This is a genomic window from Microbacterium enclense (genome assembly GCA_038182865.1).
GTDB classification, from domain to species: Bacteria; Actinomycetota; Actinomycetes; order Actinomycetales; family Microbacteriaceae; genus Microbacterium; species Microbacterium enclense_B.
The window spans coordinates 3,366,450-3,421,362 of record CP116226.1 but is presented as its reverse complement, the minus strand read 5'-3'; the positions used below and the strand labels follow the sequence as shown (position 1 = coordinate 3,421,362).

Below are 54,913 nucleotides of genomic sequence, written 5' to 3'. Positions count from 1 at the left end.
GTGCGAGACGCCTCAGACGCCGTGTATCACGCGCCCCGCGAGCAACGTGGTCCGCACCGGCATGGCGCGCAGGCTGCGCTCATCGGCGGCGCGCGGATCGGCCCCGACGATCACGAGATCCGCGAGCGCCCCGGGCGAGATCTCTGCCGGCGCCGTCGAACCCCCGGCGGTGGATGCCGCGATGGCGGTGTCGATGTCCACACGTTCGTGCGGGTGCCACGCCTCGCGTCCGTCTCGCGTGCGGAAGACGGCGGATGCCAGAGCCGCCCAGGGATCCAGGGGGGCGACGGGAGCATCGGATCCGAAACGGACATTGGCCCCGCTGTCGACCAGCGCACGCAACGGGTAGGGCTGAGCGGACTGCTCGGCCCAGATGGCATCCGTCATGTCCCGGTCGTCGAGGGCGTGCTCCGGTTGCACACTGGCCGCGACGCCCAGACGGGCGAAACGAGGGATATCAGCATGGGCGACGAGCTGCGCGTGCTCAATCGTGCCGACGGCTCCGGTCAGCGCGTAGGCGTCGAGAGCGTGGGCGTTCGCGACGTCGCCGATCGCGTGGATCGCGCACTCCAGTCCGGCTGCTGTCGCGCGGGTCATCATGTCGACGAGGTCGTCCGGAGCGATCGTGAGGAGCCCGTGATTGCCGACCTCTCCCGCGTAATGGTGCGCGCACGCCGCCGTGCGCGTGCCGAGAGAGCCGTCCGTGATGGCCTTGAGCGGTCCGACCCGCACGAGGTCGTGATGGGCTCCGCGCACCCGGTCCCCCGTCCGCAGTCCCTCCGCGATGGCACGATCGAGGTCTTGCGGGTAGGTCCCGTACGAGATGCGGAGACTGTCGAATCCGCGCTCCACGCGCCGCTGCCACGGTTCGTCGTTCCAGGTCATGTCGAGGTCGACGAGACCGACCACTCCCCGAGCCGCGGCGGTGCGTGACATGCGTTCGACGGCACGGTCGGCGATGTCGGGGGCCACCGCGTTGAGGCGACGAGAGATCTCGAACGCCTCTTCTTCGCGAACGATCCCGGATGCCGTCACTTCCAGGCCCTCGCGACGGAACGCCGCACTGTTCATCCACACACTGTGGACGTCGGCGTTGATCAGGTAGGTCGGGACACCGCCTGTCGTGGCATCCAGGAGCTCCACGCTCGGCCGATCCGGCCACAGGCCGTCTCGAAAACCGGAACCGACGCGGCGTCCCTCGGTCTCGGGCGCGAGCGCCATGATGGCCGCGGCGTCGCTCGCGGAGGCCACCTCCCCGAGCGGCACACGATCGGCGGCCAACGCCCACTGCAGCACATGGACGTGGTGATCCCACAGTCCGGGCAGGAGCCACCCGCCGTCGCCCTCGGCGACGAGTCCGGTGGGTCGCAGATTGCCGGTCGGGGCGATGTCCGCGATGCGTCCATCCGTGATGACGAGGTCGACCGGCTCGGTCGTCGGAAGGAGTTCACGTCCCGGTCCCGCCACACGCACACCGCGGATGAATCCCACGGTCTCGCCGATCACGGCCGCACCCTCGCGTCGGCGGAGCGGCGCATCTCCGCGGCGAGGTCGACTCCGGCCCCGCCTTCCGCGGCCAGACCGGCGATGATCGTCTCGACGACCTCGGGCATCTTGTTCTGGCTGAGCTTGCGCTTCGCGGTCACACGCGTGGGCGTGAGGCGGAAGCCCACGGTGCCGCGCTCGAGACGCTCGACGAAGCCCGCGTCGTTCGGCAGTGTGTAAAGGCCGCGCGCGTCGTCTCCGTCGCCCTCGAAGCGTTCGACGAGACGTTCCAGAACGCGCAGGTTCTCGGCGGGGCTCAGCAATTCCGGGACGCCGGAAAGGTGCGCCGACACGAAGTTCCAGGTGGGGACGGCGGGGACCGCCCCATACCACCTGGGCGTGATGTACCCGTGCGGACCCTGGACGACCACGAGAAGCTCCCGCTCGCCGAGACCGAGGATCGCGTCATCGGGTTTGCCGACGTGGCCCACGATGGTCAGGTCGTCGCGCTCGTCGTCGAGCATGACGGCGTAGTGCGAGGCGACGAGGCCGTCATCGCTCTGACTGACAAGGGTCACCCAGGGGTGACGGTCGATGAGACGGCGGATCTCGCCGACGTCGGTCATCGCGAAGCTGGGGTTCTGGCGCACCGGATCAGCCTAAATCGCCGGGGACAGCGGCAGGGGCATCGCGGCGCGTCCACGGCCTCGCCGGTCGGCCGAGCCTCCCTCACGCCTGGCAGTTCGGGCACCAGTAGAGCTTGCGTCCGGCAGCCTCTTCCATCAGCACCGTCGTCCCGCAGATCCGGCAGGGAAGACCGGCGCGGTGGTACACCCAGTGGCGGTCATCGCGATGAGCCATGGCGCGGCGGTAGGCCTCGGGATCGAGGTCGTCCATCGTCATCATCTGGCCGGTCTCGACGCCGATCGAGAGCAGCCGAACCCAGTCGCGCCACATCTCGCGCACGACCTCCTCGGGCACGTCGCGGCCGGGGGTGTGCGGGTTCTGCCGAGCACGGAAGAGGATCTCGGCGCGATAGACATTGCCGATGCCGCTCACGACCGACTGGTCCATGAGCAGCAGACCGATCGCGGTCGGCTTTTTCCTGACGGTCGCGGCGAAGCGTTTCTCGCCGTCGGCGACGTCATCGACGAGAGGGTCGGGTCCGAGTTTCGCGATGGTCGCGGCGACCTCGTCAGCCGTCTGCAGCGCGCACGCCGTCGGGCCGCGCAGGTCGGCACACGTGGCGTCGGTGAGAAGGCGCAGGCGCACGGCCCCCACGACCGGTGGCGGCCATTCGGTCTGTTCGTCGAGGCCGGTGGTCTGCTCCGACATGCGCACGCGGGCGCGCCGCGGAGCACCGATCGAACTCAGTGAGTTCTCGCCCGCGGCATCCAGAATCGGTGTCTCATCGATCACCGTGCCGCGCTGGTTGGTGTGGCCCATGCGTCCGTTGGCCGAGGCGATGGTCGCGTCGACCGCGATCTCGCCCGCGAAGTCCCACGCGCCGTACATGCCGAGGTGCACCCGGAGCCAGACGTCGCCGTCGAACAAGAGGAACATCTGCTTGCCGACCGCCCGGACGTCGAGTGCTTCACGCCCGTCGATGACGGCTGCTCCCTCGGCGAACCGCCCCTGCGGACTGGACGCCGCGACCACGCGACCGACGATGTTGCGATCGAACTGCCGCGCGATCCGGTGAACAGAATGCCCCTCGGGCATCAGCCTGCCTCGGGATCGAACGAGTCGCTCGCGTCGGTCATCGGATTCTCGTCTCGACCTGCGCGCGGATCCGGCAGAAGAACGCCGTCCTGCTCGAAGGCGGCGAGTTGTGCGATGCGGCGCGCGTGACGCTCTTCTCCCGAGAACGGGGTCGCGATGAACCGGTCGATGAAGGACGCGGCTTCCTCGAAGGTGTGCTGGCGGGCGCCGATGGCGATGACGTTCGCATCATTGTGCTCGCGGGCGAGTTCGGCGGTCGCGATGCTCCAGACGAGCGCCGCGCGCACGCCGAGCACCTTGTTCGCCGCGATCTGCTCGCCGTTTCCCGAGCCTCCGAAGACGACGCCGAGGGCCTCGACGCCGCTCGCCTGATCACGGACGACCGCCTGGGCGGCGCGGATGCAGAACGCGGGGTAGTCGTCCAGGGGGTCGTACTCGATCGGACCGTGGTCGACGACCTCGTGCCCCTGGGAAGCGAGGTGATGCTGGATCTGGGTGGAGAACTCGAGACCGGCGTGATCGGTGCCGATGTGGATACGCATGCGCTCATCCTATTGACGGCCGCCGACATCTCGGGCGGACATGACGGCGCGGCCCGCCCCGAAGAGCGAGCCGCGCCGAGAACCTCAGGGGCGGAGTCCGGCGGCCACCGGCTTGAAGCCGGCGCGGATGTTCTCGCAGCAGCCCGGGCGGCACACGTCGTACCAGGGGCCGAGGTCGGTCACGTGCGGTCGCTCGCTCCGCGGAGTTCCTTTCAGACGTTCCTCCACGAGGTCGATCAATCCCGACACGTACGCGGGGTCGATACCCGGCGTCGGCGTACGCACGGCGCGAATGCCGGCTTCTTCGGCCGCTTCCATCGCCTCGGTGTCGAGGTCCCAGAGCACCTCCATGTGATCGCTGACGAAGCCGAGCGGGACAATCACCACGGCCTCGACCCCGCGACCGGGGAGCTCGGCGATCACGTCGTTGACGTCGGGCTCGAGCCAGGGCTGCGTCGGCGGGCCCGATCGCGACTGGTAGACGAGCTCCCACTCGACGTCGGCGACGGCCGCGGCGACCTCAGCCATGACGAAGGCGGCGACGGCCTTGTGCTGAGCCTCGTATGCGCCACCCTCTCCGAAGTCGGCATCGCGGGGACCGGAGCGCTGCGCATCGGCGGTCGGGATCGAGTGCGTCGAGAACAGCACACGGATGTTCTCCGCGGCGACACCGTCGGATGTGAACTCCGTCACGGCAGCCTTTACACCGTCGACGAAGGCCGAGACGAAACCGGGGTGGTCGAAGAACTGCCGGACCTTGTCGATCGTGACGGTCTCTCCGAGCCCCGTCGCCTCGAGCACTCGGGCGTAGTCCTCGCGGTACTGCCGGCAGCTCGAGAACGAGCTGTAGGCGCTCGTGGCGATGGCGAGGAGCGTGGTGTGACCGGCTTCGGCCGCCTCGGTCACGGCCTCTTCCAGATACGGCGCCCAGTTGCGATTTCCCCAGTACACCGGCAGCCCCAGACCGCGCGCGGCGATCTCCGCCTCGAGAGCAGCCTTGAGCTCGCGGTTGTGCTGGTTGATCGGACTCACACCGCCGAAGTGCCGGTAGTGATGCGCGACCTCTTCGAGACGCTCGTCGGGGATCCCTCGTCCGCGGGTGACGTTGCGAAGGAACGGGATCACGTCGTCCTGCCCCTCCGGGCCGCCGAAGCCGGCGAGGAGGATGCCGTCGTACGCCACGGGCGTCTCGACCCATCTGGGTCCGGATGCCGCGGCGGGCGACGCGTAGAGGACGGTCTCAGGGCTGGTATCCGTGTCGGTCGTGCTCACGATCACATCCTCCCACCTGCGCGCGAAGCCGGGACACGAGATATCTCGCTACTAGGCTTATACGGTTGTCACCGACGTCAACCGCGTCACCTGCGACAAACCACCCAGATCCCCGGGAGAACGCCAGTGCCAGGAGAGAATCTCACCCGCATCGAGGCGCAGGAGCGCCGCGCGATCGTCGACACGCACGAGTACGACATCGCGCTCGATCTCACGCGAGGCGACGAGGTGTTCGGCTCGCGCACCGTCGTCCGATTCTCGGCCACGCCGGGAGCAGCCACCTTCATCGACCTCATCGCGCGCGAGGTGCACGCGATCCACCTCAACGGGCGAGAGATCAGCCCGACCGCGTTCCGTGACTCTCGGATCGCCCTCGAGGGGCTCGACGCCGAGAACGAACTCGTCGTCGAGGCCGAGTGCGAATACACCAACACCGGTGAGGGGCTGCATCGCTTCGTGGACCCGGTGGACGGCGAGGTCTACCTGTACTCGCAGTTCGAGGTCCCCGACTCGCGCCGGGTGTTCACGGTGTTCGAACAACCCGACCTGAAGGCCGCGTTCACGTTCTCGGTCACGGCCCCGGCGCGCTGGAAGGTCGTTTCGAACTCCCCCACCCCTGAGCCCGTCGCCGTCTCCGACGACACGGCCCGCTGGGATTTCCCGCCGACGCCGCGCATCTCGTCGTACATCACCGCGCTCATCGCCGGTCCGTACGAGGAGACCACGAGTGAGCTCACCAGCGCCGACGGCCGCGTCATCCCGCTGGGCGTCTTCGCGCGAAAGAGCCTGTGGCAGTACCTGGATGCCGATTACGTGTTCGACAAGACCCGTCAAGGCTTCGCGTACTACGAGGAGAAGTTCGGCTTCCCCTACCCGTTCGCCAAGTACGACCAGCTGTTCGTGCCCGAGTTCAACGCCGGGGCCATGGAGAACGCCGGAGCGGTGACTTTCACGGAGACCTACGTCTTCCGCAGCAAGGTGACCGACGCGGTCAAAGAACGCCGCGTCGTCACGATCCTGCACGAGCTCGCGCACATGTGGTTCGGCGACCTCGTCACGATGAAGTGGTGGAACGATCTGTGGCTCAATGAGTCGTTCGCGGAGTGGGCGTCCACCATCGCCACCGCCGAGGCCACCGAGTGGGAGGCCGCCTGGACGACCTTCAACGCGATGGAGAAGACCTGGGCGTACCGCCAGGACCAGCTGCCCTCGACGCACCCCGTCGTCGCCGAGATCAACGATCTCGAAGACGTCCAGGTCAACTTCGACGGCATCACCTACGCCAAGGGCGGGTCAGTGCTCAAGCAGCTGGCCGCGTGGGTGGGGATCGAGCAGTTCTTCGCCGGTGTGGGGGCCTACTTCCAGAAGCACCAGTGGTCGAACACCGAGGTGGGCGACCTGCTGGACGAACTCGAGGCGACCAGTGGCCGTGATCTCAGCGACTGGTCGAAGAAGTGGCTCGAGACGGCGGGAGTGAACACGCTCTCGCCGCTGATCGAGGAGGGTTCTGACGGGACGATCTCCCGCTTCGCGATCGTGCAGACCGCACCGGCCGACTATCCGACCATCCGTCCCCACCGGCTCGGCGTCGGCTTCTACTCGCTGACCGAGGGCGGCGCACTCGAGCGTGTCCACCACCTCGAGCTCGACGTCGACGGCGACCGCACTGAGGTCCCCGAGTTGCGCGGCATCCGACGCCCGGATCTCGTTCTGCTGAACGACGACGACCTCGCTTACGCGAAGATCCGTCTCGACGAGCGTTCGCTGGCCACGGCGATCGCGCATCTGAAGGACATCTCGGACCCGCTCGCCCGCTCGCTCGTCTGGGGGGCCGCGTGGGACCAGACCCGGGATGCCGAGGCCTCGGCCACCGATTACCTCGATCTCGTGCTGCGCAACATCGGTTCCGAGACCGAGTCGACCACTGTCCGCACCACCCTTGCGCAGTTGCAGCTCGCGGCCAACTCCTATGTCGCCCCGTCCACGCGCGCGGAGGCTCGCGAACGCGTCGCCGACGGGCTGTGGGAACTCGCTCAGCAGGCCGAGACCGGTAGCGACAGCCAGTTGCAGTTCGTCACGGCGTTCGCCTCCGCGGCATCCACGCCGGCCCACGCCGAGATCGTCCGCGCACTGCGCAACGGCGACACGGTGCTCGAGGGTCTCGAGATCGACACCGACCTGTCGTGGCAGCTGCTCATCTCGCTCGCCGCAGCGGGCGCGGTGACCGACACGGGGATCGATGAGGCGCGGGCCGCCGACAACACGGCGAAGGGCGGCGAGTTCGCTGCTCAGGCGAAGGCGGCCCTCCCCACGCACGAGGCGAAAGCCGCCGCGTGGAGCTCGCTCATCGATCGTGCCGACGCCCCGAACACCATCGTGCGCGCCGCGGCCATCGGGTTCACCCACCCGGCGACGGTCGCGGTCCTGGCTGATTTCGTCGAGCCCTACTTCTCCATGCTGCTGCCGATCTGGGAGTCGCGCAGCTACCAGATCGCGCAGTACCTCATCGTGGGACTCTACCCGGCGGCTCTCGCCAGCACCGAGCTTCGCGATGCGACTCGAGCGTGGCTCGCGCAGAACTCGGAGGCCGCGCCGGCGTTGCGCCGTCTGGTGAGTGAGAACCTCGCGGGTGTCGAGCGTGCCCTCGCGGTGCAGGAGCGCGACGCCGCGTAGCGATTCGCCGTTCGTCAGACGGATCCCTCCGCCCTCCGGGTGCGGGGGCATCCGTTTTCCGTCGTACCGCGGTACGACACTTCGGCGGCGCGAAGTCCGCCCGGTCTCCGACGCTCGACGAGAACGGTCTTCCTAGCGTGGATGCATGATCACCGCACAGAACCTGACCAAACGGTTCGGCTCCCGCACGGTCGTGTCCGACATCTCGTTCACCGTTCGACCGGGACGGGTCACCGGGTTCCTCGGACCGAATGGTGCCGGCAAGTCGACGACGATGCGCATGATCGTCGGGCTCGACCGACCGAGCGCTGGGACGGTCACGGTCGACGGGCGCCGTTACGACCGGCTGCGTGCCCCCCTGCGGGAGGTGGGCACCTTGCTCGACGCGCGTGCGGTGCACACGGGGCGATCGGCTCGCGACCATCTACGGGCGATGGCCGCGACACACGGCCTCCTGCGCGGGCGCGTCGACGAGGTCATCGAACTCACGGGCCTCTCCTCGGTCGCCCACCGTCGAGCGGGTACGTTCTCCCTCGGCATGGGGCAGCGTCTCGGAATCGCTTCGGCGCTGCTCGGCGACCCCCGTACCCTGCTCCTCGACGAGCCGGTCAACGGCCTCGACCCCGAGGGCATGCGCTGGGTGCGGGCGCTCATGCGTCACCTGGCGGCGGAGGGACGGACCGTGCTCGTGTCGAGCCATCTGATGAGCGAAATGGCGCAGACGGCCGATCACGTCATCGTGCTGGGACGCGGCGAGATCCTGGCGGACGCCCCCGTCCACGAGCTCGTGCGCACGTGGACGGGGGCGCGTGTCCTCGTACGCACCCCGCGACTGGCCGACCTCGGCGAAGCCGTGTCGCGCCGCGGCGGGCGTCTCGCCAGCTCAGCCCCCGACACGGCGGAGGTCTCGGGGATGGATGCGGCGACCATCGGCCTCCTCGCGGCTCAGCTCGGGATCCCCCTCTTCGAGCTCACGCCGTCGTCGGGGTCGCTCGAGGACGCGTATCTCGCCCTCACCGCGGGGGCTGTCGACTTCCCCACGAAGGAGTACGCATGACCGCCGCAGCCGACCATCGGAGCGATATCCACCTCTCATTTCGCCGGCTCGTCACGAGCGAGGCGATCAAACTGCTGACCATTCGCTCCACGTGGTGGGCTTTGGGGATCGCGGTGGCCGCGAACGTCGCGCTCACAGGTCTCGTGATGCTCTTCCTGGTCGACACCGGGGCGAGGATTGAGGCTGTCTCGATCATCGTGGGCGGATCGTCGCTGACGATGTTGATCGCGGGGGTGCTCGGTGTGATCTCCGTGACCGGCGAGTACTCGACTGGGATGATCCGTTCCACACTCGCCGCGGAACCGCGCCGGGGTCGCGTCGTGGTCGCCAAGGCACTGGTCCTGGCCATCACCATCGCGCTCACCACATGTGTCGCGTATCTCGCGTCGGCGCTCCTCACCACCGTGGGTGGAATCGGAGAGATCCGCTGGGCCGAACCGTCTGCATCGGTCCTCCCCCTGCTCGGCGGGATGTTCGCGATGGTGTCGTTCGCACTCATCGGCGTGGGGTTCGGCCTCGTCATCCGCAACGCAGCGGGTGCCATCGCCGTCACGGTCGGCGTGTTGTTCGTCCTCCCCGTGTTCGTGAGCTTGTTCTATGCGGGCGGCCCGTCGTGGTCGTGGATGGATGACCTGGCCGCCCTTCTGCCGGCGACCGCGGCGGCGCAGATCGTCAGCCTGGGCCCGGGTGAGAACGTCGGGCCTGCGATCGTCCTGTTCGCATGGCCTGTGGGACTTCTCGCGGTGGGCGCCGGAGTGTTGCGCACGCGGGATGCCTGACCGCACGGCGTGGAGGGGCTCAGAGCTTCGGCACCGAGGCTTCTGGTCACGCCACCCACGGCTTCTGGACGTCCTCGTGGTGGGCGCTGCCGCGTTCTTCAGCAGTCCGTGGTTCTTCTTTCTGCCGGATGCCGACGGGACGCTGTCGACGGAGGGCTCCCTGTCCGGCGGGGTCATCGCCGTCGCCTGTCTCGCCCTGCTGGCGCGCCGACGCTTTCCGGTGGGCATGTGTGTCGTGACGGCGATCCCCGCCGCTGTGCTGCCGACCGGGGCCGGGGATGCCGCCATCCTGATTCCTGCTTTCGGTCTCTATGCCGTCGCGGTGTACCGTTCCCGGCGAGCGGCGTGGGTGGCATTCTCGGCAGTGGGTCTTGGCATCCTCGTCGCGAGCGTGCTGCGGCGGGTCGCGGCCGGGGACAGCTTCGAGAGCGGGCTCTGGAGTACTGTCCTTACCGCGGTCGTGCTGCTGGTGGGAGTGCTGGCCGGGACGAACACGAGTGAACGCCACCGGTACCTCGACGAGATCGTCGAGCGCTCGCGGCGACTCGCCGTCGAACGAGATCAGAGGGCGCGTCTCGCCGCGGTGGAAGAACGCACCCGCATCGCCCGAGAAATGCACGACATCGTCGCGCACTCGCTGACCGTGATCGTCGCGGTCTCCGAGGGAATGGTGGTGGCGCCCCCGGATCGCGCGCGCGACGCCGGCCGAACGGTCGCCGCCACCGCGCGCGCCGCGCTGGGCGAGATGCGCGCGATGCTTGGCGTGCTTCGGGACGGGGACGCGGTGATGTCACCCCTCTCGCCACTCTCACCCACCGAGCCCGCCGCAGTGGTCGCGGCCGCTCAGACAGCGGGCTTCCCCGTGGTGCTGCACCGCAGCGGGGACGTCTCGCGGGTGTCGCGACAGGTGAGATTCGCGCTCGGTCGTGTGGTGCAGGAGGGAGTGACGAACGCGATGCGCCACGCGCCGAACGCGTCGCGGATCGATGTCCGCGTCCATGTGGACACCGACGCGATCGACGTACGCGTCGAGAACGACGGCGTACCCATCCGCCCCTCACCCTCGATCGGCGGCGGCTTCGGTCTCCGCGGTCTGCACGAGCGGGTGCTATCGGTGGGAGGGAGCGTGTCCTCGTCTCCGGCCGGACGCGGGACCTGGGTACTGCGCGCCATCCTCCCCTCCGGGCCGACTGACGAACGAGGCACTCCATGAACCGACCCATCCGCGTGCTGCTCGTGGACGACCAGCATCTGATCCGTCTCGGATTCCGTCTCGTGCTCGAAGCGCAACCCGACATCGACGTCGTCGGTGAGGCCGCCGATGGTGAGGAGGCCGTGCAGGCGGTGGCCCGTCTCCTGCCCGACGTGGTGTTGATGGACGTGCGGATGCCGCACACCGACGGTGTCGCCGCCACCGTGCGGATCGTCCGGGACCACCCGACTGTGCGCGTGCTCGTCCTGACGACGTTCGATCTCGACGAGTACGCCTTCGGCGCCCTGCGGGCGGGTGCCAGCGGTTTCTTGCTGAAAGACGCCGAGGTCAGCGACCTCCTCGCCGCGGTTCGCGCGGTCCACCGCGGCGATGCGGCGCTCTCGCCGCGTGTCGCGCGTCGCCTGGTGCAGTTCATCGGGGCTCTGCCGGGCGAGACGACGCCCGCGCCGGAGCTGGCCTCGCTCACTCCTCGTGAACACGAGATCTTCGTCGCCATGGGCGAGGGATTGACGAACAGCGAGATCGCCGAGACCTTCTTCCTCAGCGAGTCCACCGTGAAGACGCACGTGGGCCGCGTGCTGTGGAAACTGGGCGCTCGCGATCGCGTTCAGGCTGTGATCCTCGCCCACAGATGGAATCTCGTGCGTGGTGGAGAGCGCCCGGCTCCCGAGGCGCCCAGGCCACGCTGAGGAGCCGCTCGTTACGATGGACGAGATGTCACTTCTCGCCGAAGTCCCCGAACCGAGCCCCTCGCCGTCGATCACCCCTGGTGACTTGACCAACATCGATACCTGGACCTGGATCGGTGGCCAGTTGCTCGGTTTCGGTGGCGTGCTCCTGCGGGTCGTCGGGATCATCGTCGGCATCGCCGTCGCCGCCTGGATCCTCCGCGTGGTCATCCGCCGCGTGGTCGATCGCGTCGTCAACGGCGCCAAGAGCAAGGCGAGGGTCGACGATACGCAGGCCCTCGACCGCTCGCCCCTGAGCGCCGTCCGTCTCGTGCAGCGCACGCGCACCCTCGGCACGATCCTGCAGAACATCGTCAACGTCATCCTGGTCATCGTCGCGCTGGTGTGGATCGCAAGCATCGTCGCCCCCAACGCCTTGGCATCCCTCACGTTGCTCACCGCCGCCGTCGGCGCCGGCCTCGGGTTCGGTGCTCAGAACATCGTGAAGGACGTTCTGAACGGCATCTTCATCGTCGCCGAAGACCAGATCGGCATCGGTGACGTCGTCGATCTGGGACTCGCCACCGGCATCGTGGAATTCGTCAGCGTCCGCATCACCCACGTCCGCGACGTCAACGGAACGCTCTGGTACGTACGCAACGGCGAGATCACCCGCATCGGCAACATGTCGCAGGGCTGGTCCCGCGTGATCATCGACCTCGCGGTGCCTGCGGACGCCGACATCGACGACGTCGAGACGGCGATGCTCACCGCGGCGAAGGCCATGGCGAAGGAGTCGAAGTGGCGCTCGCGCATCATCGAGCAGCCCGAGATCTGGGGTCTGGAGTCGATCAGCGGAGATGCCCTCGTGATCCGGCTCGTGATGAAGACCCGTTCCAGCGCCAAGGATGACGTCGCGCGAGAGCTGCGTGCCCGTCTCAAGCGCGCGATCGACGCGATGGGAATCGCGCTTCCGCAGCTCAACTCGATCATGCTCACGGGCCCCGAAGGTGCGCAGAGCGTGCGGGGTGCGCATCCGCCCAAGACGAAGGAGACGCAGGTCGCCCCGGGCGCGGATCGACCGCGTTGGCGACCGCGCGGCCGCAAGCTCGCCGTGTCTGAGACGCTCGAGGATCACTCGCGGGGTGCGAATTCCGAGGGCGCGCCAGCCGCGGCCAAGAAGAAGAAGGCCGTCCGCGACGACACACCGACGGCCATCGTCAACCTGCCGGAGGCCACAGCGGCGGATGTCGTCAAGCCCACGCCTCCCGCCGTGCGAGCAGACGAGGGAGAGGCGAAGTGACTGAGTCGGTCTCCTTCTACGACCAGGTCGGCGGGATGGACACCTTCCGTCGCCTCGTCGACGCGTTCTACCGAGGTGTCGCGTCCGACGAGGTCCTGAAGCCGATGTATCCCGAGGAAGACCTCGGACCCGCGGCCGACCGACTCACGCTGTTCCTCGCTCAGTACTGGGGCGGACCGACGACGTACGGTGAGACCCGGGGGCACCCGCGTCTGCGCATGCGCCACATGCCCTTCCATGTCGATCCCGACGCCCGCGATCGGTGGCTACGCCACATGCGCGCTGCGGTGGACGAGATCGCGCTGCCCCCGGCCTTCGAGGCGCCGCTGTGGGACTACCTCGAGCGCGCGGCCCACGCGATGGTCAACACCTTCGAGCCGCGCGGCATCGGACCTCGGCAGAACGGCCGCCCGGACACCGGTCTCCCGCTCCGAACGGCCGACTGACTGCCGCTCTTCGGATCAGCGGCCGAGGAAATCACCGAATCCGGGGATGTCGAGATTCGAGAGCCGTTCGCCGAAGCCGCTGACATGTTCTCCCAGACCCGCCGCGGCCTCTTGGGCTCCCCCGGCCCATTCGCCGACGCCGGTCCCCTCGGCGAGTGATCCGAGGTCGACCCCGGATGCCATGGCCTCCACGTCGACACCCTCGGCCAGCCCCGAGAAGTCGACTCCCATCTGTCCGGCTTGCTCGAGCAGGGGTGCGGCGACGGCGCTGACGATCGCCCCTCCGGCCACGGCGGCGAGCAATCCCCCGGCGGCCACGACGCCGGTTCCGACGAGTCCGCCGCGGCCGGCCGAGGCCAGCAGCGCCGACATCCGCCCGGGCCGGGCGGCTTCCGCACGGGCGGCGGTGCGTGCGAGGTCGTCCGGGGCGTCGGAGCGTGGCCGCTCGTGCGGCGCGAGGTCGCCGTCCATCCGGGCGCGGACGTGCATGCGCTGCTGAGGGGTCAGTCGCGAGAACGCCTCGCGGTGCATCTGCTCGACCCTGTCCGGATCGGCCGTGCGCAGGAGGTAGTCGTAACGCGCGATTGCGGCGCGATCCTCGATCGTCAACGTGCTCGCAGACGCACCGGTGGCCGGAGGCGCAGAGCGGTCGCGTGGGGCGGCGTTCGAGGGCACCGTCGGCGCGGTCTCGGCGCGGCGGTCGCCGGACACGGCGTCTGCCGCGGAGCGCACCACCGAGCGCCAGTCGCGCCCGCCTTCCGGAGTCGCGCGTGACGTGCCACCCGAAGAAGACGCTTTGTCGACGGCTTTCGACGCCAGATCGATGAGACGGGAGAACGAGACCATGAGAGAACCTCTCGACGAGCAGCGCGGGGCTGCGACGTCAAGGTCTCCTCCGCCCAGCCGGGCCGACGCACCCGGAGGCCAGCGGTGGCCTCGTGATGACGGATGCGTCGCGATCGGGAGTACTCCCCTTGCGAGATCCAGCGTACGGTCGCTTCCCTTTGCGTTTGCTGGGTCAGCTGCCCGTGGTCCGCACGGCGGTGAGTCCCGACCGAACGGGTCCGCGCACCACGACGTGCCCACGCGTGAGCGTCACACGCGTCCACGTCCCGCTCGTCCGCACGGTGGCCTCCTCACCGCCGGCGATGAAGCCGAGGGCGAAGGCGGCGAACGCCGTTCCCAGCGGCAGGCCGCCGAGCGCGTCGTCGGGTTGGCCCCAGACCTGGGCGCGGATCGCTCGTACCACGTCCTCGCCGGCGTCGGCCGGCAGGGCGTCTGCGACGGCGGCGACTCCGTACTGTGCGCGCGATGCGAGAACGGCCGCGTCGATGGCATCCGTCTGTTCCCATCCCGTGCGTGGCGGCGAGATCCCCGCCCACGCGGGTGAGAACGCCGTGTCGGGGAGAATCACCGCCGAGGCATCATCCGGTGCGGGTAGCAGAGCGGATGCCTCGACGACGAGGTCGCACTCGAGTTCGGGGTCGATCGCCGACACACGGAGACCGAGCACCGTGGGCGTCGAATCGAAGAGGCCGCGAGGAGCGAGCGGGGCGGCCGTCGTGACGAGGACGCCGCCCCGGGCGCGTAGGCGGACGGTGCCGTCCCCGAGTCGGATGCCTCGGGAGGCGAAGGTCAGCAGGTCTGCTGCTGCCTGCGGGTCGGGGAACAACAGGCGCGCGGACACCCGCCCTAAACTATCAAGCGGCGCGGGCCCGCCGCGCCGGAACGGAAGCCGACGTGACCGACGACCTCGATCCGGTTGCCTCGCTGCTCGCGGTGCTCGACCTTCGCGACGCCGGCGCGCGCACCACTGAGGACATCTTCACCGGGGTGTCGCAGGCAATGCCCTTCGGGCGTGTCTATGGCGGACAGGTCCTCGCGCAGTCGGTGGTCGCCGCCTCTCGGACCCTGCCACCCGAGCGAACGGTTCACTCGATGCACGGGTACTTCCTCCGACCGGGCGACCCCGCAGACGGGATCACCTTCTCGGTCGACCGCATCCACGACGGCCGATCGTTCTCGACGCGACGCACGCAGGCTTTCCAGGCCGGAGTGCCCATCTTCTCCATGATCGCGTCCTTCCAGGATGACGACCCCGGGCTCGAGCATGCCGAACCGATGCCCGACGGCATCCCGGTCCCCGAAGACCTGCCTGCCTTCGACGCATCGGACCTGCACCCGCTCAGCCGTCGGATGTTCTCGGAGCGGCCGGTCGACGTCCTGCACGTCCCCTCGGCGATCTACACCTCGGTCGAGGGCCCCCATGTGCCGCGACAGGCCGTGTGGATGCGCGTGCGACGTCAGCTGCCGGACGACCCGGCCGTGCACCGCGCGGCTCTGGCGTACCTCAGCGACCTCACGATCCAGGAGGCCATCATGCGTGCCCACGGGGTGCCCTGGAACGCCCCCGGCCTGAAGGTCGCGAGCCTCGACCATGCGATGTGGTGGCACCGCCCCGGCCGGGTCGATGACTGGTTGCTCTACGTGCAGGAGTCCCCCAACGCCCGCGGCGGCCGCGGACTGTCGACCGGACGCATCTACACCCGCGATCGTGTTCTGGTCGCGAGCGTCGCGCAAGAGGTCATGGTGCGCGTTCCCCGCGACTGAGCGGGTGGCACCAGGGCGGCGATCTCCGTCAGCCGCGGCTCGGCCGACGACGATACTCGATCGGATCCCCCACATACGGCGCCCACGCGGAGCGCTCGCGTTCGCTCCACCGGATCGGTCGACCGCTGGCCGTGTCGACGAGCACGACGACGGCCGTCGCCCGAGCGTAGAGAGTCGGTTCGGAGTCTCCGACGGGGCTGAACACCTCGAAGCAGATGTCGGCGCTCGAGCCGCCCATCGCACCGATCCACATGCGGACGTCGAGCGGACGCTGGCTGTACGGCACAGGCCGGAGGTACTCGATCTCCTGCCGGGCGATGAGGGTGGCCCGGTCGCCCCCGCTGTCGAGGACGTCCATGTCGAACACCGCCGTCGGGAGCGGCTCGCCCTCGCCGTCGCTGAACCAGAAGGCGCGGAGACGTGCTTCCTCGAGCAGCTTGAGCATGGAGGTGTTGTTGACGTGCCCGAGCGCGTCGAGGTCTCCCCACCGCAGGTGGATCGGCACGTGCACCCGCTCGGGTCCGGTGGGTGCCGGACCCGAGTCAGGGGATGCCACGCCCGAGGGCGCCGCGGAGTCGTCAGTCACGCGTGAGCTTGCGATAGGTCGAACGCGACGGGTTGGCCGCGTCGGCACCGAGACGCTCCACCTTGTTCGCCTCGTAGGCCTCGAAGTTGCCCTCGAACCAGTGCCACTGGTCGGGGTGTTCTTCGGTTCCTTCGTAGGCGAGGATGTGCGTTGCGATGCGGTCGAGGAACCACCGGTCGTGCGTGATGACCACGGCGCAACCGGGGAATTCCAGCAGAGCGTTCTCGAGCGAGCTCAGCGTTTCGACATCGAGGTCGTTCGTCGGCTCGTCGAGGAGGAGCAGGTTGCCGCCCTCCTTGAGCGTGAGCGCGAGGTTCAGACGGTTGCGCTCACCGCCGGAGAGGACACCGGCCTTCTTCTGCTGGTCGGGGCCCTTGAAGCCGAACTTCGAGACATAGGCCCGCGAGGGGATCTCCGTCTTGCCGACGGTGATGATGTCGAGACCGTCGGACACGACCTCCCAGAGGGTCTTCTCGGGGTCGATACTCGCGCGCGATTGGTCGACGTAACTGATCTTGACCGTTTCGCCGATCTTGAGCGTGCCGCCGTCGAGCGGTTCGAGACCCACGATCGTCTTGAAGAGGGTGGTCTTTCCGACGCCGTTGGGGCCGATGACGCCGACGATGCCGTTCGGGGGCAGGTTGAAGCTCAGGTTGCTGATCAGTGAGCGGTCGCCGAAGCTCTTCTCCAGCTTCTTCGCGTCGATGACGATGCTGCCCAGACGCGGACCCGCGGGGATCTGGATCTCGTCGAAGTCCAACTTGCGCGTGCGCTCGGCCTCGGCGGCCATCTCCTCGTAGCGGGCGAGGCGCGCCTTCGACTTCACCTGACGACCCTTGGCGTTGGATCGCACCCACTCGAGTTCTTCTTTGAGGCGCTTGGCGAGCTTGGCGTCCTTCTTGCCCTGGACGTCGAGGCGCTGGCCCTTCTTCTCGAGGTAGGTCGAGTAGTTGCCCTCGTAGGGGTACAGGTGCCCACGGTCGACCTCGGCGATCCACTCCGCGACGTTGTCGAGGAAGTATCGATCGTGGGTGATCGCGATGACCGCACCCTTGTAGGCCTTGAGATGCTGCTCGAGCCAGAGCACGCTCTCGGCGTCGAGGTGGTTGGTGGGCTCGTCGAGGAGGAGCAGGTCGGGCTTCTGGAGCAGAAGCTTCGCGAGCGCGACTCGGCGGCGCTCACCACCGGACAGCGGGACGACGCTGGCGTCCGCGGGCGGGGTGCGCAGCGCATCCATCGCCTGCTCGAGCTGAGAGTCGAGGTCCCAGCCGTCGGCGGCGTCGATCTCTTCCTGCAGCGTGCCCATCTCGGCCAGGAGCGCGTCGAAGTCCGCGTCGGGGTCGGCCATCAGGGCCGAGATCTCGTCGAAGCGATCGAGCTTCGGCTTGATCGCCACGCCATCCTGGATGTTCTCCAGAACGGTCTTGCTGTCGTCGAGTTCCGGCTCCTGCATGAGGATGCCGACGGTGAAGCCGGGGCTGAGCCGGGCTTCACCGTTGGACGGGGTGTCGAGCCCCGCCATGATCTTCAGGATCGTGGACTTACCCGCACCGTTCGGCCCGACCATGCCGATCTTGGCACCGGGGAGGAACGACATCGTGACGTCGTCGAGGATCAGCTTGTCGCCCACGGCCTTGCGCGCGCGGACCATGGAGTAGATGTATTCCGCCATAACCCGTTCAGTCTACGGGCGGCGGGTGCCTCTCCGTGCGAGTGGGCCGAACCCGAGTGGCGCTCCAGGAAGGCGACCAGGTGTCACCAGTCGATGGGCCGCGTGTTCCCGATGAGACACCCGCCGGCGCTCAGCCCGGGGAGCACCGCGCTCACGGGAGAGGTGATGGACTGGCCCACCTGCCCGACGAGACACTGGTCGCCCCACCGCACGGAGAACTCGATGCTCTCCGCGGGGTTGCCGATCGTCGACTCGTCTTGGGTGACCTGCATTGCGCTCTTGTCGAAACCGGCTGCAGTGAGCGCGTCGATGTACGCCCTGCCCGAGACCGGGTCCTGCCCTCCTGCCACCTGCGCGACGATCTGCGCGAAGTAGGGCAGGTTGTCTGCGGCGGATCCGTCGGGGACGAGCGTCGGCGCAGGTGTCGCCGTGGGCGGAGTCGTCGCCGGTGCCGTCGCCACCGGTGGGGCGGTGGTCGCCGGGCCAGGCGCGGGCGCGCCACCGGTGCATCCGCTCAACGCCAGGAGGGCGACGAGCGAGACGGAGGCGAGTAGATGACCGGCGGGACGAGGCACGCGCTCGATTCTACGTACCCCGTCCGCCGGTCACCTGGACGCGGAGCGGAACGGTTGCTCCGGGCACCGCGTATCAGAACGGCGTCACGTCGGCCGCCTCGAGCACGCGAGTCGTCGCCTCGCCATCGTCTGCTGCGGCCTGCGCGGCGGTGTCCGGCGCCGTCTCGGCGGGGACGGCCCAGGTGTCGGCGCCGGTCGGCGCGTCGGCGTCGGCGTAGGTCTCGGGACGTGCCGCTTCGACACGCGGCGTGCGCCGGAACCGGGTCACCCCCCATCGCAGATCGTGTCCGATGGCATCTGCCGTGACGTCTGCGCTCACGCCGCGCTTCGTCTCGTTCTCCCATTCACGCAGTCTCAGCCGCCCCGCGACGACGACTCGCTCGCCCTTGCGCACCGACGCGAGGGCGTTGCGGCCCAGCTCGCCGAAGACGCTGACCGCGTAGTAGTTGGTATGCCCGTCCACCCATTGGTTTCGGTCGCGGTCGAAGCGGCGCTCGCTCACGGCGAGCCGGAAGGCGGCGATCGACTCGCCCCCACGGGTCGCCCGTTCCTCGGGTTCGCCGACGACGTTGCCGACGAGGGTGATGTGGTCGCTCATGATGGTGTCCTTTCGTCAGGGAGTACGCTCCGGCATCCGTGTGCCCAACGGACACCGGAGCGCAGCTCACACTGCCCGTGCCGGACGGGCCTGCGGAGGACGAAAGCCTTGATCAGGGGATGGATCGTCGAACCCGCGTCATGGGGAGGAGCAGAGCGATCGGTCTCGCCGAAGCGATGTCGGAGGTCGGTCGTATCCTCGCGGCATGAGCACCGCACTATGGAACGATCTCGCCCCGGCACCGCGTCCGGCCGGGTGGGGCGCGGCGACGCATGTCGCCGCCGGACTGTGGCGCATCGCCGACCTCCGGGGCGTCGTGGTCGGGCACGTGCGCGCAACCGCGTCAGAGCGGGGGTGGCGGTACGCGGCCGAACGCTTTCATTCCGCTTCAGGCGCTTTTCGCCGTCTGGGTGAGTTCTGGTCGCCCGCTGAGGCGCTGGAATGCCTCCGCTACGCGCGCTGAGCGGTCGTTCTGGTCGGACGGGTGGCGCCTCAGACGACGGCGGACAGCTCGTGAAGCCCGGCGGAGCGAGCATCTCCGCGAACGTCCGCCCAGGCGTCCGCCAGGATGCCGACTGCGCGCTCGAGCGTCGCCGGTGACGCCGTGAACGGTACGCGGAGCCGCCGGTCGTGGCCCCCGTCGGCGGCGAAGCGCGACCCGGCAGACAAGAACAGGCCGCGTGAACGGGTGTTCATGACCAGGGGTGTGCTGAGCGGCTCGCCGATGCCCACCCAGAGGGAAACACCCCCCTCGGGACGCGGCACGTCCCATTCGTCGAATGTGCGTCGCAACGCCGATATGAGGGTGTCCCGGCCCGCGCGCAGCAGATCTCCGCGTTGAGCGGCGATCTCGTCCAGACGCGGGAGGAGACGTGAGGCCACCGCCTGCTCCAGTTCCGGTGTCCCCAGATCGTGAACGGGCCGCCCACTGGCGAGGCGACGGATGATGTCGATCTCGGCGCGGACCCATCCCACGCGAAGACCGCCCCACACCTTCTTGCCGAGCGAACCGATGCGGATGACGAGGTCCGACTCCGGAAAACGAGTCTCGGGGGCGGCACGGTCGATGTTCAATTCGGCCGTCGTCTCGTCGAGGACGAGGAAGGTGCCGGTCGACTCCGCTCCGGCCACGAAGGCCGCGACGTCGTCAGGTGTCATCGATCGTCCGGTCGGATTCTGGAAGTCAGGCATGAGATAGGCCAGCGACGGGAGTGTGCGGGCGAACGTCTGAGCAGCACGATCGAGATCCCACCCGTCGCGTGTGGACACCGGCACTCCCACCAAACGTCCACCGACATATCGAAAAGCCTCGGCAGCATGCGGGTAGGTCGGCGTCTCGATCAGCACACGGTCCGCGCGGTTCAACAGGACCGAAGCGACGAGATGGATCGCGCTCTGCGCGCCGGTCGTCACGAGGATCTGATCCGCGGTCGTCGGAACTCCCCGCCCGCGGTACCTCGCCGCGATCGCCTCTCTGAGCTCGAGCGCACCGATCACGTCGTATCCGGAGCGGGCGACGAGGGAGCTGGCATCCTGCGCCACCTCCCCGATCACCGCGGGCAGGCCCGGCCACGCTGCGGGACTCGCCTGCTGCAGATCGATCGCATCATCGCCGGCCGGCAAGCCGCCCGGATCATTCCGCGGTAAGGGCCGCGTGACGCTTCCGCTGCCCCGCAGGCTCTCGATGTGGCCGGTGTCCCGAAGACTGCGGTACGCCGCCGCCACCGTCGTGCGACTGAGCGAGAGAGCGGAGGCCAATTCGCGTTCCGCCGGGAGGGCCGTGCGCGGGGCGATGCGGTTATCGAGGCAGAGCAGGCGAACGGCCTCGGCCAGGGCCTCGTAAGCGGGACCGTTCCCGCGCCAGCCGCCGAGGGCTGCCGCGAGGGCGCGGGCGGAGATCCGGGAGTCCATGAAGCCACTTTAGGCGAATTGGCATCCGCACATAGAGCCAATCGAATGATTGGATCGCATCATGTCTCAGCGGATCCTGCGTCTCCTCGTCGGCCTCGTCGCCTATGGGTTCGGATGTGCCCTCACTGTCGCCGCCGGCCTCGGTGTCGACCCGTGGACGGTCTTCGCGGAAGGTCTTTCCCGTGTCACGGGCATCGGTGTCGGCTGGATCACCAACATCGTGGGACTCGGCGTGCTGCTTCTGTGGATCCCTCTCCGTCAGAAGCCCGGGCTCGGGACGATTGCGAACATCCTTCTCGTGGGAACCAGCATGCAGATCGCTCTCGGCTTCCTCCCCCACCCCGACGTGCTGTGGCTGCAAGTGCTCGTGCTCGTTGCCGGCGTCGTCGTGGTCGCCGCAGCGTCTGGTCTCTACATCGGCGCGCGGTTCGGACCGGGGCCACGCGACGGCCTGATGACGGGGCTCCACAGTCGCTTCGGATGGCCGATCTGGGTTTGCCGCCTCAGCGTCGAGGGCACCGTCCTCGTCCTCGGATGGCTCCTGGGAGGCACGGTGGGCGTGGGGACGGTGGTGTTCGCGCTCGGCATCGGACCGTTGGTCCACCTCGCACTGCCACTGTTGGCGACGTCGGAGACCACGCGTCGTCCTGCCGCCGTCCACGTGTGAGCGGGGTGCTGCGGTCGCCCCGACGTGCATCGGGCGGCCGCAGCACAGACGACTCAGTGCTCGCGGAATTCCGGGCGATCGCTGCCGGGCTTCAGGTGTGAGTGCAGGGCGTTCTTCGCGATCTCCATCGTGGGATAGACGCCGAGGGGCTCATCCTTGCCCGCCATGTGGACGCCGTAGCCCTCGGCATCCTTCTGGATCTTGCCGACGACGCCGGAGGGTCCGTAGGCGACCCAGAGGCGTCGTGTGACCGTTTCTGACATGAGTGCTCCTTTGCTCTCTATGGACGAAGGCTACGCCCGCCGGCAGAGCGCTGCCAGGGCCTGGACGGCCGGGAGGTGTGGCCGAGCCGGTGGCGACGATATCCTGGTCGACGACCCCCAGTAGCTCAGTGGATAGAGCAGCGGCCTTCTAATCCAAGGGCCGCGACTCGAGCTCACGGCGCACGAGAGAGCGCTTCGCGCGGGCCACGGCAAAGTCAGAGACGACAGCCGGCGCCGACGGGTCTGGCAGCGGATCCTCACCGATGAGGACCGCGATGCGGACCGAGAAGAGCCTCGACGCATCGTGCAGATCCTGCGCAGACCAGGAGCGCTGGCCGCGCAGCTTGAGGCTCATCGCCGACGCGCTCACGCCGAAGCGCTCGCCGAGTGCCGCGGTGGTGAGGCCGGAGCGTCGACGCATGGTATCGACGTTCTCCCCGATCGTGAAGTCGATCACGGAGACTGCGCGGGCGAGAGCTTCCTGTGTCATGCGTGACAAGTTATGCCATGTCGTGACTCTGCGCAACTTATTCCCGCCACGAGTTGACACGACGTGACTCTCAGTCAATACTCAACCGCATGCCCGTTACTCAGAGTCACGAACCGGGCGCCCTGGTCACGAAGCGCGAGGCGATGGCGGCTCTCCGTGTGTCGCTCCGCACCGTCGACCGTTACATCAAGCAGGGGCGTCTGACAGCAGTCCGACTGTCCGAACGCAACACGAAGATCACCCACGATTCTCTCGCGGGGATGCTCACCCCCACCAGCTCCGTCGCTGCCCCCAACGACGGCCCCCAGACCGGGGAGGCGCCCCCCACTGCCTCCCCGGTCACCCCCACCGCCGAGCGGCTCACCAGCCGCCTCGACCTCGTCGGCGGTGACGCGTGAGCGGGGCAGATCAGCTCGTGTCGCTACTCGTCGGTCTTTTCTTAGCCCGCGCCCTCTGGGTCACCTGGGTCATCCTCGTTCGCCCGACTTTTCAGGCCCGCGTACCAAACGTCCACGGCGAACCAAAGGACGACAACCAGCGAACCAATGAGGATCCAGAGGGCGATCGCCGTTCCGCCCGTTACGGCTTCGCCGGTGGCAACGATGACGAGGCTGGTCACGAAAACGGTGAAACAGCCGAGGGCGACCACATATCGGCCAAGCGCGCTGAGGCGCCGGGCCACGAAACCCGGACGGGGTGCATTCGAGCTACCGCGAACGAACCGTTCGAAGAGGGCGACAAGCAGGAACGTCGGCATGATTTGCGCCAGCACCGACGCGAACTCAACGGAGATCTCCACGCCGCCAGAGTAGCCCCGCGTCGCGAGCCCAATCGGGACCAGGCGTGACCGTCATGGTCGAACTCGCGCAGCCCCGCAAGCTGCTCCCCCGCTGGTACGGACACGGCGACCTCCTCGTCGTCATCGACGGCGCATACACCTACCTCCGAGCCGACGACGTCGAACACCTCGCAGGCATCCCCGCCTGGGGCGAAGGCGACACCGTCCTCGGCGACGAGTGGCCCCTCGACGTCGACGGCGTCCACTTCTACCTCCTCGACGACGCCCTCCGACGCTGCGACCAGCACGGCACCCTCGCCTCCCGCGAGTTCACCACCTGGCTGCTCGACTTCCTCTCCCACGTCGACGACACCGTCCTCGAGCAAGCCCACCAGCCCGTCCCCTTCACCGAAGCGCTCACCGTCGCCCAAGCCGCCCGCCACCTCTCCACAGAACTAGGCATCAACCTCGGCCGCGACCAACTCTTCGACCACCTCGACCGCCTCGACTGGATCGGCCGAAACACCCCCGAAGACGACTGGATCATCACCCCCGCCGCACACACCGGCGACCTCCTCACCCTCCGCCCCGTCAACATCCCAGCGCCGACGAAAGAACGCCGCCGCCGCTACCTCCAGGTGCACGTCACACGCCACGGCCTCGACCGCCTCCGCGTCCACCTCGCACCCGCAACCCCACCCCCACCGTCGCTGTTCTGAGAAGAGAGCACCTGATGTCACACCCGACCCAACCCCACCGCGGCATCCACCCCGGAGCCATCGGCGCCGTCATCCTCCTCGCCGTGATGTACGCCCTCCTCCTGGGCTTCATCGCCCTCGTCGGCCTCGCACCCCTCCTTGCCCTCGCCGTCGCCGTCATCGTCGCCGTGACGCTCACGGTGATCTACGTCCGCACGGGGCCGAAGCGATGAACCCCGGACGACTGCACGTTCCTCGGGCGATCGTCTTCCTCACCGCGGCCACGCTGCTCATCAGCGGCGCACTCACCATCGCGGCCGCGATCGTCACAACGATGGGAGGCGCATCGTGAGCGACACCTACGAGTGCCCACCCGAGCACGCCCACGCCGACACCGGCACCTGCCACTCGGCCCACGGATGCCGCTGCACACCGTGCAGACAAGCGCATGTCGAGTACTCCTACTGGTGGCGCCACATGAACGCCGCTGGCCGGCCCCTCAACAGCAACGTCGACGCACGCGGCACCCGCCGCCGCCTCGAAGCCCTCGCAGCCCTCGGATGGGCCGCTGGCGCGATCGGCGCCCACATCGGCAACGAGCAGACCGTCGTGTCCCGGTGGATGCGCGCCGAAAGGGTCACCCGCGCGACCGCGGACAAGGTCGCGGCCGTGTACGAGATCCTCAGCAACACCCACCCACCGACCGACACGCACGGACAGCGCCTCAGCCGCGCCCGCACCATCGCCCGCGCTCGCCGCCTCGGGTACGCACTCCCGATCGAGTGGAACGACATCGACACTGACGAGGCGCCTGCACGCCCGGCGAAGAATCTCGCCGCGATCGACACAATCGCCGTTGAACTCGCCGTAACCGCAGGCGCTCGAGTACGGCTGACCACCACAGAACGTCAGGAAGCCGTCCGGCAGCTGCACGCCCGCGGCCACAGCGACCGTCGGATCGCCGAGATGCTCGACGTTGCCGACCGCACCATCTTCCGCGATCGCGAAGCCCTCGGCCTTCCTCCGGCAGTCACCGTCGACCACCGCCCCATCATCCGGGAACTGGCCGCATGAGCAAGACCATCACCGTGCGCTGGCTCGTCCGTCAAGAACTCATCCGCGAGCCCCGGTTCGGCGAGACCAAGCGCGACGTCCTCCGCTGGGCCGTCCGGCAGTACGTGCAGATCGACGGCACCCGGACATACAGCTACCCCACCTATTTCGGCGCACCCGGCCCCGCGGCCGAGGAAGCCCGCCGCCGCTGCGCCGACCGCTACGGCTGCACCACCCCGAACCAGCACGACCACGCCAGGAGCCGACGATGACCACTCTCGAAGACCAACACCACACGATGCAGGCCCACGTGCCCGCTCTGCTCCACGGCGACGACACCGCCGCGCACGAGGCGCTCTCCGCAATCCTCGTCGGCGCCGACAACCCTCAGACGTTCAGCTGGACCATGGCGCAGCTCGTGTCCATCGCTGCGGTCGACATGCGCACCTACTACGCCGAGAAGCTCGCCAGCACGCCGAACGGCTTCATCGCGTTCGAGCAGGTCGGTGGCGAGGTCGACCCCGCCCAGGCCGCGGCGATGCGCATCGTCGTCGCCTACGCCAACAACGAGACCGCCGACGCAGCCACCCTCATCCGCGCGCTGATCGACAACGGCGACCTCATCTGGGCGGCCAGAGTCGCCATCCACACAGCACAGATCACCCGCCAGGCCCACGCACACGCGTGCGGAGGGCACCGTTGAGCCTGTTCGCCCTCTCCTGGGCCTTCGAGCTCAACCTGCCGCCCATGGAGAAGATCGTGCTGCTCGCGCTCGCGGACTGCGAGAACGGCGACACGCTCCGCTGTGACCCAAGCCAGAAGTTCATCGCGGAGAAGGCGTCGGTATCGGAGCGCTCGGTGCGCGAGATGCTCCAGCGCCTCGAGGACAAGGGCCTCATCGCCCGTACGAAGCGCGGCATGGCCGGCGACGGTGGAGGCCGGCAGAGCGACGACTACCGACTGGCCTGCCGTGGGTTAGCGGCAGATGCTGCCGGTACCCTTACCGGCAGCAAATCGGGGGGTTACCGGCACGCTGCTGCCGCTACAGAGAACCGGAAAGAACCGGAAGATATCTCTGGTCCGGTCCCCGAGGTAAGTCACGACGGCCCTGTGGATAACTTCGGGACCGGACACAGCAACGCACCCCTCCCCTCCGCAACGCACGGCCACCCCCTCAAACACGCCGACGTGTTCGCTGCCGTCGGCAAGCAGCTGCCCGACACGTTCGACGACACCAAGCTCGACATCCTCGCCGGCGAGATCATCGCCCGCTCCTCGTCCCGAGTCCTCGACCCGACCGCATACGTCATCCGCACGCTCCGCAACCCCGACGGCAAGCTCGAGTGGCTCACCCGGGCGCTGGACATCGACCTCGAGCAGCACTTCCGCTCAGCCGGGAGCTTCTGATGCTCGACCCCAACCGCGAACCCACGCTGCTCGAGATCCGCGAGTGGATCCGTCCCGGCGACACCACGTGGATCCTCCGCTTCGACTGGGACAAGAACCCGATGCCGATGAACGGATCCCGCGGTCGCAGCTGGAAGGTTCACGCAGGCAAGACCAACCGCATCCGCGTCCGCGCCGCATCGATCGCCAGCCTCGCGCAGATCCCCCCGCTCGGCCGCATCGAAGTGCAGCTCACGCAGTGGGTCACTCTCCGCCGCACCCGCGACCTCGACAACTTCGGCCTGCTGGAGAAGCCGCTCTACGACGCGCTCAAGATCGCCGGGATCGTCGAGGACGACAAGCCCGAGCTCATGACGAAGCACCGACCCGAGATCCGGCACGTCAGCGAAGCCGAAGGCATTCTCCACGAGGCATGCTTCACCCTCCGCATCGCTCAGCTCGCCAGCGAGGACGTGACCGAATGACCCCCGGCATCCTCCGCAAGCCCGTCCCCGAGCGAGGCCCGAATCCCACCGACGAGCAGCTGCTTGCGTTCGAGGCCGCGAACCGACCCGGCGCCCACGACAGCCGCAAGGACGTCGCCATCCGTGCCGACCTCGGCATCACCCCCACCCGGTACTACGTGCTGCTCGGCCGGCTCATCTGGCTCGAGGACGCGCTCCTCATCGACCCGCAGCTCACCAACCGACTCCGCCGGATCTCCCTCGTCGAGCAACTCGATCGCCGCCCCTGAACCACCCCACCGAAAGGCACCCGATGAACAACGACCACCAGCTCGAAACCCGCCACGGCGCCAAGCGGCTCCGCCGCGAGCGGCCCGCGCCCGAGATCACTCCCTGGCACATGCGGATCCTCAACGCCCTGCAAGGCCGGCAGGTGTTCGAGGGGATCGACCTCGACGACCCCGCCGCCGCGAACCGGCTCGCGAAGCGCCGCCGCCGCAACCGCATCGCCAAGGCCTCCCGCAAGACCAACCGCCGCTGACCCGAAAGACACCCCCGACATGGCTACCAAGACCCTCCCAACCCCGCCACAGCCCACGCAGCAGCTCGTGCGGGTGAACCCCGCGACGCTCCTGGTGCGCGACCAGGCCCGCGAGGACGCCACCCCCGACGAGGGACTCATCGCCTCCGTCCGCCAGCACGGCATCCTCCAGCCCCCGATCGTCGCCGCCGGCCCCCGCGAAGGCACCTACGTGATCCTCTTCGGTCATCGCCGCGTCGGCGCCGCCGTCGCCGCCGGCATGGAACAGATCACCGTCATCGTCCGCGACGCCGCCACCGTCGACAGCGAGGCGCTCACCCTCGAGGAGCAGCTCGTCGAGAATGAGCGCCGCAAGCAGCTCACCTCCAAGGACGTCGCCGCCGGGTACTCCAAGCTCACCCTCTTCGGTCTCCGCCCCGAAGACATCGCCGCAAGCCTCGGCGAGAAGCCCGACCGCGTGCGCGCCGGCCTCAAGATCGTCGGCTCGAGCAAGGCGTCCGAGCTCGTCGAGGCCAACCCCGTCATCGACTTCGAACAGGCCGCGGTGATCGCCGACTTCGAGGACCACCCGAAGCTGCAGAAGAAGCTCATCGAGACCGCCACCGAGCGCCCCGAGAACTTCCGCCGCGACGCCGAGCAAGCACGCACCGACCGCCGCCTCCGCGAGGTGGTCGACGGCATCCGCGCAGACCTCACCAAGCAGGGCGTCCCGGTGCTGCAGGAAGTCAGCTACACCACCGGTAGCTACTGGACCGGCACCAGTGCCAACGTCTCCACCGGCGCCCCGCTCACCGGCCTCGCGGACAAGGACGGCAACGACCTCACCCCCGAGAACCACCAGCTGTGCGACGGGCACGCCGCCATCATCCAACGCGTCAGCACCTACTACCTCGACAGCACCGACAACCCGATCGAGCCGTTCTACGTCTGCACCAACTGGGAAGGCTTCGGGCACCAGAAGAGATCCGCCCTCGCCCGCACGCCCGAGCAGCTCGAACAGGAAGCCGAGTGGCAGCGCCAGCAGGAGAAACGCAACGCCCGCCAAGCCCTCGTCGACGCGAACACCGCATCCCGTCGTGCCTGGATCCACGGGTACCTCACCACCGGACGATTCCGGCCCGTCGCTTCCCACTTCGAGCTGATGGCCCACGCGATCGCCCTCTCCATCGATGAGCACGATCGTCCTGACGCGCGGATCACGCTGCAGCTGCTCACCGGCGAAGCCCGCACCGGAACCAGCTGGGATGCGCGCGAAGCCGACAAGGCCGAACTCGCCACCCGGATCCGCAACGGCAGCTTCCCCGCCCTGCGCACGATCGTCGCCGACGCGATCGCACTCTTCGAAGCCCGCCACCAGCTCGAGAACCCGCACGCCGTCAAGTACTTCACCGCCCTCGAATCCTGGGGCTACACCCTCACCGACACCGACCGCGAACACCTCGCCGCGGCGCAAGCCGCCGCGGAGGAGGAAGCCGCAGCTGCCGCGGCCGCGGAAGACGACCAGGCGGAGGACGACGAATGACCTGGCCCGAAGCAGTCGTCCTCATCGTCGGGATCGTCGCCGCCGCAGCGGTCGTCATCGTCCTCCTGGTGACCGAACCGTGAGCCCTCGCCGCGGCCCGTACCGCCGCCACACCCCCCTGAAAGTCGTCGACCCCGAGTGGAACGAAGGCGACACCCTCACCGTCGGCCGCACCCGCTGGCTCGTCAAAACCATCGACGACGCCCGCAACGTCCTCCTCCACTCCTCCAGCACCGTCAACCACCTCGTCAAGTGGAACACCACCCTCGACCAACTCCCCGAAAAGAGCCCCGCATGAGCAGCGCAGACCTCTGGGAAGACGGCTACCCCCACGGCACCGTCGAAGGCTTCGACAACGGATGCCGCGGCGGCGCCTGCCCCGCCGACACCGACATCGGCATGTCCTGCAAACGAGCCAAAGCGCTCGCCGCGGGCGACTTCCGCTACAACCGGCTCGTCGCCGCCGGGAAGACCCCCGCCGAGATCGCCGCCATCATCGACGGCCGCGACACCCCCACCGAGGCACCCGCCCCCAAGCCTGCACCGAAACGGAAGCCGAAGGCCCCGGCGCCGGCCGACGTCGAAGCCGCAGCGCCGATCACCGAGACCCCCGCGGAGGTGAGCCTCGCCGGTCCGCCAACTACGGCGACCACCTCTGCGGGCCCCACCGAATTGACCGAGAGCACCATCCCGACGCCCGAGGAGGACGCCATGCCCGCACAGCTGCTCACGACCGAGAAGTTCACCGCCGGCCTCAACCAGCGCGGCCGCACATTCGTCCTCCGCAGCATCCGGGAATGGGCGCGCGCCAACGGCTTTCCCGGCGTCCCCAGCCACGGCAGGATCCCCCAGGACGCTCTCGCAGCGTTCGATCAGGCCCACCCCAACGGCATCATCGGCCCAGAAGCACCTGCTCCCGCAGCAGGCGTCGACGCGCATGTGAAGACGCTGCGCGACATCACTGACTGGGCGCGGCAGAACGGCCACCCGGATCTCTCCATGCTCGACATCACGGACGAGATCCGCGAGGCCTACGACGCCGCCCACGCAGAACCGACCGAGCCCGGCACCGCGGACGCTGAACCCCCGGCCGACACGCCTGAGGACACCGCTCAGGAGCCCGCTGGGGGTTTCCTCCCGGAGGTGCCCACCCCGCAGGTCGGCATGCGCGCGTGGGTCCGATTCGACGACGGCGTGGCCGTGGTCCGCGAGGTTGCCCTCGACGCCGGCGGGTTTGCCACACACGTGCGCGTGACCTTCCTCCCGAACGTGCGTGACGAAGAGTCGTGGGCGTCGATCGACTGGCTCGACCACGTCAGCGACGCCCTCCCCGTCGACGTCTTCACCTACGACCACTTCCCCGAAGACGACCGCGACGACAGCGTCGCGGCGCAGCTCGCCCAATGGGAAAGTGAAGGACGCACCTACCGTGCGGGGCAGCTACGGCCGTTCTCCGCGGACCTCGGCGACGTGCGCGATCGCGCCGGCATCCCGCTCGCGGACGGCGGCATCATCGTCAATGGCGCCGTGAGCTTCGACGAAGTCGATACGCCCGAGACATACGTCCCCACGCCGAAGCCGTCCCCACGCTGGATCGCCGGTAAAGCAATATCCCCGCGGCCCGATTGGTCGCAGATCACCGTCAACGAGGACGTCGAGCGTGCCCGCGAGCTCGCCGTGCGGCTCGAGGCGGAGAACGCACTCCTGCTGGAGCAGGTCGCCGCGGCGCACCGCGCCCTCGAGGTCGTTCTCGTCCTCCATGCCGAGCGGCGTGACGACAACGCCGCACTGCGCCAGGCGCTCGGCGACGCCGAAACGCAGATCGCGTACCTGACGTACTCCGCCGGCATCGACGCTGGCCACGAACGCCTCCTCCGCGCCCGCATCGCCGAGCTCGAAGCCGCCGCCGCCAAGCCGTGGTGGAAGCGCACCGCCTGATGACCACAGACACCACCACGCACGAAGGGATGCCGGCGAAAATGCTCGCCGGCATCCGCGGCAACGTGTACCGCCTCGCCGTCACCACCCGCGTCGAATACGACCGCGATGCCCCCGCAACCGCCCCCCGCACCGCCGCCGCGACACTCCGCCACGCAAAGCCTGTGAAGGCCATCGCCTACGCCGCGCCCCTGCTCACCCAGCTGCGGGACGCGATCCGCCCCAACCAGGGCCGCACCGACAGCGGCCGCGGCGGCGGCAAGACCGCACTCCCCTACGACGACACCGCCAGCGCCCTCCTCGACAGCATCGAGGCCGACATCGCCGGCATGTACCGCTCAGCCCTCGAAATGGAACCCATCGGCGCGAGCGAGCAGCTCCTCCTCGAATGGTTCCGCGAATTCGAGTACGCCTACCGCGCCGGCGAGGTCGTCGACGCCCAGCTGAGCAACCTCCTCATCCGCATCCGTGGATGGCGGTTCGCGATCGAAGACCACTTCACCCCGCCCCGCAAACAGGAGTTCGCCTACTGCCCCTCCTGCCACCACACCCACTACGAAACCTTCCTCCACGGCGAGATCACACGCCAACGCTGCGTCACCGTCACCTACTACCCCGGCAACGCCCGTCGCCCACCCGTCGCCGAATGCGGCCACTGCGGCACCCGCTGGACCGGAACCGCCGAACTCACCGACCTCGCCGCCGGCGTCGACGCGCTCCTCAAGACCAACCCCGAAGCCCTCGACGAGCCCATCACCGCCCCCATCCCCGACGACACCGCGCTCGAGCCCGACGAGCCCACCACCGAAGGCCCCGCCGCATGACCGCCCCCGCCGCGCGACTCCTCCGCGACCACATCCTCGCCCAACGCCTCACCTACAACACCGAAGCCGACCTCCAGCTCGCCCTCGACGGCATCCTCACCCGGGAGCAGACCCTCGGCCACTCCGTCGTCATGTACGACCGCGAACACCACCTCGACCCCCACAACCGCATCGACTTCCTCGTCACCCTCCGCAACGGCCCCGACCACCCACACGTCAACGTCGGCGTCGAAGTCAAGATCGGCGGCGCGCTCGCCGCGGTGCAACGTCAGCTGGACCGTTACGCCCAGTTCCGTGAGATTGACGAGCTGCTCCTGGTGACCAGCCGCGCCCGCCACCACGGCATCCCGTACGAGATCTACGGCAAGCCCGTCGTGCTGTGCAGCCTCGTGGAGGGCGGCCTGTGAGAACTCACGGCACCTACCAGTACATCGCGCCCGGCTTCGCCCACGCCGACGCGCGACACGGCCTGTGGAAGCTCACCCTCGAACCGGCGGCATCCGCCCGCGCGAAACGGATCCTCGGCCGGGTGAAGCAGTCCCGCTCGGACTTCATCACCGTCGCGCACACGCTCGAGGTCGCCCGCGACCTCGTGTGGTTCATGGACCGCTTCCCCCTCGAGCCCGTCGACGCGCGCTCCGCGAAGATGCTCGCCAAGGCATGCCAAGACCACATCGACCGGGAGAACGCGGTCGTGGAGATCATGGCCGGCGGTGGCGCCCGCCTCGACATCCCCGTCGACGTGGCGAAGACCCCGCGCGAGTACCAGCTGCAGGCGCTGCAGCTGATCCGCACCCGCAACCGGATCATCCTCGGCGACGACGTCGGCCTCGGGAAGACGTTCACGTCGCTGCTCACCACGACGCTCCCCGACGCGCTGCCGGTCGTCGTCGTCCCACCCACGCACCTCCCGCGCCGCTGGGTGACCGAGTTGCAGGACGCGTTCCCCTCGCTCACGTACGAGGTCGCCAAGGGCACCGTGCCGAGCAAGAGCGCATTCGCGGGCAACCTCGCCGACGTCACGATCGTCACCTACAGCAAGCTGTTTGGCTGGGCAGACGTTCTCTCCCGCTACGCGCGCACCGTCATCTTCGACGAAGCGCAGGAGCTGCGGCACGGCCTCACCACCGACAAGGGCAACGCGGCCGCGCAGCTCGCCGAACGCGCGACGTACGTCATCGGCGCCACCGCCACGCCGGTGTACAACTACGGCTCCGAGATCCACAACCTCGCCGACATCCTCGCCCCCGGAGAACTCGGCACCCGCGACGAGTTCCTCCGCGAATGGGGCGGCGCGACCCTCTCCAACGGTCGCGCCATGGTGAAGAACCCCGCCGCGCTCGGCGCCTACATGCGCGAGTCCGGCTTCCTCCTCGCCCGCACCCGCGCTGAGGTTGGGCGCGAGCTGCCGAAGACCATCAAGCACACGATGACCGTCGAAACCGACCAGGCCGTCATCGCCGAGTGCAAGGCCGACCTCCGCCGCCTCGCGCAGCAGATCCTCTCCGCCGCCACCGACCGCCAAGACCGGTTCCAAGCCTCCGGCCAGATCGACTGGAAGCTTCGCCAGGCCACCGGCATCGCCAAGGCCCCCTTCGTCGCCGAGTTCTGCAAGCTGCTCCTCGAGTCCGAACGCAAGATCATCGTCGCTGCGTGGCACCGCGAAGTTCACGACATCCTCATGCGCGAGCTCGCACCATTCAACCCGCTGCTCTACACCGGCACCGAGTCCCCCAAGCAGAAGGCTGCCGCCGAAGAGGCGTTCACGGTCGCACCCCTGGATCCCAACGACCCGACCGTCACGCAGCAGCAGCTCGACGCCGAGAACCGCGTCCTCATCATGTCCCTCCGCTCCGGCGCCGGCGTCGACGGCCTACAGAAGGTCGCCGGTGTGGGCGTCATCGCCGAGCTCGACTGGTCCCCCGCCACACACGAGCAGTTCATTGGACGGTTCCGGCGCGACGGAATGAATGACGAAGCGCCTCCGGTCGCATACTTCCTCGTCACCGACGACGGATCCGACCCCGTCCTCATGGAGACCCTCGGCATCAAACGCAACCAGGCCGAGCCGCTGATCTCCAAAGACGGGCAGCTCTTCAACAACTCCACCACCGACCCCCAACGCGCCAAAGCCCTCGCCCGCGCCGTCCTCGGCCTCACCGACGACAACCCCGCCTAACACCCCCACCACCCCAGGAGAACACCATGCACAACACCACCACCCGCGCGCTCGCCGCGTCGATCCTCGCTGCCGCCGCGCTCACCCTCACCGCGTGCGGCATCCCCTACGACGGCGACACCACCAACTGCACCGTCACCGACAAGTACGTCGCGATCGCTGACAAATCCAGCGAGAAGCGCGTATCCACCTCGTGCGGCGTCTTCAAGGTCGAGGACGAACTCTCACAGGGCGACTGGAACTCCGCCGACCGGTACGCCCAGATCGAGGTCGGCAAGACGTACGACTTCGAGACCTACGGCTTCCGCAACGGCTTCTTCTCCGCCTTCCCCAACATCGCCGAAGCCAACGAGATCCAGTGACCCTCTGAGCCGCGCCCACAGAACGGAAACCCGCATGAACCTCACCACGCTCATCGAGAACACCCTCGACGACCTCGCCCCCAACGTCGACCTCCTCCCCAACTACGACGAGATCGCCCTCGCGCTCGCCGCCGCCATCCAGGAGCACTACACACTCCGCACTCGCCGCAGCGACACGGACACGCGCATGATCGGCTCCCCACTTGACCTGGTCGAAGGTGACGCCGACCACCGTGCCCAGCTCGAGGAAAGCCGCACCGTCCGCGCCGTCATCGAGCCCGTGACCTATCGGGACGGCCCACGCCACGTCATCGTCGGCGAACGACAGGAAGGCAAGACCCACCTCGCCGAGCAGTGGCTGCTCTCCGCGCCCGAAGGAGTCGAGCGCGTCCTCGTCACCGCCAGCCGTGGCGAAGCCCTGAACCTGAAGCAGCGGATGGGCCTCAAGCTGAACGACCCGCGCGTGATCACCTTCCACGCCCTCACCGCGCCCGGCACACGCCCCCGCCCGGGCGTCCAGTACGGCTTCGACGAGACCGTCCGCATCCTCGAGAAGATGCTCGGCTTCGACCAGCCGCCGCACCTGCTCACCATCACCACCGCCGCCGAATGGCAGGGCCGCGACGGAGACGGCTCCTGATGTTCCCCATCACCTCCTACCGGATCAGCCCCAACCTGCTCGGCATCACCCGATGGCAAGCCGAGATCGACGGACAGCTCTCACGCTTCGCCCGCCGCGCCTACACCCAGCGCGCCGCCGAGCGAAAGGTCGCCGCCGACGAGGACGCGCTCTACGACGGCGAGGAACGCCTCATGCAGGCGATCTGGCTGCCGCTCACCATGCCACTGCGCCGATTCCATGACCGACTGTGCCAAGGAGCGGACCGCCGCCGCCGCGCAGCAGCCAACTCGGCAGTCGTCCGCACGTCGCGGTACAGGCTCACCCCGCGAGGGCTACTCGCCTTCTGGCGCTGCTACCGCATGCAGTGGCGCCACCTCCGCCGATCCCACGGCACACGACGCTCCGCGGCACACACCGCCCGGTACTACGGGCCCGTCCGATGAGCCAGCGGCCGCGGATGCAAGTCGACGGGTACGAGCTGCAGCCAGCCGCGATCGGCTGGCGCATCCGCCTCCGACACGCCTGGACCGACAACACCCCCTCGCTGGTCATGCAAGGCGCCTGGTGGGCGCTCACCGCCGCCAGCGCACACCGCAAAGCCCACCGCCTCATCAAACGCGACCGCCGTCAGCGCCGTCGCGAACACGCAGCCCAGGAGTACGACGCATGACCGGATACGACGACGACGCCCTCAGCACCGCCACCGTGCTCGCCGCGATCGCCAACAACGCCAACCCCCGACACCGTGCCATCACCACCCACAGCCCTCGCGGTGCACGCCGCATGCAGCTGCTCGATCGCATGCCCCTCGCCGACGCCATCGACATCACCGCGGCTGTCTACGTCGGCCCCGGATCCGAGTGGGAATGCCCCATCACCTTCAGCGACGTCGGCGCCCAGTACCCCAGCCTCGACAACCCCGCCATCGCCCGCATGATCCAACAGGACTTCGAACCCCTCGCCATCACCGGCTCGCTCCACTTCCCCAACTGGCGGCACCTCGGCGGAGAACGAGGCCCCGCAACCTTCATATACCGCCCCCTCACCGCCATCGTCGCCAACCTCCGCGGCCGCGACCTCGCCTGCACCTGCCCGCCCGACGAGGCCTGCCACGGCGACGTCCTCCTCCGCCTCGCCAACCCCGAACACCAATGCCCCGAATGCGCCCAAGGCAAGCACAGCAACTGCACCGAGATCACCCTCGACAGCAACGACCTCTGGACCCCCTGCAACTGCCACACCATCACCCAACACACCATCCCCACCGCCACCGCGCTCGCCGCGGCCCGACAGGAAGCGGCGAACCGCCCGTGAACCAGCCCACCCTGCCCGCAGCGATCGACGCCGCACGAGCCGCGCTCGCCGACTTCGATCAGGCCGGCCCCAGCACCGTCCTGCAGACCGTCCCGCCACTCGCCCTCACGCTGCGAGAGCTGCTCAACGTACTGTCAGACCCAGAGCTCGCACGCCTGAGCGACGCCGCCCGCCCCGGCCCCTGGAAAGCGTACGAGACCGTCCAGGCCGACAACTTCATCGTCGAGGAACCTCAGGGGCTGCTCAACGGTCCTGGCCCCGTCATGGGACCGTCCTACGACCGATCCACCACCGAATACGTCGTTGCGCTCGTGAACCTTCACCGCGCAACGCTAGAGGCCCGCCCATGAGCCGCCTCGAGCCCGCCGACACCATCGAAGCCAAGGTCGGCGCGAAACGACACCCCACCGACCACATCGCCCGCGCCGTCAGCATCACGCAACGCGTCTACCTCCTCCACCCCCAGGCGTGCCTCGACGAAACCGCAAGCGTCGGCACCACCCTCCAGGACTGCCCCTACTCCCACGCGCTCGACCGCGGCATCCACCGCGCACTCTGGCGCCCCTACCAAGACCAACCCGTCATAGTCCGCATCGACCAACTCGACCAAGACCTCACCCCCTACCGCACCATCCCCACGGTGACCCACCGAAAGCAGGACACCGCCGATGAGCGCCTGTAGCCTCGGGCTCATGTCTGAGAGTGACGAGGAGCCCAACGCCATGGACCCCATTTCGACCGCCGTTGGCACACAGATCGCCCAGGCTGGAGGCGGTGTCCTCGCGCGCCTCCTCGGCCCCCTCGCTGACGAGTGGGGACAGGAACTGCTCAACCGCTATCGCAACCGCAACGTCAAACGCGTCGTAGACAGGGCCGACGAAAAGTCCGAGAACGGGACCATTCCCCTTCGGGTCGCAGCCGAAGTGTTCGACAAGGCTCAGTGGGCCGACGACGAGTTCATTGCCGAGTACCTGAGCGGCGTCCTCGCAGGAGCGCGCACTCCAAGTGGTGCAGACGACCGAGGCGTCTCCTGGACCGCCCTCATCGGACGGATGTCTTCCGACCAGCTCCGACTGCACTACATCCTTTGCAGAGCCTTCCGCGACCACGTCCTAGCCGATCCGACCGTCCTCCGGTACGGCAGGCCCGTGGAGCCCGACCAGGTCACCATCAGTGACCACTTCGCGGATACCCTCGTCGTCAACATGGACGACGTGAAGGTGGCCATCGCAGGCGAAGCGGCCCCAGACGAGACAGTGCATTCACGAGTCGTCGACGCGCTGTATGGCCTCGACGCCGAGAAGCTCGTCGAATCGGGCAGCCTCGGCACCGGACAGTGGCTCAACTCGAGCCCGGACAACACACAAACTTATCCCGACTGGAACCTCTTCACCGTCAACATCACTCTGAGAGGCGCCCGCCTGGCCATGCAAGCAGCTGGACTCGGCGACGTGTGGCCCATTGCACTCACCGACGACGCGGATAACCCTCTGGACCGCATCTCGATCACCGACCCGATCCCGCCGGTCCGCACCGTCCGTGAGAGTTCTCTACCCGGTGTCCAACGAAGCTGAAGCAGCGCAAACAAGCCGTCGGTGACACGCTGAGCGCTCGCCGCGTGCGCCGAGCCCCAATTTCGTGTGCTACATTTTCGGCGCGCGGTAGAAGTGTTTCTACCGACAGAAGCCCCGATGGCCCTTCTCGGCCTCGGGGCTTCTGTCATTCGCACGCGGGTCCTCTCCTCGATTTCGGGTGTCGACGGAGAGGACCCGCCCTTCCTCCTCCTCGATCGCCTCGGCCGGGAGTTGAGCCGCCGAGCACAGCGCCCATATCGCTGGCGTGTGCCGCTCCTCCCGGTCGAGCGCGTGCCCAACCCGAAGGGCTAGCCAATGGCAGGCAAGCGCACGTCCACACGCAACTTCCATGAGCTGCGCGACCAGTTCTTCGAAGAGGGCAAGGAGCAGGACGCTTCGCCCGATCCCGATGTGCGCCGGCTCGCACTGTGCTGGCTGTGCCGCGGGCGCATCGACTACAACGTCGAGCCGAGCTCAACTCCCGACTCCCACAACCTCGACCACTTCCACACCGTGGAGGACCGTCCCGACCTGCAGGAAGACTGGGACAACTTCCGCCACGCCCATGCGCTGTGCAACGGCAACCGAGGCAACGGTAACCCCGTCGTCGACCTCGGCGAGCCGGTAGCGGACTGGTGGTGACGCGTTGAGCTGCCGATGCGGTGACGACGGCTGCGCGCTCCCTGCGCCGCCCCCGCGCCCGACTGAGGAGCCCCCCTCCAAAAATCCAGCATCCCCATCGGGGGACTGAACACCCTTCGGGGGGGTGTTCCTCTCCCCCTGGTCGGACGGTGCGCGTTTTTCACCCCACCCCTGGAGGTCGATCCGATGCCCGAATCGGACACGCCGCGCACCGCTCGCGGCCCCCACTCGAAGGCCCTGACGCGCATGCTGCGCGCCACCGGTCTGCTCCACATGCCCGAGGAGGCCATGCTCCTCGAGCTGCTCCGCGACCTCGCCGCCGAGCTCGACAACGGCGCCGGCGCACGCACCCGCACCGCCTACCTCTCTGCGCTCAAGGATCTCCGCCGAGCGCTCGACGGCGGCCGGCGCCGCGCACCGCGCGCCAAGCCAGAGTCCACGCCCGCGGCCGCACCCAAACCCGCCGCCGCGACAGCGACGACCGATGACCCGACATCGGACGCGCCGCCTCCGCCGAACAGCCTCGTTGAGTTCAAACTCCGCAAGGGCATCTCGACGTAGTCCGCGCCCCGTGTCAGACGGGAGCGAGCATGAGCACAACCCTGCTCGCCCGACCGAGCGTCGAGAACCGGCAAGCATGGATGACCGACGAGTACCTCGACGCCATCTACGCCGTCGAACCGGACCCCGAAGCCCTCCACGTCGGGCAAGCAGAACCGCGCATCGGCACGCCGCCCCTGCGCCCCCTCACGCCGGCCACCTCCCTCGGCTTCGAGGTGATCGAGTTCGCCGCGGTCGTGCTGGGCGTCACCCTCTACCCGTGGCAGCGCGTCCTGCTCATCCGCGCGCTCGAGCTGCGCCGCAACGGCCAATACCGGTTCCGCAGCATCATGGTGCTCGTCGCCCGCCAGCAGGGCAAGACGATGCTCGCGAGCGTCCTCGCCGCCTGGTGGCTGTACGTCGACTCCGCTCGCCACCCCGAGCGCGTCCCACCCCTCAAGTTCAAAGTCGTCGGCGTCGCGCAGACGCTCGACATCGCCAAGGAGCCGTGGAACGTCGTCAAGGTGTGGGCCGACCCGGACCCCGACACCGACGAAGACGCGGACCTCGCGATCGAATCGCTCCAGCAGGCGACCGCCCGCGTCGTCGACACCAACGGACAGCTCGCGATCGTCGCCCGCTCCCGCGCGCACTACGAGATCCGCGCGGCCAAGAACGCCCGCGGCAAGCCCGCCGCGCGTGTGCTCATGGACGAGATGCGCGAGCAGAAGGACTGGACCGGCTGGAACGCCGTGTCCCAGACGACGAAGTCGTTCTGGAACGGGATGCTCATCGGCTTCTCCAACGCCGGCGACGCCTCAGCAGTCGTGCTGAAGAAGCAGCGCACCGCAGGCCTCGAAGACATCGCGTCGTTCAAGAAGTACGTCGAGGACGGTCTCATGACCGCCGAAGAGTACGCGAACGGCAACGACGTCTCCACGGGCCTGTTCGAATGGTCCGCGCCCGAGGGGTGCGAGAAGAACGACGTCGACGGCATCCTCGCCGCCAACCCCTCCATCGGCTACGGAGCAATGACGGTCGCGTCGGCGATCGCCGACATCCGCAAGATGACCGACGCCGGCTACCGCACCGAGGTGCTCTGCCAGTGGGTCACGGCGCTCGTGAACTCGTTCATCAGCGTCCGCGACTGGCAGCAGCTCGAGCAGGCCCCCGCCGACATCCGTCCGCAGATCGAAACCGGATCCCGCACCGTGTGGGCGCTCGACACCGTCGACCGCAGCATGACCTGGCTCGCGGCCGCGGTGTTCACCCGCAGCGGTAAGCCGTTCGCGACCATCCGACACCGACAGGCCGGCATGTTCTGGGCACCGGCGTACGTGGAGCAGCTCGCCGACGAATCGGGGCACCGTGAAGTGGTCCTCCAGACCGGCCCCGGAGTCGTGTCGGGCGAGTTCGAGGAAGAGCTGGACAAACGCGGCCTGATCGTTCACAAGATCGACCGCGGCACCCTCGCCATGGCCACCGGTCGAATCGCCGACGGCGTCCGCGATCGCGGGTTCATCGTCGCTCCCTCCCCCGCGATCACCGTCGCGATCGAAGGCGGCGTGGTCGCCCCGTACACCGACGCGGACGTCTGGTCTCGCAGCCGGTCCAAGCCGGTCGACATCGCAGGTCTCGTGGCCATGACGGAAGCCCTGTACGGGCTGACGCGCATCGACCCGCCGCCGGTGCCCGTGGTGCTGCCTGAACCGCCCGCTCCGCGCCTGTACACGCTCCCGGGCGATGACGGCGGGTGGGGGCTCGGGCCGTTGAACCTCTGAGAGGAGATCCCATGCCCGAACAGGGATACGTGGTCGAAGGCTCCGGGGTTCCCGGTTGGGGTGACATCGGCGCCGGAGACTACGAGGAACGGCCGGAGTTCAGGTGGCCTAAGTCGATCGAGACGGCCGACAACATGCGGCGGGACGACCCCCAGGTGCGTTCGGTCATCCGGGCCGTCAAGCTGCCGATCCTCCGTGCCACATGGAACCTGAACGGCGCCGGCTGCCGCGACGAGGTCACCGACCGCGTCGCCCGCAACCTCGGGCTCAAGGTCAAAGGCAGCACCGAGCTCGGAGTGCCCCGGCGGCGCAAGGGCCGCACCTCATGGAACGAGTTCCTACGTCACGCGCTCCTCGAGCTTGACCACGGGCACTCCTACTTCGAGCAGGTCTACGAGCAGACCCTGACCGGCGGCACCAACCTCACCAAGCTCGCGTGGCGGCCCCCGCGCACCATCGAGAAGATCGAAGTCGCCCGAGACGGTGGTCTCGTCGGCGTTCGACAGTACGGCGTCAAGCGGCGCATCGACGTGGACCGTCTCGTCGCGTTCGTCAACGAACGCGAAGGCGGCAACTGGGCCGGGGAATCGCTGCTCCGCCCCGCCTACAAGATGTGGTTGCTCAAAGACCGCGTGCTGCGCATCCAGGCGCTCACCGCCGAACGCAACGGCCTGGGCATGCCGATCTACACCAGCCCGCCCCCGCCCGCGAACGCCACCTACGACCAAGTCATCGAGTGGATCGACCGCGAGCTCGAGCGTGGCCTCACCGTGGCCAAGAACGCCCGCGCGGGCGAGTCCGCCGGCGCAGGCCTGCCGTACCAGGCGCTGTTCCGCTTCGCAGGCGTCGAGGGAGATCTCCCCGACACCGACAAGCCGATCCGCTACTACGACGAGCAGATCGCGCGCGCCGTCCTCGCCCACTTCCTCAACCTGGGCACCGAGACCGGATCCTGGGCGCTCGGATCCACGTTCGCGAACTTCTTCACCGACTCGCTCAACGCCGTCGCGCAGCACATCGCCGACGTCGTCCAGCAGCACGTCATCGAAGACCTCGTCGACAAGAACTGGGGCGAAGACGAACCGGCCCCCCTGCTCGAGTTCGAAGCGATCGGCGCGAACCAGCCCGCCACTGCAGAAGCAATTCGCGCGCTCGTCGACGCGAAGATCATCACCCCCGACGAGGCCACCGAGACGCACGTGCGGACCCTCCTGGGCTTCCCGCTGCGCAAGCCCGGCGCGCCCCGCGACACCCCCACCGAAGACGACGCCGACATCGAGCTCGAAGGGGCCGCATGACCATCACGAACAAGAACCCCAACCGGTACTGGGGCAACCGCACCCCCGAAGCCAAGACCGAGTTCTTCAACGCCGTCACCACACCGCCCGCCGCCGACGGCAGCACCGTCGCGACGATCCGCATGTACGGACCGATCGACTCCTGGGGCGGATGGTGGGGCATCAGCACCAAGGACGTCGGCGCGGTCCTCGACGCGCTCCCCGACACCGTCACGCACATCATCCTGCGCATCAACTCCCCCGGCGGCCATGTGTTCGAGGGCATGTCCATCCTCAACATGCTCCGCGCCCACAAGGCCAAGGTCACCGCCGTCGTCGACGGCCTCGCCGCGTCCGCCGCGTCGTTCATCGCCGCCGGGTGCGACGAGACGGTGATGATGCCCGGCACGACGATGATGATCCACTCGCCCCTCGTGTTCGAGTACGGCAACGCGGACGAGATGCGCAAGACCGCCGACGTCCTCGACAGCATCCAGTCCTCCATCGTCGAGATCTACCAGGGCAAGGCCGGCGACGCCGACTGGGATGCGCTGCTGCGCGAAGAGACCTGGTACACCTCCGCGCAGGCCGTCGAACAGGGCCTCGCCGATCGCGTCGCCGTCATCTCCGACGCGGGCGAGACGACCACCGTTGGCGCCGATGACGACGACGTGATCGTCGTACCCATCCCCCTCGAGGACGACGACGCCGAAGACGCGGCCCCGCCCCTGCAGTTCGTCGCCGCGGCCGCGCGGCGCGCAAACCCGCGCTCAACCGAGCCGGGAAACACCACCCCTAAGGAGAAGCTCGCGATGAGCACCACCCCCTTCACCGCTCGCATCCGCGAGCGTCTCGGCGTCCCCACCGACGCCACCGACGAGGACGTGTACACCGCCCTCGACACCGCCCTCACCGAGCGCGACACCGCCACCGCAGCGCTCACCGCCCAGCTGCCCCCCGGCGCCATGGTCGTCGACCGTGCCGCGTTCGAAGAGATGCAGAGCGGAGCGGCCGCCGGCCGCGAAGCCATGGCAGCCCTCGACAACCAGCGGCGTGAGCGGATCATCAGCGACGCGCTGCGCGACGGCCGGATCGCGACCAGCTCCAAGGACGTGTGGACGGCCTCCCTCAAGGAGAACGAGGCCAGCACCGTCGCCATCCTCAACCAGATGCCGAAGAACGCCGCCGTCCCCGTCGACGAGATCGGCCGCTCCGACCAGGTCACCGACGAGGAAGAGGCCCAGTACCGCGCCCTCTTCGGTGACGACACCACGTCCGAGGAGGACTGACCGTGACCACCCACATCCACACCTTCGCCCCCGGCGCCAGCATCACCTGCACCGCCAGTGCCGACGTCATCGGAGGCCGCCTCGTCGAGATCACCGGCCCCCGGGCGGTCGCCCACACCCAGGCCGGATCCGTCAAGACCTTCGGTGCCGCCGGCACCGACGCGAAGGCCGGCGACGACGTGCTCGTCCTGCGAGGCGGCGTCCAGAAGCTCGTCGCGGGTGCCGCGATTGCCGCCGGCACCCGCATCAAGCCCGCAGCGGCTGGCAAGGCCGTCGCCGTCGCCGCAGGCGAGAACGGCATCGGCCTCACCATCACGACCACCACCGCCGCGGATCAGCTGATCCACGTCGCGCTGGACTGACAAGGAGATTTCACATGGCCAGCTCCCTCACCTACCCCACCCCCGCGGTCACGGGTACCGAGAACCTCACCTCCGAGCAGATCCACGCGTTCCTGCTCTCCAAGACCCTCTTCGCCCGCCGCGTCCGCGACATCGCCGCTCAGCGGTTCATCGCCAACGCCCTCCTCAAGGCCCGCCTGCGCGTCGAAGGCGGAGCCATCCTCTACGAGGGCGGCGAACCGTTGTTCGCGGCGGACGACCCCGAAGTGGTCGCCCCCGGTGGTGAGATCCCCCGCTCCCAGGTCTACACCGGCGACCTCGCCGGCGCGGCCGTCGAGAAGCTCGCGCGCGACGTGCCCATCTTCGATGAGTCGATCAAGCGGCGCGGCATCGACGTCGTCAACAAGACCATCAACCAGCTCGTGAACACGATGGTCCGCTACGTCGACTCCGCAGCCCTCGGCGTCATCGCATCCAAGGTCAGCCAGTCCATCAACGCGATCGGTTCGTGGACCACGGTCGACGGCATCGTCCGCTCGATCGAGATGACCAAGGCGATCGCCGAGGAGTCCGGCGAAGGACACACCCTCGACACCATCGTCCTCAAGCCGACGGCGTACGCCAGCGTCATGGCCACCTTCCTCGCCGCAGGCCTGCTCCCCCGGGAGCAGAACAACCCCCTGCTCACCGGAACGTGGCCCACCGTCCTCGACACCACCTGGCTGCGCTCCTCCCACACCCCGACCGCCGCGCCCCTGTTCGTCGACACCGACGAGCTCGGCGGCATGGCGGACCAGACCGACGTCAGCCCCGGCTACACCTCGGCCGGCGACGGCATCGAGACCAAGTCGCTGCGCGAGGACAAGGACTTCGAGGGCTACCTCGTCCGCGCACGCCGCATCACGGTCCCCGTCGTCACCGACGCGACCGCCGCCTACGCGATCACCGGAACGGGGCTCTGATGGCCACCAAGAAGCGCTACATCGTCACCGCCGCCCGCATCGTCGCCCGCATCCCCGGCGCGCAGGGCGGGGAGGCCTACCTCCGAAAGGGCCGACTCCTGCCGGCGTCCATCGAGGACGCGGAGATCGCCCGCCTGCTCGAGCTCGAGCTGATCGAGCCGGCGCCGGACGAGATCATCCCCGCACCCGCCGTCGGCGGTGAGGGCGAACAGATCCTCACCCGCGCCGACGTGGACCTCCTCGTTCAGCGCGAGCGGGAAGCGGACGCGGCCGAGCTCGATGTCGCACGCCGCGCCGTCGAGGCGGAAGCGCAGAAGGTCGTCGCCGCACGGGAAGAGGTCGAAGCGGAGCGGCGACAGCTCGACGCGGAACGCGAGGAGCTGACCGCAGCACAGAGCGCCCTCGAGGCCGCCCAGGCGGAGGCCGCGAAGAAGCCCACCCCGGCGAAGGCGACCGCGGCCAAGCCCGCGCAGTCCTGACGCCCCTCGGCGGCCCCCGAGCCCTCAGCTCGGGGGCCGCCCATCAAGGGAGAAATCATGAGCGCTGGCATCGACACAAGCGAATTCACGGACGACGAAGACCTCGGCCTGGTGCTGCTCCTGCGCGCCTGCGAGGTCGCCCCGCAGCTGCGTACGGTCGTCGAGAACAGCCGCGAGAAGCGCACGGCTATCGCGATCCTCCGCCGAGTCGCCAGCCGCGTCGCGGAGGCCGGCACCGGTGCCGTGGAGTCGATGGGCCGCAACGGCACCAACATCAAGCTGCGCGACATCGGCGACGCCTTCCAGGGGCCCGACCTCGCCGACCTTCGCCGGCTGTTCGGTATCGCCGAGCCCGAGTACCCGGGCGCGCGCGGCAGCTTCCCCACCGAACGGCCCCTGTCGAAGCTCTGGCGGGAGACCTACGAGTGAGCTGGGACAGCGCGTTCTGGTGGCCTCACACCGTCATCGTCGAGGACGCCCTCCCCAGCGGCGGATCCGGCACACGCCTCGGACCCGCACGCGAACTCAAGAAGGCCGAGATCAAAGACCAGCAGAAGCTCATCGTCGCGGCCGACGCGACCGAGCAGGTCTCCAACACGCAGGTCACCGTCCCCCTCGCCGCTGCCGTGCCCATCGGGTCATTCGTGACCGTGTGGAAGAGCAAGCCCGGCCAGCGTCGTGCCCGCGTGATCGCCGTCGAACGCGACGAGAACGCGCCCCCGCTGCCCTCTCACCTGATCCTCTTCCTGCAGTAAGGAGCGCGCGTGGCGAAGTTCTACCCCATCAAGACCCAGCTCGAACGCTCCATCGAGAAGGGCCTCCGCAAGGCCGGCACCAAGGTGCTCAAGCGCATGAAAGAGCTCAGCCCCGACGACACCGGCGACTCCGACAAGACCGGCTTCTCGACCGTCGACGATCTCACCCTCCAGGTCGGGTTCACCTCACCTGTGAAGCGATGGTCGAACGAGGATCTCGACGCCAAGCACACCAACGGGCAGGCGAAGTTCGCCGAGGCGGCGGTCGACCAGGTCGACATCGGTGTGGTCCTCGCCGAGCAGCACAAGGCCGACCTCGGTGGATGACGCCGAGCTCACCCGCTGGCTCGTCGAGAAGCTCGGCTCGATCGACGGGTGGACGTGGCTCGACGAGGGCTCCTACGACTACTCGACCGACCAGGTCACGCTCCACGAAGGAGCGATCCCCTCGGACGCCCGCCGCGCCGTCGGTGTCCGCGTCTACGGCGGCACCGACGACGACATCACCGACGTCAAGCAGCGGCGCGTGCAGCTGCGCTTACGCGGCGGCAACGGCGACCCGAACGGCGCCAACCGCCTCGGCGACGTCGCACACACCTTCCTCCGCGGCCTGTTCCGCGAAGGCGTCATCAGCCAGATCATCCGCATCTCGTTCGACCCCCAAGGGGCCGACGCCAACGGTCGCGAAGAGCGCACCGACAACCTCCTGATCATCTTCGACAACGAGGAGTCTCCGTCGTGAACAACAAGATCCCGCTGCCCGCCGGAACGGTGCGCGGCAAGTCCTACGAGTACGGCGTCCGCGTCAACCTCGCTGAGCGCGGCGCCCAGCCGAACTTCATCGACATCCGTCGACTGTTCGGCTACGCCCCGGGACACACCCCCACCAAGAGCAACGCCATGAGCTACGACGACCAGGGGTCGGCGAACAACGCCGTCGACGCGTGGTCGCACTCGCACGCGTTCTCGACGTTCGTGAACCGCTCCCGCACCACCGGCGAGTACCTGCCCGAGATCGAGGCGCTGCGCCAGCGCACGCTGCCGACCTCGATCGACGAGGACGCCGAGATCGAGATCCAGTTCTTCCACAAGCCGGCCAAGGGTGCCCCCAACCTCAAGGACGCCGGCCAGGGCTTCGTCACCGTTACCTACCAGCGTGGGCAGACCGCCCCCGACGGGCAGACCGAGACCTGGAACTGGACCCTCGAGGGCGTCGGCGCGTACACGCCGATCGAGAACCCCTTCCAGGGCTGGCCGGAGACGGTGCCCCTGCTCGTCGGCGCCACCCCGACCGGTGCGAGCGCAGGTCAGCAGGTGACGATCCGCGGAACCGGCTTCGTCGACTCGTCGGGCAACGCCCTGGTCACCGGCGCCGCCGGGGTGAAGATCGGCGGCACCAACGCCACCGGCTACACCATCGTGGACACGACGAAGATCGTCGCGATTCTGCCCGCCGGCAACGCTGGGTCTGCCCCGATCGTCGTCACGAACGCCACGGGCGCGTCCACCGCGCTGCCGTACACCCGAGGCGCCTGAGAGTGGCCAGCGCGGTCGACTTCTCGGAGTGGGTCGCGCCCGACCTGAAGATGCCGCTTGGGGGCCGGACCTACTCGGTTCCGGCCCCCAGCGTGCGTCGCGCGCGGAAGATCATCGCCGCCGCGGTGCGCGCCGAGGTCAACCTCGGGATCGTCAAAGGCGAAATCCCCGACGAGATCACCGAGATCCTCGACACCATCCGGGGTGTCGAGCGCCCCGGACTCGGGCCGGTGGCCCAGGAGATGACGGACGACGACGTCGCGATCGAGACCATCGACCGCATGGAGTACTACGCGATCTTCTACTGGACGCGTGGCAAGGAGTACGCCGACGCTCTCGCGACGGTGCTCTGGGCGCCACGGGTCAGCGCGGAAGCGGGTGCGCCGGCCCCAAAAGCGTAGGCGCGCTCACCCCGCACGAGTGGGCGCGGCTCTACGGCGTCGGCGAGATCATCGACTACGACGTGAACGACGTCCCCATCTACGAGGACTACCGCGTCCCCGTCGAAGCGCAGGACGCCCAGCTCGCGCAGGCCACGCGCCCGCAGACGGACATCGACGGCTCCTGGCTCGCTCTGGTCACGCACTGGCGTCTCGTCGTCGCCGAGCTGATGGCGCGCGGTATCAACCTGCACGACGAAGCGGTGCTGTCCGGGCCGTGGCTCGGCGTGCGCGCCGCCATCTTCGATCTCCTCGACTCGCCCACACGGCTGCGGGAGATCCTGAAACGGAGGTGACGGGATGGCCGGTCTGCGCGCAGCCGAGCTCGAGGTGCTCTACACCGCCAACACCACCGGCGTCGACAAGGGCGAGCAGAAGGTCAAGGAGTCCGCCGACCGCATCGAGTCCAAGCCGGTCGTGCAGAAGGTCGACGCGGACGTCTCCGCCGCCCTGGCGGGGATGGACCGTGTCGAGGCCGCTGTCGGCGACTTCGACGCCGCCCTCCTGCAGGCCGCCGACGCGTCCAAGAACATGTCGACGTCGCTCGTGCGCAACTTCCTTGTGTCCGATCGCGCCACCAAGAAGAGCGCCAGCGAGATCGAGGGCGTCCTCGTCCGTTCCTACGGCGTCGCTGCCGACGCTGCGCGCCGCCTCGCTCTCATCAGCAAGGGCGAGTTCAAGCAGCTCGCGGCCGCGGCCGCGCAGACCGACGCGACCGTGAAGGTCGACGTCGAGTCGAGTGAGGCCCTTGCCGGGATGGACCGGGTCGAGAAGGCGGCCCGCAAGCTCGTCTCTGAGCGCGCGGTGCTGCAGCTCGACGCCGACATCACCCGCACCGACAAGGCGCTCGAGCGCGCACGCGCGAAGGTCGAAGACCTCGCGATCCGCGCCGAGGGTGGGTTCGAGGTATCCGCGGACGTGAAGCGCGCCGAGGCGAGCCTCTCGCGTCTCGAGCAGCAAGCCGAGCGGCTCAAGGGCCTGCGCGCCTCGGTCGACGTCGACGCCTCCACCGCGAAAGCAGAGGCGGAACTCGACCAGCTGGCCGACAAGGTCGAGGACGCCACCAGCGCCGCAGGTGAACGCGGGGGCGCATCCTTCGGCAGAAGCCTCGATGGGGCGACGCGCGGCATCGGTGAGCGCGTCGGCGACGTCGTCGGCGGTGGTGTCGAGGACTCGCTCATCTCCGCGCTCACAGCCATCCCCGTCGCCGGCGGCATCATCCTCGCCGGCGTCGCGATCGGCAAGGCCGTGTCTGGCGCGGTGCAGGACGGTCTCCAGCAGGAGGTCGGCTTCGACCGCCTTGAGGCGCTCACCGGCATCAGCCCGGCCGCGGCGCTGCGCATCGGACGTGCCGCCGGCGCCGCGTACGCGAACGTGTTCGGCGACTCCGTCGAAGCGAACATGGACACCGCACGCCTGGCGATGCAGTTCCAGCTGCTCGACGGCGACTCCTCCAACGTCGAGGCACGCAAGACCATCGAGGGTCTCGCCGGCATCGCCGACATCATGCGCGAGGATGTGCAGCCCGTCGCGCAGGCCACAGCGACGCTGCTCAGCACCGGTGTCGCCAGCTCCGCGAAGCAGGCCTTCGACCTCATCGCCGCCGGCGAACGGCAGGGACTCAACCGTGCCGGCGACCTCCTGGACACCCTCACCGAGTACCCCGCACTGTTCGCCCGCCTCGGGCTATCCGGCCCGCAGTCACTCGGTCTCATGAGCCAGGCCCTCCAGGGCGGTGCGCGCAACGCCGACCTCGCCGCCGACGCGCTCAAAGAGTTCCAGATCCGCGCGACGGATGCCTCCAAGACCTCCGCGGAGGGCTTCGAGCTGCTCGGCCTCAACGCGGCGGACATGACGGCCAAGATCGCCCGCGGCGGCCCCGACGCCGCCGCAGGGCTCGGCGAAGTACTCGAGAAGCTGCGTCAGATGGAAGACCCGGTGCAGCGCAACGCGGCCGCCGTCGCGCTGTTCGGAACGCAAGCTGAGGATCTCGGCGACGCGCTGTTCCGCATGGACCTCTCCACCGCCGTCGATCAGATCGGCCAGGTGGAGGGCGCCGCACAGCGCATGTTCGACACCATCGCCGACAACGACGCCACCCGCATCGCCCAGGCGGAGCGGAACATCGAGGTCGCCGTCGACGGCATCAAGGGCACCCTCGCCGCCGGATTCGCTGAGCCGCTCTCCCAGGTCGCCGAGTTCGTGTCGGCGAACCGCGGCCCCGTGACGCAGTTCTTCCTCGACCTCGTCAACGGTGCATTCGACTGGGGCGAGACGATGGTCAACTCGGCCGCCGACGGTGCGATCGCGTTCGGCGAGTTCGTCGCCGGACCGGGCGCCGACATGGTCGACATGCTGATCACCCTCCAGAGAGCTATCGCGCCCCTCTCCGACACCTCGGAGCTGGAAGGCCTGCGCGATGGGATGCGCGAGTTCGACGACTCGGCCAAGGCCAGCGCGGACACCATCCGTGGGGAGCTTCTCGACGGGCTCGAGGTGGCGCGCGGCAAGGTCAACGAGTTCGGCGAGGGTGCGGTCGCCATGGGCTTCCTCAACGACGCGTCGCTCCGCCTGGCTGACGCCGTGTCGACCGTCGGCTACGCCAGCGACGGCGTGAAGCTCTCCCTCGAGGGGCTCGACCTCGCGCACCTGTCCGCAACGGACTCCGGTGCGCAGCTCGAGCGGCAGCTGCGCGGCTCGATCGGGGCGCTGCAGGAGGAGCTCAACGCGGCCGTCCGCGCCGGAGAGGGACAGGAGGAACTCACCTCCCGCTACGACACGACGACCCAGGCCCTCATCGACCAGCTCACACAGATGGGCCTCACGAGGGAGCATGCGGAGCAGCTCGTCCGCTCGTACGCGAGCTTGCCGCAGATGATCACAACAGCGGTCACCGCGAACACCGCCGCGGCGGAGAACAGCATCAACCAGCTGATCACCACCTACAACGGTTCGACCGTCCGTCTGAACGTCGCCACGGACTCACTCGATCCCACGTCGATACGCCGCGGCTTCCACGGCGGCATCGTGCAGCCGATGGCACGCGGCGGCATCCCCGACCTCGTTCCGATGTCGGCGACCGCGGTGATCGTGCCGGCGGACACCTGGCGGGTCGTAGGTGATCGCTTCGACGTGCCGGAGGCGTTCGTCCCCATGGACAACTCGCCGCGCTCGCTCGCGATCCAGCGCGAGCTGAACGCTCGACAGCCTGCCGGCGCGCCCGCCGATGTGAGGGTCTCCGTGCCCATCACCATCACCGGCAACCCGGATGCCGAGACCATCGCGCTCATTCAGCGGGCGGTCGAGGTCGCTGTGCGCGACGCGATGCCCAGCCAGCAGTTCTGACGAGGGAGGGGGTGGCGGATGCGGCGTGCACCCGCACCGGGATTCTCCGCCCGAATCCTCGACATCGACTACACCGGCCGGCGCCTGGACTACACGACCGGATGGTTCGTCACCGGCATCTCCGGCATCACGGACGGTGCATCCGTGACATCCCGCGAGATGCCGCGCGATCGTCAAGAGGGTCAGCTCGACCTCCCCAACGACGTGAACGATCCCCGGATCATCGAGCTCAAGGGCATCGTGTACGCGGGTTCCGCTGCGGAGCTCGAGCGGCTGCAGTGGAAGGCCGGCGCGTTTCTCGTCGCCCCCGAGTCCTCCGCCGAGTTCCACTGGCGCACCCGCGCCGGGACGGCGCTCAGCACGCACGTGCGCCGCGGCCGGGGGTGGGAGTTCAGACCCACCCCCAGCCCGCGCCGCGCGAACTTCCTGCACCGGTACCGGGCACCGTCACAGCTCATCCGCGGGGAGATGACCATCCCCGTCGTCGGCACAGAGATCCTCGTCGAGAACAGCGGAGAGGCGCCCTCCCCGGCGATTATCACCGTCACCGGCACCATGCCCGGCGGGTACGAGATCCGGGGACCGTACGGCCGCGTGTACCAGGTGACCTCCAGCCCCGGTCCCGGCCCCGACGTCATCGACATGGACAACGACGGTCTGCTGCTGCGCGGCGGCGTCGTCGCAACCGGCGTCTACGGGGCGCGCATCGACGTCTGGGACATGCCGAAAGGCCACACACCCCTGTCCCTCGTGCCCGTGTCCGGGGCCGGGCAGATGTCGGTGCAGCTGCGACCGGGCTACTACTGACAGGGAGGGGGCGCGGTGACCCCACGAATCCGGTACTCCTTCGTCGACTCCCTCACCGGCCGGCGCGAGCTTGTCGTGCACCCCTCCGAGGGCTCCTGGCGATCGAAGGTCAACGGCGTCGACGGCGCACGCACACACACGCTGATGGTCCGCGAGCGACACCTGCTCATCAACCGCGAAACGTGGGCGAAGATCACCCAGCCGTGGCGGATGCGGTTCGTGGCGGAGTGGAACGGGCGTCCCAAGTACGCAGGCTGGGTGCTCAACCACGACTGGGACTCCGCGAGCGGGCGTCTGCAGGTGGCGCACGCTGACTTCCGTTTCATCGCGGCGCGGCGCGCCCTGTTCGGAATCGGACCGGTCGACCTGCCCGACATCGTCGTGGAGGGACGCTCGCTTCGCGGACTGATGGGCGAGTTCGCCTGGTACGCGTTCATCAACGGCGGATACCGCTGGGCGCTGCGCCTGGTCATCGACCCGGCCGAACGGTTCGAGGGCGGCCCGTTCAGCGAGTCGATCAAGCGATCACGCCTGGACACCCTCGAAAGCCTCATGCGCGACCTCCACAGCCGCGAGAACGGCCCCGAGGCGCACTTCTACCCACGCTGGTCCCCCGTCGACGGCGGGCTCGAGGACGTGCTGCGTATCGGCAACCCGAAGCTCCCCGGCGACACCATCACCGTGCACGCCTCCGCGAAGCGCAGCCCCATCCGCGGCTTCGGCTACAAGCTCGACGCCGAGCAGCAGCTCACCGGCGTGTGGGGCACGGCGCAGGGCCGCGGCAGTGACACCAAGATCGGCCTCGCCATCGGCGCCGACGAGGGCAGTGTGATCCCGTTCCTCGACAAGTCGTTCCCGATCAAAGCGACCCAGGACCAGGACGTGGCGGACTCACAAGCCAAGGAACGGCTGCGCATGTTCCGCGAGCCGATCAAGCAGTACCGCTACCAGCTCGCGGACCCCGACCTCAACGACCGCATCGACATCGGCACGGGAATCAACGCCTACTACATGGGCGACGAGGTCGAACCGCCCGGATGGAAGAACGGGCGCGTCATCGCGCTCTCCCACGCCGTGCGCGACCCGTTCCCGACCCTGGAGCTGCAGTAAATGGGCGTCTACAACGTCAACGACTCTCCCCTCGAGTGGCTCATCGAAGCCGTCCAAGGACTGCTCCGCGAGAACCCCTTCGAGTCGGCCTCCATCGAGGACGGCCGGGTCCGCTTCATCGGCGGCCTCCTGCTTCTGCAGGCCGGCGCACGGCTCATGGGAGAGGGCACCTTCGAGTGGACCGGGCCGGGGTCAATCGCCGGCGACTGGGAGGTGCTCGGAGGCGGGGTGATCCGCGTCGGCGGCGTCCTCATCAGTCCCGTCGGGGGCGGCCGCATCATGATCGGCGAAGGCCCCGTCGCCATCATCCTCGACGGCGGTACCGGCACACTCACCATGGGGAACATCCGCATGGAAGGCGGCAAGATCTACGTCGGCACCGGCGCCAACCAGGTTGTCATCGACGGAGCCACCGGCAAGATCATCGCCGGCAACATGACCATGGACCCGACCACCTCGGGCGGAGCCCTCGTGTACGCCAACGGCGCCCAGGTCTTCACCGACGACGACACCATCCAGATGTTCAAGGGGAACAGCGTCGCACAGGTCAGCGACGACTACGCGAGGCTGCAGCACGGTGGCGACGTCGTTCAGATCGACGGTGACGGCCTTCGCATCAGCATTGGCGCGGTCGAGAACGCCACGAGCACAGACGGTCTCCACTGGCTCGCCATCGACACAGAGAGCGGGCGAGTCCGAAGGGTGCCGCCCGGCGTCGGAGGACCGGGCGCTGGCGACTTCGACTGGCCGTTCCCACTCTCAACGAAGACCTACGGATTCCGACCGCCCGACCGGCCGACTCATGACGGTGTGGACATGGCTGGGCCGGACGTGACCGGACACGTCATCCCGGCCGCGGGTCGCGGGGTTGTCACGTTCGCGGGCGGCAATGCCGATGATGGTTACGGCTACTACGTGATCTTGAATCACGGAACGATAGACGGCTCGATCGTCGAGACGCTCTACGGCCACATGGCCACTCTGCCAACCGTGGCGGTTGGCCAGGCTGCTTCGAAGGGCAGCCCGTTGGGACCCGTTGGTGACACCGGCAACAGCTTCGGAGATCACCTGCACTTCGAGGTGCGCATCGATGGAGTCGCTGTCGACCCAGAGCCCTGGATGGCAGCCCACGGCGCCTAACGAATCGGGCAGTAATCGTTCTTTGCGGCGGTTACGAGGTCACGGTTCGCGCCCTCAGGAATCTCGCCCGTCAGCGCGACGATGTTGTCCGCGTCGGCGCCAGCAGCCAGCTGATCGCAGGCGTAGTCCGAAGCCGCCTTGATCTGGTCGGCCATGACGTCCACGCCGTAGCTCGCGACTGTGAGCTGAATCGCTGTGAGTACCGACGTCGCCTTCGTCGGCGGTGTCGGAGTCGCTGATACCTCCACCGGCGTGGCGGGCGCCTCGCTCGGCTCCACAACGACGGTCGTGTCTCCGGCGCTGTACGTCCCTGACGCCCCGGGGGTGACCTCGACCCGCTCCTCGCTCGTTTGGACGCTGACGCAGCCGGAGAGCGCCAGCACGAGCACCGCCAGGCCGGCGGGGACGAGTCCACGTTTCATGCGCTCACACTACCCACCCGTGAAGCCGTCGGCACCTGTGCCGGCGGCTTCGTTATCGAGAGGAGCAGACCGCCGTGTCTGACATTCCCACCCAGCGCTACACCGTCCGAGATCCCAACAAGGCCACCGAGGAGATCACGACCTTCCTCGAGGGGCTCGCTGCGGCGGGCGAACGGCCGTGGTGCGAGGTCCGCTACCCCGCCCCCGACTACGTCGAGGACAAGGGCGCGTGGCTCGCCGAACAGGAGAACACATTCGAC

Annotated in this window: 71 protein-coding genes (1 of these 71 running past the window's edge); 55 read left to right on the top strand and 16 right to left on the bottom strand. The window is 68.5% G+C overall.

The features are described 5' to 3' along the window. Nucleotides 1-12: 12 nt before the first annotated feature. From PIR02_16255 to PIR02_16235, 5 genes are all read right to left on the bottom strand, one after another. Nucleotides 13-1,506 (bottom strand): amidohydrolase family protein, encoded by a 1,494-nt coding sequence (locus PIR02_16255; GenBank protein WZH36300.1) that lies wholly within the window; start codon nt 1,504-1,506, stop codon nt 13-15. Next, entirely contained in the window at nt 1,503-2,135 is a 633-nt protein-coding gene (locus PIR02_16250; GenBank protein WZH36299.1) for an FMN-binding negative transcriptional regulator, read from the bottom strand. The genes PIR02_16255 and PIR02_16250 overlap by 4 nt, the downstream gene beginning before the upstream one ends. 79 nt (nt 2,136-2,214) lie before the next feature. Next, the gene (locus PIR02_16245) at nt 2,215-3,207 is read right to left on the bottom strand and encodes an Fpg/Nei family DNA glycosylase (GenBank protein WZH36298.1); all 993 of its coding nucleotides are present in this window, start codon (nt 3,205-3,207) and stop codon (nt 2,215-2,217) included. Then, complete coding sequence (locus PIR02_16240; protein ID WZH36297.1) at nt 3,207-3,749, bottom strand: ribose-5-phosphate isomerase; 543 nt, start codon at nt 3,747-3,749, stop codon at nt 3,207-3,209. The genes PIR02_16245 and PIR02_16240 overlap by 1 nt, the downstream gene beginning before the upstream one ends. Nucleotides 3,750-3,833: 84 nt before the next feature. Continuing rightward, nucleotides 3,834-5,021: a ferrochelatase gene (locus tag PIR02_16235; protein WZH36296.1), complete on the bottom strand. Its 1,188-nt coding sequence runs from the start codon at nt 5,019-5,021 to the stop codon at nt 3,834-3,836. Between the two features lie 126 nt (nt 5,022-5,147). Here PIR02_16235 and pepN point away from each other — a divergent pair, with 126 nt between their 5' ends. From pepN to PIR02_16200, 7 genes are all read left to right on the top strand, one after another. Then, nucleotides 5,148-7,694, top strand: coding sequence for an aminopeptidase N (gene pepN / locus PIR02_16230; protein WZH36295.1), 2,547 nt, complete (start codon nt 5,148-5,150; stop codon nt 7,692-7,694). Nucleotides 7,695-7,839: 145 nt separating this feature from the next. Next, a complete protein-coding gene (locus PIR02_16225; protein ID WZH36294.1) occupies nt 7,840-8,751 on the top strand; it encodes an ABC transporter ATP-binding protein in 912 nt (303 codons plus the stop codon). Further along, a complete protein-coding gene (locus tag PIR02_16220) occupies nt 8,748-9,530 on the top strand; it encodes an ABC transporter permease subunit (protein ID WZH36293.1) in 783 nt (260 codons plus the stop codon). Before PIR02_16225 ends, PIR02_16220 begins: the two co-directional genes overlap by 4 nt. 76 nt (nt 9,531-9,606) lie before the next feature. Continuing rightward, on the top strand, nt 9,607-10,743 hold the full coding sequence (locus PIR02_16215; protein WZH36292.1) for a histidine kinase: 1,137 nt from the start codon (nt 9,607-9,609) through the stop codon (nt 10,741-10,743). Then, nucleotides 10,740-11,432: a response regulator transcription factor gene (locus tag PIR02_16210; GenBank protein WZH36291.1), complete on the top strand. Its 693-nt coding sequence runs from the start codon at nt 10,740-10,742 to the stop codon at nt 11,430-11,432. The genes PIR02_16215 and PIR02_16210 overlap by 4 nt, the downstream gene beginning before the upstream one ends. A 25-nt stretch (nt 11,433-11,457) precedes the next feature. Beyond that, nucleotides 11,458-12,714, top strand: coding sequence for a mechanosensitive ion channel (locus PIR02_16205; protein WZH36290.1), 1,257 nt, complete (start codon nt 11,458-11,460; stop codon nt 12,712-12,714). After that, nucleotides 12,711-13,160, top strand: a complete 450-nt coding sequence (locus PIR02_16200; GenBank protein ID WZH36289.1) for a globin — start codon at nt 12,711-12,713, stop codon at nt 13,158-13,160. The genes PIR02_16205 and PIR02_16200 overlap by 4 nt, the downstream gene beginning before the upstream one ends. Before the next feature lie 15 nt (nt 13,161-13,175). Here the strand turns inward: PIR02_16200 and PIR02_16195 are convergent, their stop codons facing one another. Both PIR02_16195 and PIR02_16190 read right to left on the bottom strand, forming a co-directional pair. Next, nucleotides 13,176-14,006: a cation-transporting ATPase gene (locus PIR02_16195; protein WZH36288.1), complete on the bottom strand. Its 831-nt coding sequence runs from the start codon at nt 14,004-14,006 to the stop codon at nt 13,176-13,178. A gap of 172 nt (nt 14,007-14,178) precedes the next feature. Continuing rightward, nucleotides 14,179-14,847 (bottom strand): hypothetical protein, encoded by a 669-nt coding sequence (locus PIR02_16190; GenBank protein ID WZH36287.1) that lies wholly within the window; start codon nt 14,845-14,847, stop codon nt 14,179-14,181. Nucleotides 14,848-14,900: 53 nt separating this feature from the next. Between PIR02_16190 and PIR02_16185 the strand changes: the two genes are divergently transcribed. Continuing rightward, on the top strand, nt 14,901-15,770 hold the full coding sequence (locus PIR02_16185; protein ID WZH36286.1) for an acyl-CoA thioesterase II: 870 nt from the start codon (nt 14,901-14,903) through the stop codon (nt 15,768-15,770). Between the two features lie 28 nt (nt 15,771-15,798). Here the strand turns inward: PIR02_16185 and PIR02_16180 are convergent, their stop codons facing one another. The 4 genes from PIR02_16180 to ssb all read right to left on the bottom strand — a co-directional run bounded on the left by PIR02_16180 (nt 15,799) and on the right by ssb (nt 19,201). Beyond that, nucleotides 15,799-16,326 carry a thioesterase family protein gene (locus PIR02_16180; GenBank protein ID WZH39026.1) on the bottom strand — a complete coding sequence of 176 codons (528 nt, stop codon included), beginning with the start codon at nt 16,324-16,326 and terminating at the stop codon, nt 15,799-15,801. A gap of 22 nt (nt 16,327-16,348) precedes the next feature. Further along, nucleotides 16,349-18,028: an energy-dependent translational throttle protein EttA gene (gene ettA, locus PIR02_16175; GenBank protein ID WZH36285.1), complete on the bottom strand. Its 1,680-nt coding sequence runs from the start codon at nt 18,026-18,028 to the stop codon at nt 16,349-16,351. An 83-nt stretch (nt 18,029-18,111) separates the two neighbouring features. Next, the gene (locus PIR02_16170; GenBank protein ID WZH36284.1) at nt 18,112-18,603 is read right to left on the bottom strand and encodes a hypothetical protein; all 492 of its coding nucleotides are present in this window, start codon (nt 18,601-18,603) and stop codon (nt 18,112-18,114) included. A gap of 73 nt (nt 18,604-18,676) precedes the next feature. Continuing rightward, nucleotides 18,677-19,201 (bottom strand): single-stranded DNA-binding protein, encoded by a 525-nt coding sequence (gene ssb / locus PIR02_16165; protein ID WZH36283.1) that lies wholly within the window; start codon nt 19,199-19,201, stop codon nt 18,677-18,679. Between the two features lie 205 nt (nt 19,202-19,406). Between ssb and PIR02_16160 the strand changes: the two genes are divergently transcribed. After that, nucleotides 19,407-19,664 (top strand): hypothetical protein, encoded by a 258-nt coding sequence (locus tag PIR02_16160; GenBank protein WZH36282.1) that lies wholly within the window; start codon nt 19,407-19,409, stop codon nt 19,662-19,664. Between the two features lie 29 nt (nt 19,665-19,693). Here PIR02_16160 and PIR02_16155 read toward each other — a convergent pair whose 3' ends face one another. Next, entirely contained in the window at nt 19,694-21,112 is a 1,419-nt protein-coding gene (locus PIR02_16155) for a PLP-dependent aminotransferase family protein (GenBank protein ID WZH36281.1), read from the bottom strand. Between the two features lie 61 nt (nt 21,113-21,173). Between PIR02_16155 and PIR02_16150 the strand changes: the two genes are divergently transcribed. Next, nucleotides 21,174-21,779 carry a hypothetical protein gene (locus tag PIR02_16150; GenBank protein WZH36280.1) on the top strand — a complete coding sequence of 202 codons (606 nt, stop codon included), beginning with the start codon at nt 21,174-21,176 and terminating at the stop codon, nt 21,777-21,779. 53 nt (nt 21,780-21,832) lie between these two features. On the opposite strand, the gene PIR02_16145 is transcribed toward PIR02_16150, so the two are convergent. Next, nucleotides 21,833-22,042: a methyltransferase gene (locus PIR02_16145; protein WZH36279.1), complete on the bottom strand. Its 210-nt coding sequence runs from the start codon at nt 22,040-22,042 to the stop codon at nt 21,833-21,835. Between the two features lie 148 nt (nt 22,043-22,190). After that, nucleotides 22,191-22,532, bottom strand: coding sequence for a helix-turn-helix transcriptional regulator (locus PIR02_16140; protein ID WZH36278.1), 342 nt, complete (start codon nt 22,530-22,532; stop codon nt 22,191-22,193). 89 nt (nt 22,533-22,621) lie between these two features. Here PIR02_16140 and PIR02_16135 point away from each other — a divergent pair, with 89 nt between their 5' ends. Next, nucleotides 22,622-22,930, top strand: coding sequence for a helix-turn-helix domain-containing protein (locus PIR02_16135; protein WZH36277.1), 309 nt, complete (start codon nt 22,622-22,624; stop codon nt 22,928-22,930). 41 nt (nt 22,931-22,971) lie between these two features. On the opposite strand, the gene PIR02_16130 is transcribed toward PIR02_16135, so the two are convergent. Continuing rightward, the gene (locus PIR02_16130; GenBank protein WZH36276.1) at nt 22,972-23,331 is read right to left on the bottom strand and encodes a hypothetical protein; all 360 of its coding nucleotides are present in this window, start codon (nt 23,329-23,331) and stop codon (nt 22,972-22,974) included. Between the two features lie 44 nt (nt 23,332-23,375). Here PIR02_16130 and PIR02_16125 point away from each other — a divergent pair, with 44 nt between their 5' ends. From PIR02_16125 to PIR02_15915, 43 genes are all read left to right on the top strand, one after another. After that, nucleotides 23,376-24,029, top strand: coding sequence for a hypothetical protein (locus PIR02_16125; protein WZH36275.1), 654 nt, complete (start codon nt 23,376-23,378; stop codon nt 24,027-24,029). 14 nt (nt 24,030-24,043) lie between these two features. Next, on the top strand, nt 24,044-24,241 hold the full coding sequence (locus PIR02_16120; GenBank protein ID WZH36274.1) for a hypothetical protein: 198 nt from the start codon (nt 24,044-24,046) through the stop codon (nt 24,239-24,241). Further along, a complete protein-coding gene (locus PIR02_16115; protein WZH36273.1) occupies nt 24,238-24,360 on the top strand; it encodes a hypothetical protein in 123 nt (40 codons plus the stop codon). Before PIR02_16120 ends, PIR02_16115 begins: the two co-directional genes overlap by 4 nt. 125 nt (nt 24,361-24,485) lie before the next feature. Further along, entirely contained in the window at nt 24,486-25,082 is a 597-nt protein-coding gene (locus tag PIR02_16110) for a hypothetical protein (GenBank protein ID WZH36272.1), read from the top strand. Continuing rightward, nucleotides 25,079-25,333, top strand: coding sequence for a hypothetical protein (locus tag PIR02_16105; protein ID WZH36271.1), 255 nt, complete (start codon nt 25,079-25,081; stop codon nt 25,331-25,333). Before PIR02_16110 ends, PIR02_16105 begins: the two co-directional genes overlap by 4 nt. Further along, the gene (locus PIR02_16100) at nt 25,330-25,764 is read left to right on the top strand and encodes a hypothetical protein (GenBank protein WZH36270.1); all 435 of its coding nucleotides are present in this window, start codon (nt 25,330-25,332) and stop codon (nt 25,762-25,764) included. The genes PIR02_16105 and PIR02_16100 overlap by 4 nt, the downstream gene beginning before the upstream one ends. A gap of 44 nt (nt 25,765-25,808) precedes the next feature. Next, a complete protein-coding gene (locus PIR02_16095) occupies nt 25,809-26,468 on the top strand; it encodes a helix-turn-helix domain-containing protein (GenBank protein WZH36269.1) in 660 nt (219 codons plus the stop codon). Continuing rightward, nucleotides 26,468-26,932, top strand: coding sequence for a hypothetical protein (locus PIR02_16090; protein ID WZH36268.1), 465 nt, complete (start codon nt 26,468-26,470; stop codon nt 26,930-26,932). Before PIR02_16095 ends, PIR02_16090 begins: the two co-directional genes overlap by 1 nt. Next, complete coding sequence (locus PIR02_16085; GenBank protein WZH36267.1) at nt 26,929-27,201, top strand: DUF3263 domain-containing protein; 273 nt, start codon at nt 26,929-26,931, stop codon at nt 27,199-27,201. The genes PIR02_16090 and PIR02_16085 overlap by 4 nt, the downstream gene beginning before the upstream one ends. A gap of 23 nt (nt 27,202-27,224) precedes the next feature. Beyond that, nucleotides 27,225-27,452, top strand: a complete 228-nt coding sequence (locus tag PIR02_16080) for a hypothetical protein (GenBank protein ID WZH36266.1) — start codon at nt 27,225-27,227, stop codon at nt 27,450-27,452. Nucleotides 27,453-27,471: 19 nt separating this feature from the next. Beyond that, complete coding sequence (locus PIR02_16075; GenBank protein ID WZH36265.1) at nt 27,472-28,974, top strand: ParB/RepB/Spo0J family partition protein; 1,503 nt, start codon at nt 27,472-27,474, stop codon at nt 28,972-28,974. A gap of 79 nt (nt 28,975-29,053) precedes the next feature. Next, the gene (locus tag PIR02_16070; protein ID WZH36264.1) at nt 29,054-29,272 is read left to right on the top strand and encodes a hypothetical protein; all 219 of its coding nucleotides are present in this window, start codon (nt 29,054-29,056) and stop codon (nt 29,270-29,272) included. Further along, complete coding sequence (locus tag PIR02_16065) at nt 29,269-30,912, top strand: hypothetical protein (GenBank protein WZH36263.1); 1,644 nt, start codon at nt 29,269-29,271, stop codon at nt 30,910-30,912. Before PIR02_16070 ends, PIR02_16065 begins: the two co-directional genes overlap by 4 nt. Further along, the gene (locus PIR02_16060; protein WZH36262.1) at nt 30,912-31,736 is read left to right on the top strand and encodes a hypothetical protein; all 825 of its coding nucleotides are present in this window, start codon (nt 30,912-30,914) and stop codon (nt 31,734-31,736) included. The genes PIR02_16065 and PIR02_16060 overlap by 1 nt, the downstream gene beginning before the upstream one ends. Further along, entirely contained in the window at nt 31,733-32,143 is a 411-nt protein-coding gene (locus tag PIR02_16055; protein ID WZH36261.1) for a hypothetical protein, read from the top strand. The genes PIR02_16060 and PIR02_16055 overlap by 4 nt, the downstream gene beginning before the upstream one ends. Beyond that, a complete protein-coding gene (locus PIR02_16050; protein ID WZH36260.1) occupies nt 32,140-33,915 on the top strand; it encodes a DEAD/DEAH box helicase in 1,776 nt (591 codons plus the stop codon). The genes PIR02_16055 and PIR02_16050 overlap by 4 nt, the downstream gene beginning before the upstream one ends. 26 nt (nt 33,916-33,941) lie before the next feature. Next, nucleotides 33,942-34,277 (top strand): hypothetical protein, encoded by a 336-nt coding sequence (locus PIR02_16045; protein WZH36259.1) that lies wholly within the window; start codon nt 33,942-33,944, stop codon nt 34,275-34,277. A gap of 34 nt (nt 34,278-34,311) precedes the next feature. Continuing rightward, complete coding sequence (locus PIR02_16040; protein WZH36258.1) at nt 34,312-34,917, top strand: hypothetical protein; 606 nt, start codon at nt 34,312-34,314, stop codon at nt 34,915-34,917. Further along, on the top strand, nt 34,917-35,342 hold the full coding sequence (locus PIR02_16035) for a hypothetical protein (GenBank protein ID WZH36257.1): 426 nt from the start codon (nt 34,917-34,919) through the stop codon (nt 35,340-35,342). The genes PIR02_16040 and PIR02_16035 overlap by 1 nt, the downstream gene beginning before the upstream one ends. Further along, nucleotides 35,339-35,569, top strand: a complete 231-nt coding sequence (locus PIR02_16030) for a hypothetical protein (GenBank protein WZH36256.1) — start codon at nt 35,339-35,341, stop codon at nt 35,567-35,569. Before PIR02_16035 ends, PIR02_16030 begins: the two co-directional genes overlap by 4 nt. Further along, complete coding sequence (locus tag PIR02_16025; GenBank protein ID WZH36255.1) at nt 35,566-36,213, top strand: DUF4326 domain-containing protein; 648 nt, start codon at nt 35,566-35,568, stop codon at nt 36,211-36,213. The genes PIR02_16030 and PIR02_16025 overlap by 4 nt, the downstream gene beginning before the upstream one ends. Next, nucleotides 36,210-36,563: a hypothetical protein gene (locus tag PIR02_16020; GenBank protein ID WZH36254.1), complete on the top strand. Its 354-nt coding sequence runs from the start codon at nt 36,210-36,212 to the stop codon at nt 36,561-36,563. The genes PIR02_16025 and PIR02_16020 overlap by 4 nt, the downstream gene beginning before the upstream one ends. Further along, nucleotides 36,560-36,895: a hypothetical protein gene (locus tag PIR02_16015; protein WZH36253.1), complete on the top strand. Its 336-nt coding sequence runs from the start codon at nt 36,560-36,562 to the stop codon at nt 36,893-36,895. The genes PIR02_16020 and PIR02_16015 overlap by 4 nt, the downstream gene beginning before the upstream one ends. A 10-nt stretch (nt 36,896-36,905) precedes the next feature. Then, nucleotides 36,906-37,787: a hypothetical protein gene (locus PIR02_16010; GenBank protein ID WZH36252.1), complete on the top strand. Its 882-nt coding sequence runs from the start codon at nt 36,906-36,908 to the stop codon at nt 37,785-37,787. 315 nt (nt 37,788-38,102) lie between these two features. Continuing rightward, nucleotides 38,103-38,429 (top strand): hypothetical protein, encoded by a 327-nt coding sequence (locus PIR02_16005; protein WZH36251.1) that lies wholly within the window; start codon nt 38,103-38,105, stop codon nt 38,427-38,429. 186 nt (nt 38,430-38,615) lie between these two features. Further along, entirely contained in the window at nt 38,616-38,990 is a 375-nt protein-coding gene (locus PIR02_16000) for a hypothetical protein (protein ID WZH36250.1), read from the top strand. Nucleotides 38,991-39,019: 29 nt separating this feature from the next. Then, nucleotides 39,020-40,750 (top strand): hypothetical protein, encoded by a 1,731-nt coding sequence (locus tag PIR02_15995; GenBank protein WZH36249.1) that lies wholly within the window; start codon nt 39,020-39,022, stop codon nt 40,748-40,750. 11 nt (nt 40,751-40,761) lie between these two features. Continuing rightward, the gene (locus tag PIR02_15990; GenBank protein WZH36248.1) at nt 40,762-42,048 is read left to right on the top strand and encodes a hypothetical protein; all 1,287 of its coding nucleotides are present in this window, start codon (nt 40,762-40,764) and stop codon (nt 42,046-42,048) included. Next, on the top strand, nt 42,045-43,316 hold the full coding sequence (locus PIR02_15985) for an ATP-dependent Clp protease proteolytic subunit (GenBank protein WZH36247.1): 1,272 nt from the start codon (nt 42,045-42,047) through the stop codon (nt 43,314-43,316). Before PIR02_15990 ends, PIR02_15985 begins: the two co-directional genes overlap by 4 nt. A 2-nt stretch (nt 43,317-43,318) precedes the next feature. Further along, on the top strand, nt 43,319-43,678 hold the full coding sequence (locus PIR02_15980; GenBank protein WZH36246.1) for a DUF2190 family protein: 360 nt from the start codon (nt 43,319-43,321) through the stop codon (nt 43,676-43,678). 14 nt (nt 43,679-43,692) lie between these two features. Continuing rightward, nucleotides 43,693-44,619, top strand: coding sequence for a hypothetical protein (locus PIR02_15975; protein ID WZH36245.1), 927 nt, complete (start codon nt 43,693-43,695; stop codon nt 44,617-44,619). Next, on the top strand, nt 44,619-45,098 hold the full coding sequence (locus PIR02_15970; GenBank protein ID WZH36244.1) for a hypothetical protein: 480 nt from the start codon (nt 44,619-44,621) through the stop codon (nt 45,096-45,098). Before PIR02_15975 ends, PIR02_15970 begins: the two co-directional genes overlap by 1 nt. Before the next feature lie 57 nt (nt 45,099-45,155). Continuing rightward, nucleotides 45,156-45,527, top strand: coding sequence for a hypothetical protein (locus PIR02_15965; GenBank protein ID WZH36243.1), 372 nt, complete (start codon nt 45,156-45,158; stop codon nt 45,525-45,527). Beyond that, nucleotides 45,524-45,853 (top strand): hypothetical protein, encoded by a 330-nt coding sequence (locus PIR02_15960; protein WZH36242.1) that lies wholly within the window; start codon nt 45,524-45,526, stop codon nt 45,851-45,853. The genes PIR02_15965 and PIR02_15960 overlap by 4 nt, the downstream gene beginning before the upstream one ends. Before the next feature lie 9 nt (nt 45,854-45,862). Further along, nucleotides 45,863-46,180: a hypothetical protein gene (locus PIR02_15955; protein ID WZH36241.1), complete on the top strand. Its 318-nt coding sequence runs from the start codon at nt 45,863-45,865 to the stop codon at nt 46,178-46,180. Further along, nucleotides 46,173-46,595 carry a minor capsid protein gene (locus tag PIR02_15950; protein WZH36240.1) on the top strand — a complete coding sequence of 141 codons (423 nt, stop codon included), beginning with the start codon at nt 46,173-46,175 and terminating at the stop codon, nt 46,593-46,595. The genes PIR02_15955 and PIR02_15950 overlap by 8 nt, the downstream gene beginning before the upstream one ends. Beyond that, the gene (locus tag PIR02_15945) at nt 46,592-47,389 is read left to right on the top strand and encodes an IPT/TIG domain-containing protein (protein WZH36239.1); all 798 of its coding nucleotides are present in this window, start codon (nt 46,592-46,594) and stop codon (nt 47,387-47,389) included. The genes PIR02_15950 and PIR02_15945 overlap by 4 nt, the downstream gene beginning before the upstream one ends. 2 nt (nt 47,390-47,391) lie before the next feature. Further along, nucleotides 47,392-47,790, top strand: a complete 399-nt coding sequence (locus PIR02_15940) for a hypothetical protein (GenBank protein ID WZH36238.1) — start codon at nt 47,392-47,394, stop codon at nt 47,788-47,790. Between the two features lie 62 nt (nt 47,791-47,852). Next, complete coding sequence (locus PIR02_15935; protein ID WZH36237.1) at nt 47,853-48,125, top strand: hypothetical protein; 273 nt, start codon at nt 47,853-47,855, stop codon at nt 48,123-48,125. Between the two features lie 4 nt (nt 48,126-48,129). Continuing rightward, nucleotides 48,130-51,174, top strand: a complete 3,045-nt coding sequence (locus PIR02_15930) for a phage tail tape measure protein (GenBank protein ID WZH36236.1) — start codon at nt 48,130-48,132, stop codon at nt 51,172-51,174. Nucleotides 51,175-51,192: 18 nt separating this feature from the next. Next, entirely contained in the window at nt 51,193-51,981 is a 789-nt protein-coding gene (locus PIR02_15925) for a hypothetical protein (GenBank protein ID WZH36235.1), read from the top strand. A 15-nt stretch (nt 51,982-51,996) separates the two neighbouring features. Beyond that, nucleotides 51,997-53,091, top strand: coding sequence for a hypothetical protein (locus PIR02_15920; protein ID WZH36234.1), 1,095 nt, complete (start codon nt 51,997-51,999; stop codon nt 53,089-53,091). Then, nucleotides 53,092-54,231: a M23 family metallopeptidase gene (locus tag PIR02_15915; protein ID WZH36233.1), complete on the top strand. Its 1,140-nt coding sequence runs from the start codon at nt 53,092-53,094 to the stop codon at nt 54,229-54,231. On the opposite strand, the gene PIR02_15910 is transcribed toward PIR02_15915, so the two are convergent. After that, nucleotides 54,228-54,653 (bottom strand): hypothetical protein, encoded by a 426-nt coding sequence (locus PIR02_15910; GenBank protein WZH36232.1) that lies wholly within the window; start codon nt 54,651-54,653, stop codon nt 54,228-54,230. The genes PIR02_15915 and PIR02_15910 overlap by 4 nt on opposite strands. Nucleotides 54,654-54,727: 74 nt before the next feature. On the opposite strand from PIR02_15910, the gene PIR02_15905 reads away from it, so the two are divergent. After that, nucleotides 54,728-54,913: the 5' portion of a hypothetical protein gene (locus PIR02_15905; GenBank protein ID WZH36231.1), read on the top strand. 69 nt of this gene lie beyond the right edge of the window; the window shows 186 of its 255 coding nt (coding positions 1-186); it begins with the start codon at nt 54,728-54,730; the stop codon falls past the right edge of the window.

Excerpts from the sequence above, each read along its gene's own strand:
- PIR02_16030 (WZH36256.1), top strand. The coding sequence starts at position 35,339 with ATGAGCCAGCGGCCGCGGATGCAAGTCGACGGGTACGAGCTGCAGCCA.
- PIR02_16245 (WZH36298.1), bottom strand. The coding sequence starts at position 3,207 with ATGCCCGAGGGGCATTCTGTTCACCGGATCGCGCGGCAGTTCGATCGC.
- PIR02_16115 (WZH36273.1), top strand. The coding sequence starts at position 24,238 with ATGAACCCCGGACGACTGCACGTTCCTCGGGCGATCGTCTTCCTCACC.
- PIR02_15995 (WZH36249.1), top strand. The coding sequence starts at position 39,020 with ATGAGCACAACCCTGCTCGCCCGACCGAGCGTCGAGAACCGGCAAGCA.
- PIR02_16015 (WZH36253.1), top strand. The coding sequence starts at position 36,560 with ATGAGCCGCCTCGAGCCCGCCGACACCATCGAAGCCAAGGTCGGCGCG.
- PIR02_16160 (WZH36282.1), top strand. The coding sequence starts at position 19,407 with ATGAGCACCGCACTATGGAACGATCTCGCCCCGGCACCGCGTCCGGCC.
- PIR02_16000 (WZH36250.1), top strand. The coding sequence starts at position 38,616 with ATGCCCGAATCGGACACGCCGCGCACCGCTCGCGGCCCCCACTCGAAG.
- PIR02_16135 (WZH36277.1), top strand. The coding sequence starts at position 22,622 with ATGCCCGTTACTCAGAGTCACGAACCGGGCGCCCTGGTCACGAAGCGC.
- ssb (WZH36283.1), bottom strand. The coding sequence starts at position 19,201 with ATGAGCGACCACATCACCCTCGTCGGCAACGTCGTCGGCGAACCCGAG.
- PIR02_16150 (WZH36280.1), top strand. The coding sequence starts at position 21,174 with ATGTCTCAGCGGATCCTGCGTCTCCTCGTCGGCCTCGTCGCCTATGGG.
- PIR02_15910 (WZH36232.1), bottom strand. The coding sequence starts at position 54,653 with ATGAAACGTGGACTCGTCCCCGCCGGCCTGGCGGTGCTCGTGCTGGCG.
- PIR02_15990 (WZH36248.1), top strand. The coding sequence starts at position 40,762 with ATGCCCGAACAGGGATACGTGGTCGAAGGCTCCGGGGTTCCCGGTTGG.
- PIR02_16080 (WZH36266.1), top strand. The coding sequence starts at position 27,225 with ATGAACAACGACCACCAGCTCGAAACCCGCCACGGCGCCAAGCGGCTC.
- PIR02_16055 (WZH36261.1), top strand. The coding sequence starts at position 31,733 with ATGACCGCCCCCGCCGCGCGACTCCTCCGCGACCACATCCTCGCCCAA.
- PIR02_16220 (WZH36293.1), top strand. The coding sequence starts at position 8,748 with ATGACCGCCGCAGCCGACCATCGGAGCGATATCCACCTCTCATTTCGC.
- PIR02_16205 (WZH36290.1), top strand. The coding sequence starts at position 11,458 with ATGTCACTTCTCGCCGAAGTCCCCGAACCGAGCCCCTCGCCGTCGATC.
- PIR02_15925 (WZH36235.1), top strand. The coding sequence starts at position 51,193 with ATGCGGCGTGCACCCGCACCGGGATTCTCCGCCCGAATCCTCGACATC.
- PIR02_16140 (WZH36278.1), bottom strand. The coding sequence starts at position 22,532 with ATGACACAGGAAGCTCTCGCCCGCGCAGTCTCCGTGATCGACTTCACG.
- PIR02_16105 (WZH36271.1), top strand. The coding sequence starts at position 25,079 with ATGAGCAAGACCATCACCGTGCGCTGGCTCGTCCGTCAAGAACTCATC.
- PIR02_16195 (WZH36288.1), bottom strand. The coding sequence starts at position 14,006 with ATGGTCTCGTTCTCCCGTCTCATCGATCTGGCGTCGAAAGCCGTCGAC.
- PIR02_16065 (WZH36263.1), top strand. The coding sequence starts at position 29,269 with ATGAGCAGCGCAGACCTCTGGGAAGACGGCTACCCCCACGGCACCGTC.
- PIR02_16090 (WZH36268.1), top strand. The coding sequence starts at position 26,468 with ATGCTCGACCCCAACCGCGAACCCACGCTGCTCGAGATCCGCGAGTGG.
- PIR02_16005 (WZH36251.1), top strand. The coding sequence starts at position 38,103 with ATGGCAGGCAAGCGCACGTCCACACGCAACTTCCATGAGCTGCGCGAC.
- PIR02_16040 (WZH36258.1), top strand. The coding sequence starts at position 34,312 with ATGAACCTCACCACGCTCATCGAGAACACCCTCGACGACCTCGCCCCC.
- PIR02_15915 (WZH36233.1), top strand. The coding sequence starts at position 53,092 with ATGGGCGTCTACAACGTCAACGACTCTCCCCTCGAGTGGCTCATCGAA.
- PIR02_15965 (WZH36243.1), top strand. The coding sequence starts at position 45,156 with ATGAGCGCTGGCATCGACACAAGCGAATTCACGGACGACGAAGACCTC.
- PIR02_16100 (WZH36270.1), top strand. The coding sequence starts at position 25,330 with ATGACCACTCTCGAAGACCAACACCACACGATGCAGGCCCACGTGCCC.
- PIR02_16095 (WZH36269.1), top strand. The coding sequence starts at position 25,809 with ATGGAGAAGATCGTGCTGCTCGCGCTCGCGGACTGCGAGAACGGCGAC.
- PIR02_15975 (WZH36245.1), top strand. The coding sequence starts at position 43,693 with ATGGCCAGCTCCCTCACCTACCCCACCCCCGCGGTCACGGGTACCGAG.
- PIR02_15985 (WZH36247.1), top strand. The coding sequence starts at position 42,045 with ATGACCATCACGAACAAGAACCCCAACCGGTACTGGGGCAACCGCACC.
- PIR02_16225 (WZH36294.1), top strand. The coding sequence starts at position 7,840 with ATGATCACCGCACAGAACCTGACCAAACGGTTCGGCTCCCGCACGGTC.
- PIR02_16155 (WZH36281.1), bottom strand. The coding sequence starts at position 21,112 with ATGGACTCCCGGATCTCCGCCCGCGCCCTCGCGGCAGCCCTCGGCGGC.
- PIR02_16060 (WZH36262.1), top strand. The coding sequence starts at position 30,912 with ATGACCACAGACACCACCACGCACGAAGGGATGCCGGCGAAAATGCTC.
- PIR02_16110 (WZH36272.1), top strand. The coding sequence starts at position 24,486 with ATGAACGCCGCTGGCCGGCCCCTCAACAGCAACGTCGACGCACGCGGC.
- ettA (WZH36285.1), bottom strand. The coding sequence starts at position 18,028 with ATGGCGGAATACATCTACTCCATGGTCCGCGCGCGCAAGGCCGTGGGC.
- PIR02_16010 (WZH36252.1), top strand. The coding sequence starts at position 36,906 with ATGTCTGAGAGTGACGAGGAGCCCAACGCCATGGACCCCATTTCGACC.
- PIR02_16025 (WZH36255.1), top strand. The coding sequence starts at position 35,566 with ATGACCGGATACGACGACGACGCCCTCAGCACCGCCACCGTGCTCGCC.
- PIR02_16240 (WZH36297.1), bottom strand. The coding sequence starts at position 3,749 with ATGCGTATCCACATCGGCACCGATCACGCCGGTCTCGAGTTCTCCACC.
- PIR02_16210 (WZH36291.1), top strand. The coding sequence starts at position 10,740 with ATGAACCGACCCATCCGCGTGCTGCTCGTGGACGACCAGCATCTGATC.
- PIR02_16085 (WZH36267.1), top strand. The coding sequence starts at position 26,929 with ATGACCCCCGGCATCCTCCGCAAGCCCGTCCCCGAGCGAGGCCCGAAT.
- PIR02_15970 (WZH36244.1), top strand. The coding sequence starts at position 44,619 with ATGGCCACCAAGAAGCGCTACATCGTCACCGCCGCCCGCATCGTCGCC.
- PIR02_15930 (WZH36236.1), top strand. The coding sequence starts at position 48,130 with ATGGCCGGTCTGCGCGCAGCCGAGCTCGAGGTGCTCTACACCGCCAAC.
- PIR02_16045 (WZH36259.1), top strand. The coding sequence starts at position 33,942 with ATGCACAACACCACCACCCGCGCGCTCGCCGCGTCGATCCTCGCTGCC.
- PIR02_16035 (WZH36257.1), top strand. The coding sequence starts at position 34,917 with ATGTTCCCCATCACCTCCTACCGGATCAGCCCCAACCTGCTCGGCATC.
- PIR02_16075 (WZH36265.1), top strand. The coding sequence starts at position 27,472 with ATGGCTACCAAGACCCTCCCAACCCCGCCACAGCCCACGCAGCAGCTC.
- PIR02_16120 (WZH36274.1), top strand. The coding sequence starts at position 24,044 with ATGTCACACCCGACCCAACCCCACCGCGGCATCCACCCCGGAGCCATC.
- PIR02_16145 (WZH36279.1), bottom strand. The coding sequence starts at position 22,042 with ATGTCAGAAACGGTCACACGACGCCTCTGGGTCGCCTACGGACCCTCC.